57 protein-coding genes (2 of these 57 only partly in view) are annotated in these 55,822 nt (G+C 61.8%); 31 read left to right on the forward strand and 26 right to left on the reverse strand.

Annotated features, from left to right (window positions below; genetic code table 11):
- Window positions 1–863, forward strand: the 3' portion of a protein-coding gene (locus GST84_05055) for an AEC family transporter (GenBank protein ID XGB11759.1). Its footprint begins 79 nt before the window's first position; the window shows 863 of its 942 coding nt (coding positions 80–942); the start codon falls outside the window, past its left edge; its stop codon occupies window positions 861–863.
- A gap of 56 nt (window positions 864–919) precedes the next feature.
- A complete protein-coding gene (locus GST84_05060) occupies window positions 920–2,281 on the forward strand; it encodes an amino acid permease (GenBank protein XGB11760.1) in 1,362 nt (453 codons plus the stop codon).
- Window positions 2,282–2,424: 143 nt separating this feature from the next.
- Here the strand turns inward: GST84_05060 and GST84_05065 are convergent, their stop codons facing one another.
- The 5 genes from GST84_05065 to gatC form a co-directional block, all read right to left on the reverse strand.
- On the reverse strand, window positions 2,425–3,468 hold the full coding sequence (locus GST84_05065; GenBank protein ID XGB11761.1) for a calcium/sodium antiporter: 1,044 nt from the start codon (window positions 3,466–3,468) through the stop codon (window positions 2,425–2,427).
- A gap of 60 nt (window positions 3,469–3,528) precedes the next feature.
- A complete protein-coding gene (locus tag GST84_05070; GenBank protein ID XGB11762.1) occupies window positions 3,529–3,903 on the reverse strand; it encodes a septal ring lytic transglycosylase RlpA family protein in 375 nt (124 codons plus the stop codon).
- A gap of 128 nt (window positions 3,904–4,031) precedes the next feature.
- Complete coding sequence (gene gatB / locus GST84_05075; protein XGB11763.1) at window positions 4,032–5,477, reverse strand: Asp-tRNA(Asn)/Glu-tRNA(Gln) amidotransferase subunit GatB; 1,446 nt, start codon at window positions 5,475–5,477, stop codon at window positions 4,032–4,034.
- A gap of 11 nt (window positions 5,478–5,488) precedes the next feature.
- Window positions 5,489–6,940: an Asp-tRNA(Asn)/Glu-tRNA(Gln) amidotransferase subunit GatA gene (gene gatA / locus GST84_05080; protein ID XGB11764.1), complete on the reverse strand. Its 1,452-nt coding sequence runs from the start codon at window positions 6,938–6,940 to the stop codon at window positions 5,489–5,491.
- A 15-nt stretch (window positions 6,941–6,955) separates the two neighbouring features.
- Window positions 6,956–7,243, reverse strand: coding sequence for an Asp-tRNA(Asn)/Glu-tRNA(Gln) amidotransferase subunit GatC (gatC, locus tag GST84_05085; protein XGB11765.1), 288 nt, complete (start codon window positions 7,241–7,243; stop codon window positions 6,956–6,958).
- A gap of 205 nt (window positions 7,244–7,448) precedes the next feature.
- On the opposite strand from gatC, the gene GST84_05090 reads away from it, so the two are divergent.
- The 8 genes from GST84_05090 to tldD all read left to right on the forward strand — a co-directional run bounded on the left by GST84_05090 (window position 7,449) and on the right by tldD (window position 18,555).
- Window positions 7,449–8,486 (forward strand): MreB/Mrl family cell shape determining protein, encoded by a 1,038-nt coding sequence (locus tag GST84_05090; protein ID XGB11766.1) that lies wholly within the window; start codon window positions 7,449–7,451, stop codon window positions 8,484–8,486.
- Window positions 8,487–8,652: 166 nt separating this feature from the next.
- Complete coding sequence (gene mreC / locus GST84_05095) at window positions 8,653–9,705, forward strand: rod shape-determining protein MreC (GenBank protein XGB15709.1); 1,053 nt, start codon at window positions 8,653–8,655, stop codon at window positions 9,703–9,705.
- Window positions 9,705–10,193 carry a rod shape-determining protein MreD gene (gene mreD / locus GST84_05100; protein XGB11767.1) on the forward strand — a complete coding sequence of 163 codons (489 nt, stop codon included), beginning with the start codon at window positions 9,705–9,707 and terminating at the stop codon, window positions 10,191–10,193. Before mreC ends, mreD begins: the two co-directional genes overlap by 1 nt.
- Window positions 10,194–10,225: 32 nt before the next feature.
- Complete coding sequence (locus GST84_05105) at window positions 10,226–10,837, forward strand: septum formation inhibitor Maf (protein XGB11768.1); 612 nt, start codon at window positions 10,226–10,228, stop codon at window positions 10,835–10,837.
- A gap of 54 nt (window positions 10,838–10,891) precedes the next feature.
- Window positions 10,892–12,349: a ribonuclease G gene (locus GST84_05110; GenBank protein XGB11769.1), complete on the forward strand. Its 1,458-nt coding sequence runs from the start codon at window positions 10,892–10,894 to the stop codon at window positions 12,347–12,349.
- Between the two features lie 82 nt (window positions 12,350–12,431).
- A complete protein-coding gene (locus GST84_05115; protein XGB11770.1) occupies window positions 12,432–16,253 on the forward strand; it encodes a TIGR02099 family protein in 3,822 nt (1,273 codons plus the stop codon).
- An 8-nt stretch (window positions 16,254–16,261) separates the two neighbouring features.
- The gene (locus GST84_05120) at window positions 16,262–17,113 is read left to right on the forward strand and encodes a carbon-nitrogen hydrolase family protein (GenBank protein XGB11771.1); all 852 of its coding nucleotides are present in this window, start codon (window positions 16,262–16,264) and stop codon (window positions 17,111–17,113) included.
- A gap of 2 nt (window positions 17,114–17,115) precedes the next feature.
- Window positions 17,116–18,555, forward strand: a complete 1,440-nt coding sequence (gene tldD / locus GST84_05125; protein ID XGB11772.1) for a metalloprotease TldD — start codon at window positions 17,116–17,118, stop codon at window positions 18,553–18,555.
- Window positions 18,556–18,612: 57 nt separating this feature from the next.
- On the opposite strand, the gene GST84_05130 is transcribed toward tldD, so the two are convergent.
- On the reverse strand, window positions 18,613–19,134 hold the full coding sequence (locus tag GST84_05130; GenBank protein ID XGB11773.1) for a ribosome-associated protein: 522 nt from the start codon (window positions 19,132–19,134) through the stop codon (window positions 18,613–18,615).
- A gap of 109 nt (window positions 19,135–19,243) precedes the next feature.
- Here GST84_05130 and pmbA point away from each other — a divergent pair, with 109 nt between their 5' ends.
- The 4 genes from pmbA to GST84_05150 all read left to right on the forward strand — a co-directional run bounded on the left by pmbA (window position 19,244) and on the right by GST84_05150 (window position 23,170).
- Window positions 19,244–20,590: a metalloprotease PmbA gene (gene pmbA, locus GST84_05135; protein ID XGB11774.1), complete on the forward strand. Its 1,347-nt coding sequence runs from the start codon at window positions 19,244–19,246 to the stop codon at window positions 20,588–20,590.
- Window positions 20,591–20,743: 153 nt separating this feature from the next.
- A complete protein-coding gene (locus GST84_05140) occupies window positions 20,744–21,145 on the forward strand; it encodes a FagA protein (protein XGB11775.1) in 402 nt (133 codons plus the stop codon).
- Window positions 21,138–22,514, forward strand: coding sequence for an aspartate ammonia-lyase (aspA, locus tag GST84_05145; protein ID XGB11776.1), 1,377 nt, complete (start codon window positions 21,138–21,140; stop codon window positions 22,512–22,514). The genes GST84_05140 and aspA overlap by 8 nt, the downstream gene beginning before the upstream one ends.
- Window positions 22,515–22,558: 44 nt before the next feature.
- A complete protein-coding gene (locus tag GST84_05150) occupies window positions 22,559–23,170 on the forward strand; it encodes a superoxide dismutase [Mn] (GenBank protein ID XGB11777.1) in 612 nt (203 codons plus the stop codon).
- A gap of 112 nt (window positions 23,171–23,282) precedes the next feature.
- Here the strand turns inward: GST84_05150 and GST84_05155 are convergent, their stop codons facing one another.
- From GST84_05155 to GST84_05200, 10 genes are all read right to left on the reverse strand, one after another.
- On the reverse strand, window positions 23,283–23,555 hold the full coding sequence (locus tag GST84_05155; protein ID XGB11778.1) for an HPr family phosphocarrier protein: 273 nt from the start codon (window positions 23,553–23,555) through the stop codon (window positions 23,283–23,285).
- Window positions 23,556–23,574: 19 nt separating this feature from the next.
- Window positions 23,575–24,429 (reverse strand): RNase adapter RapZ, encoded by an 855-nt coding sequence (gene rapZ, locus GST84_05160; GenBank protein XGB11779.1) that lies wholly within the window; start codon window positions 24,427–24,429, stop codon window positions 23,575–23,577.
- A 2-nt stretch (window positions 24,430–24,431) separates the two neighbouring features.
- Window positions 24,432–24,896 carry a PTS IIA-like nitrogen regulatory protein PtsN gene (ptsN, locus tag GST84_05165; GenBank protein ID XGB11780.1) on the reverse strand — a complete coding sequence of 155 codons (465 nt, stop codon included), beginning with the start codon at window positions 24,894–24,896 and terminating at the stop codon, window positions 24,432–24,434.
- A 12-nt stretch (window positions 24,897–24,908) separates the two neighbouring features.
- Window positions 24,909–25,217 (reverse strand): ribosome hibernation promoting factor, encoded by a 309-nt coding sequence (locus GST84_05170; protein XGB11781.1) that lies wholly within the window; start codon window positions 25,215–25,217, stop codon window positions 24,909–24,911.
- A 79-nt stretch (window positions 25,218–25,296) separates the two neighbouring features.
- Window positions 25,297–26,790 carry an RNA polymerase factor sigma-54 gene (locus tag GST84_05175; GenBank protein XGB11782.1) on the reverse strand — a complete coding sequence of 498 codons (1,494 nt, stop codon included), beginning with the start codon at window positions 26,788–26,790 and terminating at the stop codon, window positions 25,297–25,299.
- 175 nt (window positions 26,791–26,965) lie between these two features.
- Complete coding sequence (gene lptB / locus GST84_05180) at window positions 26,966–27,691, reverse strand: LPS export ABC transporter ATP-binding protein (protein XGB11783.1); 726 nt, start codon at window positions 27,689–27,691, stop codon at window positions 26,966–26,968.
- Window positions 27,692–28,216, reverse strand: a complete 525-nt coding sequence (lptA, locus tag GST84_05185) for a lipopolysaccharide transport periplasmic protein LptA (protein XGB11784.1) — start codon at window positions 28,214–28,216, stop codon at window positions 27,692–27,694.
- Window positions 28,203–28,775: an LPS export ABC transporter periplasmic protein LptC gene (gene lptC, locus GST84_05190; GenBank protein XGB11785.1), complete on the reverse strand. Its 573-nt coding sequence runs from the start codon at window positions 28,773–28,775 to the stop codon at window positions 28,203–28,205. Before lptC ends, lptA begins: the two co-directional genes overlap by 14 nt.
- Before the next feature lie 8 nt (window positions 28,776–28,783).
- Window positions 28,784–29,308, reverse strand: coding sequence for an HAD hydrolase family protein (locus GST84_05195; protein ID XGB11786.1), 525 nt, complete (start codon window positions 29,306–29,308; stop codon window positions 28,784–28,786).
- Window positions 29,309–29,319: 11 nt separating this feature from the next.
- On the reverse strand, window positions 29,320–30,294 hold the full coding sequence (locus GST84_05200; GenBank protein ID XGB11787.1) for a KpsF/GutQ family sugar-phosphate isomerase: 975 nt from the start codon (window positions 30,292–30,294) through the stop codon (window positions 29,320–29,322).
- A gap of 247 nt (window positions 30,295–30,541) precedes the next feature.
- Between GST84_05200 and GST84_05205 the strand changes: the two genes are divergently transcribed.
- From GST84_05205 to GST84_05250, 10 genes are all read left to right on the forward strand, one after another.
- The gene (locus GST84_05205; GenBank protein ID XGB11788.1) at window positions 30,542–31,351 is read left to right on the forward strand and encodes an ATP-binding cassette domain-containing protein; all 810 of its coding nucleotides are present in this window, start codon (window positions 30,542–30,544) and stop codon (window positions 31,349–31,351) included.
- The gene (gene mlaE, locus GST84_05210) at window positions 31,351–32,148 is read left to right on the forward strand and encodes a lipid asymmetry maintenance ABC transporter permease subunit MlaE (protein ID XGB11789.1); all 798 of its coding nucleotides are present in this window, start codon (window positions 31,351–31,353) and stop codon (window positions 32,146–32,148) included. Before GST84_05205 ends, mlaE begins: the two co-directional genes overlap by 1 nt.
- Window positions 32,148–32,633: an outer membrane lipid asymmetry maintenance protein MlaD gene (mlaD, locus tag GST84_05215; protein ID XGB11790.1), complete on the forward strand. Its 486-nt coding sequence runs from the start codon at window positions 32,148–32,150 to the stop codon at window positions 32,631–32,633. Before mlaE ends, mlaD begins: the two co-directional genes overlap by 1 nt.
- 9 nt (window positions 32,634–32,642) lie before the next feature.
- Window positions 32,643–33,290, forward strand: coding sequence for a toluene tolerance protein (locus GST84_05220; GenBank protein ID XGB11791.1), 648 nt, complete (start codon window positions 32,643–32,645; stop codon window positions 33,288–33,290).
- Window positions 33,287–33,589, forward strand: coding sequence for an STAS domain-containing protein (locus GST84_05225; protein ID XGB11792.1), 303 nt, complete (start codon window positions 33,287–33,289; stop codon window positions 33,587–33,589). Before GST84_05220 ends, GST84_05225 begins: the two co-directional genes overlap by 4 nt.
- 117 nt (window positions 33,590–33,706) lie before the next feature.
- The gene (locus GST84_05230) at window positions 33,707–33,946 is read left to right on the forward strand and encodes a BolA/IbaG family iron-sulfur metabolism protein (protein ID XGB11793.1); all 240 of its coding nucleotides are present in this window, start codon (window positions 33,707–33,709) and stop codon (window positions 33,944–33,946) included.
- Window positions 33,947–33,969: 23 nt separating this feature from the next.
- Complete coding sequence (gene murA, locus GST84_05235; GenBank protein XGB11794.1) at window positions 33,970–35,235, forward strand: UDP-N-acetylglucosamine 1-carboxyvinyltransferase; 1,266 nt, start codon at window positions 33,970–33,972, stop codon at window positions 35,233–35,235.
- Between the two features lie 91 nt (window positions 35,236–35,326).
- Window positions 35,327–35,962: an ATP phosphoribosyltransferase gene (locus tag GST84_05240; protein ID XGB11795.1), complete on the forward strand. Its 636-nt coding sequence runs from the start codon at window positions 35,327–35,329 to the stop codon at window positions 35,960–35,962.
- Between the two features lie 294 nt (window positions 35,963–36,256).
- Window positions 36,257–37,582, forward strand: a complete 1,326-nt coding sequence (hisD, locus tag GST84_05245) for a histidinol dehydrogenase (protein XGB11796.1) — start codon at window positions 36,257–36,259, stop codon at window positions 37,580–37,582.
- Between the two features lie 2 nt (window positions 37,583–37,584).
- Window positions 37,585–38,631, forward strand: coding sequence for a histidinol-phosphate transaminase (locus GST84_05250; protein XGB11797.1), 1,047 nt, complete (start codon window positions 37,585–37,587; stop codon window positions 38,629–38,631).
- Window positions 38,632–38,789: 158 nt separating this feature from the next.
- Here the strand turns inward: GST84_05250 and GST84_05255 are convergent, their stop codons facing one another.
- Window positions 38,790–39,974: a hypothetical protein gene (locus GST84_05255; protein ID XGB11798.1), complete on the reverse strand. Its 1,185-nt coding sequence runs from the start codon at window positions 39,972–39,974 to the stop codon at window positions 38,790–38,792.
- Between the two features lie 139 nt (window positions 39,975–40,113).
- Between GST84_05255 and GST84_05260 the strand changes: the two genes are divergently transcribed.
- From GST84_05260 to GST84_05275, 4 genes are all read left to right on the forward strand, one after another.
- Window positions 40,114–40,764 carry an FCD domain-containing protein gene (locus tag GST84_05260; protein ID XGB11799.1) on the forward strand — a complete coding sequence of 217 codons (651 nt, stop codon included), beginning with the start codon at window positions 40,114–40,116 and terminating at the stop codon, window positions 40,762–40,764.
- Between the two features lie 13 nt (window positions 40,765–40,777).
- Window positions 40,778–42,058 (forward strand): CynX/NimT family MFS transporter, encoded by a 1,281-nt coding sequence (locus GST84_05265; protein XGB11800.1) that lies wholly within the window; start codon window positions 40,778–40,780, stop codon window positions 42,056–42,058.
- Between the two features lie 108 nt (window positions 42,059–42,166).
- A complete protein-coding gene (locus tag GST84_05270; protein XGB11801.1) occupies window positions 42,167–42,643 on the forward strand; it encodes a DUF4440 domain-containing protein in 477 nt (158 codons plus the stop codon).
- Entirely contained in the window at window positions 42,636–42,977 is a 342-nt protein-coding gene (locus GST84_05275; GenBank protein XGB11802.1) for a GIY-YIG nuclease family protein, read from the forward strand. Before GST84_05270 ends, GST84_05275 begins: the two co-directional genes overlap by 8 nt.
- Here GST84_05275 and yejK read toward each other — a convergent pair.
- Window positions 42,925–43,932, reverse strand: coding sequence for a nucleoid-associated protein YejK (gene yejK, locus GST84_05280; GenBank protein ID XGB11803.1), 1,008 nt, complete (start codon window positions 43,930–43,932; stop codon window positions 42,925–42,927). The genes GST84_05275 and yejK overlap by 53 nt on opposite strands.
- A 370-nt stretch (window positions 43,933–44,302) precedes the next feature.
- On the opposite strand from yejK, the gene GST84_05285 reads away from it, so the two are divergent.
- Window positions 44,303–44,584 carry an HU family DNA-binding protein gene (locus GST84_05285; protein XGB11804.1) on the forward strand — a complete coding sequence of 94 codons (282 nt, stop codon included), beginning with the start codon at window positions 44,303–44,305 and terminating at the stop codon, window positions 44,582–44,584.
- Between the two features lie 47 nt (window positions 44,585–44,631).
- Here the strand turns inward: GST84_05285 and rlmF are convergent, their stop codons facing one another.
- The 5 genes from rlmF to GST84_05310 all read right to left on the reverse strand — a co-directional run bounded on the left by rlmF (window position 44,632) and on the right by GST84_05310 (window position 51,134).
- Window positions 44,632–45,585 (reverse strand): 23S rRNA (adenine(1618)-N(6))-methyltransferase RlmF, encoded by a 954-nt coding sequence (rlmF, locus tag GST84_05290; protein ID XGB11805.1) that lies wholly within the window; start codon window positions 45,583–45,585, stop codon window positions 44,632–44,634.
- Between the two features lie 178 nt (window positions 45,586–45,763).
- Window positions 45,764–48,610 carry a valine--tRNA ligase gene (locus GST84_05295; protein ID XGB11806.1) on the reverse strand — a complete coding sequence of 949 codons (2,847 nt, stop codon included), beginning with the start codon at window positions 48,608–48,610 and terminating at the stop codon, window positions 45,764–45,766.
- A gap of 180 nt (window positions 48,611–48,790) precedes the next feature.
- A complete protein-coding gene (locus GST84_05300; protein XGB11807.1) occupies window positions 48,791–49,156 on the reverse strand; it encodes a DNA polymerase III subunit chi in 366 nt (121 codons plus the stop codon).
- Window positions 49,157–49,161: 5 nt separating this feature from the next.
- Window positions 49,162–49,590, reverse strand: a complete 429-nt coding sequence (locus GST84_05305; protein ID XGB11808.1) for a DNA polymerase III subunit chi — start codon at window positions 49,588–49,590, stop codon at window positions 49,162–49,164.
- A 50-nt stretch (window positions 49,591–49,640) separates the two neighbouring features.
- On the reverse strand, window positions 49,641–51,134 hold the full coding sequence (locus GST84_05310) for a leucyl aminopeptidase (protein ID XGB11809.1): 1,494 nt from the start codon (window positions 51,132–51,134) through the stop codon (window positions 49,641–49,643).
- Window positions 51,135–51,435: 301 nt separating this feature from the next.
- Here GST84_05310 and lptF point away from each other — a divergent pair, with 301 nt between their 5' ends.
- Together lptF and lptG are read left to right on the forward strand one after the other, a co-directional pair.
- Complete coding sequence (lptF, locus tag GST84_05315) at window positions 51,436–52,551, forward strand: LPS export ABC transporter permease LptF (protein XGB11810.1); 1,116 nt, start codon at window positions 51,436–51,438, stop codon at window positions 52,549–52,551.
- The gene (gene lptG, locus GST84_05320) at window positions 52,544–53,605 is read left to right on the forward strand and encodes an LPS export ABC transporter permease LptG (protein XGB11811.1); all 1,062 of its coding nucleotides are present in this window, start codon (window positions 52,544–52,546) and stop codon (window positions 53,603–53,605) included. Before lptF ends, lptG begins: the two co-directional genes overlap by 8 nt.
- Before the next feature lie 147 nt (window positions 53,606–53,752).
- Here lptG and GST84_05325 read toward each other — a convergent pair whose 3' ends face one another.
- The 3 genes from GST84_05325 to gcvT all read right to left on the reverse strand — a co-directional run.
- Window positions 53,753–54,241: an RDD family protein gene (locus GST84_05325; GenBank protein XGB11812.1), complete on the reverse strand. Its 489-nt coding sequence runs from the start codon at window positions 54,239–54,241 to the stop codon at window positions 53,753–53,755.
- An 89-nt stretch (window positions 54,242–54,330) separates the two neighbouring features.
- Complete coding sequence (locus tag GST84_05330; protein XGB11813.1) at window positions 54,331–54,540, reverse strand: cold shock domain-containing protein; 210 nt, start codon at window positions 54,538–54,540, stop codon at window positions 54,331–54,333.
- 357 nt (window positions 54,541–54,897) lie between these two features.
- On the reverse strand, window positions 54,898–55,822 hold the 3' portion of the coding sequence (gene gcvT / locus GST84_05335; protein XGB11814.1) for a glycine cleavage system aminomethyltransferase GcvT. It continues 197 nt past the right edge of the window; 925 of the gene's 1,122 nt are visible here — the last part of the coding sequence; its start codon lies beyond the right edge, outside the window — the gene reads right to left on this strand; its stop codon occupies window positions 54,898–54,900.

Genomic DNA, 55,822 nt, shown 5'->3' on the forward strand with positions numbered 1-55,822 from the left:
GCATACACTTGATCGACGACAACTTCAACCGTGTCGCCTCGCAGCTGGTGTTCAACGTCTGCATGCCGGCGCTGCTGTTCCTCGGCATCTACCACGCCGACCTGGCCGCAGCGGTCAAGCCCGGTGTCCTCCTGTATTTCATCGTCGCCACCCTGGCCGGTTTCGGCATTGCCTGGGGCATGGCCATCTGGCGCAGCCCGATGGCCGACCGGGGCATCTATACCCAGGGCGCCTTCCGCGGCAACAACGGTGTGATCGGCCTGGCCCTGGCCGCCAGCCTGTACGGTGACTATGGCATTTCCCTGGGGGCGGTGCTCGCAGGCCTGGTCATCCTCATGTACAACTCGCTGTCAGCGGTGGTACTGGCGGTGTACAGCCCGGACCTCAAGTCCGATCCGTGGAGTATCTGCAAGAGCATTTTCAGCAACCCGCTGATCATCAGCGTGCTGGTGGCCGCACCGATGGCTTACGGTCAGGTGCCGCTGCCTAACTGGTTGCTGACCTCGGGTGACTACCTGGCACAGATGACCCTGCCGCTGGCGCTGATCTGTATCGGTGGCACGCTGTCACTGGCAGCGCTGCGTAACTGTGGCCGGCTGGCCATCGATGCCAGCCTCGTGAAAATGCTCTGGCTGCCGCTGCTCGGCACCCTTGGGGCCTGGTTTTGCGGGTTTCGCGGGGCGGAGCTGGGCATCCTGTTCCTGTACATGGGCAGCCCGACCGCTGCAGCCAGCTACGTGATGGCGCGGGCGGCCAACGGCAATCATGAACTGGCCGCGTCGATCATCGTGATTACCACGCTAATGGCGGCGATCACCACCAACATTGGTATTTTCATCTTGCAGTGGGGCGGATGGATCTAGATCCTTGACTGCAAATAACAGCAACAACACTGCCTCACTGAGCTAAAGGACACTTCATGCAAGACCAGAGCACGCCCGAGCGGTTACAGCGCGGGCTGAAGAATCGCCATATCCAGCTGATCGCGCTGGGCGGGGCCATCGGTACCGGCTTGTTCCTGGGCATTGCCCAGACCATTCAGTTGGCCGGCCCCTCCGTGTTGCTGGGCTACGCCATCGCCGGCCTGATGGCCTTCCTGATCATGCGCCAGCTGGGCGAAATGGTGGTGGAAGAGCCGGTCGCCGGCAGCTTCAGCCACTTCGCCCACCAATACTGGAGCGAGTTTGCCGGCTTTGTCTCAGGCTGGAATTACTGGGTGGTGTACGTGCTGGTCGGCATGGCCGAGCTGACGGCGGTAGGTATCTACGTGCAGTACTGGTGGCCGGACTTCCCCACCTGGGCCACGGCGGCGATCTTCTTCGTGGTGATCAACCTGATCAACCTGACCCAGGTAAAGGTCTATGGCGAGATGGAGTTCTGGTTCGCCCTGGTCAAGGTGGTAGCGATCGTCAGCATGATCGGCTTTGGTGCCTGGTTGCTGGGCAGCGGTCATGGTGGCCCGGATGCCAGCGTGGCCAACCTGTGGCAGTACGGCGGCTTCTTCCCTAACGGCGTCACTGGTCTGGTAATGGCCCTGGCGGTGATCATGTTCTCGTTCGGTGGCCTGGAGCTGGTCGGCATCACGGCTGCCGAGGCTGACAACCCGCGCCAGAGCATCCCCAAGGCCACCAACCAGGTGGTGTACCGCATCCTGATTTTCTACATCGGTGCCTTGGCAGTGCTGTTGTCGCTGTACCCTTGGCAGAAGGTGGTGCAGGGCGGCAGCCCGTTCGTGATGATCTTCCACGAACTGGACAGCGACCTGGTGGCGACCATCCTCAATATCGTGGTGTTGACGGCTGCGCTCTCGGTGTACAACAGCTGTGTGTACGCCAATAGCCGTATGCTGTTCGGCCTGGCTAGCCAGGGCGATGCGCCGCGTCAGTTGCTGAAGGTAAGCCGTAGCGGTGTGCCGCTGACCGCGCTGGGCGTCTCGGCCTTTGCGACCGGCCTGTGCGTGCTGATCAACTACCTGATGCCGGGTGGGGCCTTTGGCTTGCTGATGGCGTTGGCGGTGTCTGCGCTGGTAATCAACTGGGCGAGCATCAGCATCACCCACCTGAAGTTCCGCAAGGCCAAGCTGGCTGCCGGCATCACCCCTTTCTACAGAAGCCTGGGGCACCCACTGACCAACTACCTGTGCCTGGCATTCATTGTGCTGATCCTGGTGGTGATGTACCTGACGCCGCCAATTCGCATCTCGGTAATGCTGATCCCGGCATGGATCGCTGTGCTGTGGCTCGCCTTCAAGATGAAGAAGGCGCGCCAGGCCAAGGGCTGATCGGGTTTGTTCGTAAGGGGTATGCCGTTAGGTTTTCGGTGTCTGTGAGATCGAGCGCCGCGCGGGTGGCGCTCGATCTCACAGGCGATGAAAGCCTAAAGGCATGCGTCTGGCGGCCCTGACGCGTGCCACTTCCATGCCTTTCAATGCTGCCTCCGCCAGGCACGCACGGTGGTGTACAGCAGCACTGTGGCGAGCACCGGCAGTACATAGAACAGCATCAATCGCTCCAGGCGGCCAGCCAGCGGCATACCCATGGTAAAAGCCGCCACATGAAGGCCGTAGGCCAGGTACAGGCAAAGAAACACCAGGCCTTCGGCGCGAGTGATGCGGTAACCGGAATAGAACACTGGCAGGCTCAGTACGGCAACGCCGAGCATTACAGGCAGATCGAAAGACAGCGCGTTAGGCGAAATCGACAGTGGCTCCGGGGTGATCAGTGCGGTCAGGCCCAATACGGCCAGCAGGTTGAACAGGTTGCTGCCGATCACCGTGCCCACCGCGATCTCCCGTTCGCCACGCAAGGCGGCGATCAGCGCAGCGGCCAGTTCCGGCAGGGAGGTGCAGATGGCAACCACCGTCAGGCCGATGATGCGCTCGGACAGGCCCAGGTCGGTGGCCACCTCGATGGCAGCTTCCAGTAACAAGTGGCCCGCCAGGCTCAGCAGGCCAAGGCCGACCAGTACCTGCAGCAGCGTACCTGCCCAGAAGCGCCCGGCACCTGACCTGGCGGCGTCCGGGGCAGGGTAGGTGCGTGCGTAGTGGCGCGACTGGTGCCAGAGCATGGCCAGGTAACCGGCCAGCCCAAGCAATAACAGTGCCCCTTCAACCCTGCCCAGGCGGGCATTGGCGGACAGTGCATACACCAGCCCGCTGGCGACGATCATCAATGGAATGTCCAGGCGCACCAGCTGGCGTGACACCCGCAGCGGGATGATCAGTGCGGCCAGGCCGAGAATGACCAGTACGTTGAAGATGTTGCTGCCTATCACGCTGCCTACTGCCACATCCGGCGCGCCCTGGTAGGCAGCCTGGAGGCTGACGGTCAATTGTGGCGCGGTGCTGCCGAAGGCCACCAGGCTCAGGCCTATGATCAGCGGACGAACATGCAGGCGTTGCGCCAGGCGCAAAGCGGAGCGCACCAGTAACTCGGCGCCGCCGACCAGCAACAGCAGGGCAACGCCCATTTGCAGCAGGCTAAAAGTGGGAAGGGTGGCCAGGTCGAAAATGGTCGGACTCCTGTCGCGTCAGTCGCTAAGCCCTTGTACCCGCACGCGCGCTGTTCCGCTACGGAGCATGCCGATTTTTTCTGCTGCTGCGCGAGACAGGTCGATCAGGCGGCCGCGGGTGTGCGGGCCACGGTCGTTGATACGTACCACCACACTGCGCTGGTTGGCCATGTTGGTGACCAGTACACGCGTGCCGAAAGGCAGGCTGCGGTGGGCGGCGGTAAGGCCGTGCTGGTTGAACGGTTCGCCACTGGCGGTGCGTTTACCGTGGTGGCGCGACCCGTAGTAGGAAGCGGTGCCCGTTTGGTCGTAACCGCGGGGGTCGATGTCATGGCTGGCGCAGCCGGCCAGGAAAGAAAACAGGGCGAGGGTGCCGAGGGATCGTTTTAGCAAGTCAGGTGCTCTCCGGTGCGGCCATTCGCGGGTAAACCCGCTCCTACAGGTGAAGCGCTGGCTTGTGTAGGAGCGGCTTCAACCGCGAACGAGGGCGAAGCCCTCGCAGCATTACAGGGGGAAAATCATCACCCTTCGAGCTTGGCCTTGAGCAATTGGTTCACCTGCCCCGGGTTGGCCTTGCCTTTGGAGGCTTTCATGGCCTGGCCGACGAAGAAGCCGAACATCTTGCCGCGCTTGGCCTCATCGGCTGCACGATACTGTTCGACCTGCTCGGCATTGGCTGCCAGCATTTCGTCGAGCATCTTGTCGATCGCCCCGGTGTCGGTAACCTGTTTCAGGCCTTTGCTCTCGATGATGCTGTCAGCATCGCCTTCACCGGCGGCCATGGCCTCGAACACGGTCTTGGCAATCTTGCCGCTGATGGTGTTGTCACGAATGCGCAGCAGCATGCCGCCCAGCTGCGCGGCGCTGACCGGCGCCTGATCGATTTCGACACCCAGCTTGTTCAGCAGGCTGCCCAGTTCGACCATGACCCAGTTGGCCGCCAGCTTGGCATCCCCCCCGATCTTCACCACTTCTTCGAAGTAGTCTGCCTGTTCGCGGCTGGAAGCCAATACGTTGGCGTCGTAGGCCGACAGGCCGTACTGGCTCTGGAAACGCTCGACCTTCTGTGGGGGCAGTTCCGGCAGGCCGGCGCGGATGGTTTCGAGGAAGCTGTCCTCGATGACCACCGGCAGCAGGTCCGGATCGGGGAAGTAACGGTAGTCGTTAGCTTCCTCTTTGCTGCGCATGGAGCGGGTTTCGTCACGGTTCGGGTCGTACAGGCGGGTCTCCTGCACCACTTTGCCACCGTCTTCGATCAGGTCGATCTGGCGCTGGATTTCGCTGTTGATCGCGCGCTCGATGAAGCGGAACGAGTTGACGTTCTTGATTTCGCAGCGAGTGCCGAACTCGGTCTGGCCTTTCGGGCGGATCGATACGTTGCAGTCGCAGCGCAGCGAACCTTCGGCCATGTTGCCGTCGCAGATGCCCAGGTAGCGCACCAGCGCGTGGATCGCCTTGACGTAGGCGACGGCTTCCTTGGCGCTGCGCATGTCAGGCTCGGAGACGATTTCCAGCAGCGGGGTGCCGGCACGGTTCAGGTCGATACCGGTGGAACCGCTGAAGTCTTCGTGCAGGCTCTTGCCGGCGTCCTCTTCAAGGTGCGCGCGAGTTACGCCGATGCGCTTGATGGTGCCGTCTTCCAGCGCGATGTCCAGGTGGCCCTTGCCGACGATCGGCAGGTCCATCTGGCTGATCTGGTAGCCCTTGGGCAGGTCCGGGTAGAAGTAGTTTTTTCGTGCGAACACGTTGCGCTTGCCGATCTCGGCATCGATGGCCAGGCCGAACATGCACGCCATGCGCACGGCTTCCTCGTTCAGCACCGGCAGTACACCGGGCATGCCCAGGTCAACCAGGCTGGCCTGAGTATTCGGCTCGGAGCCAAAGGTGGTAGCGCTGCCGGAGAAGATCTTCGACTGGGTGGCGAGCTGAGTGTGAATTTCCAGCCCGATCACAACTTCCCATTGCATGTGTGAATTCCTCAGAAGCCGTTGGGGGCGCGGGTGTGCCAGTCGGTCACCTGCTGGTAGCGGTGCGCGACGTTAAGCAGGCGGCCTTCCTGGAAGTACGGCGCCAGCAGCTGCACGCCGACCGGCAGGCCGTCGACGAAGCCCGCAGGCATCGACAGGCCTGGCAGGCCCGCCAGGTTGGCGGTGATGGTGTAGACGTCTTCGAGATACGCGGCAACCGGGTCGCTGCTCTTGGCGCCAAGCTTCCAGGCCGGGTTTGGCGTGGTCGGGCCGAGAATCAGGTCGACATCGTTGAAGGCGGCCATGAAGTCGTTCTTGATCAGGCGGCGGATTTGCTGCGCCTTCACGTAGTAGGCGTCGTAGTAACCGGCCGACAGGGCGTAGGTCCCGACCATGATGCGGCGCTGTACTTCAGCGCCGAAGCCTTCGCCGCGTGAGCGCTTGTACAGGTCGGTGAGGTCTTTGGGCTCTTCGCAGCGGTAGCCGAAGCGTACGCCGTCGAAACGCGACAGGTTGGAAGAGGCTTCAGCCGGGGCGATCACGTAGTAGGCCGGAATGGCATGCTGCATGTTCGGCAGGCTGATTTCCTTGACCACTGCACCGAGCTTTTCCAGCTCTTTGACGCTGGCCTGGACCAGGTCGGCGATGCGGGGGTCGAGGCCGGCGCCGAAGTACTCTTTCGGCAGGCCGATGCGCAGGCCCTGCAACGAAGCGTTCAGGCTGGCGCTGTAGTCCGGCACCGGTTCTTCGATGCTGGTGGAATCCTTGGCATCAAAGCCGGCCATGCCTTGCAGCAGCAGCGCGCAGTCCTCGGCGGTGCGGGCCAGCGGGCCGCCTTGGTCGAGGCTGGAGGCGTAGGCGATCATGCCCCAGCGTGACACACGACCGTACGTTGGCTTGAGGCCGGTGAGGTTGGTCAGTGCCGCGGGTTGGCGGATCGAGCCGCCGGTGTCGGTGCCCGTGGTGGCGGGCAGCAGGCGCGCGGCCACTGCAGCGGCCGAACCACCGGACGAGCCGCCCGGAACGTGCTCAAGGTTCCATGGGTTTTTCACCGCGCCGTAATGGCTGGATTCGTTGGCCGAACCCATGGCGAACTCGTCCATGTTGGTCTTGCCCAGGGTGACCATGCCGGCTTCGGCCAGCTTGGCGACCACCGTGGCGTCATAGGGCGCCTTGAAGTTGTCGAGCATCTTCGAGCCGCAGCTGGTGCGTACGCCGTTGGTGCAGAACAGGTCTTTGTGGGCAATCGGTGCACCCAGCAGCGCGCCGGTTTCGCCAGCGGCGCGCCGGGCATCGGCGGCACGCGCCTGGCCCAGGGCCAGGTCGTCGGTGATGCTGATGAAGCTGTTGATCTGTGGGTCGAGCTGTTTGATGCGCGCCAGCAGCGCGCCAGTCAGCTCTTCGGAAGAAAACGATTTGTCGGCGAGTCCGCGGGCGATCTCGGCCAGGGTCAATTGATGCATGGCAGGCTCTATCCCTTACTCGATGACTTTGGGAACCAGGTACAGACCGCTTTCGGTCGACGGCGCAATGGCCTGGTAGGCGTCGCGCTGGTTGCTTTCGGTGACTTGGTCGGGACGCAGGCGCTGGCTGGCCTCCAGCGGGTGGGCCAGGGGCTCGATGCCAGTGGTATCGACCGCTTGCATCTGGTCGACCAGGCCGAGAATGCTGTTCAGGGCGTCAGTAATGCGTGGCAGTTCGCCATCATTCAGGCCCAGGCGGGCCAGATGGGCGATCTTTTCCACGTCGCAGCGTTCAAGCGCCATGAGGATCTCCAAGGGAAACAAAGAACGGAATTTGGGTCCGCAGTGAGGAACATGTCAGCTTTCTGGCGGTCTAACGGCCGCGAAATTCTGCTGGCGTGCTCGGAAAAACAGCCAATTTAACATATTGGCTCCTTGCCCAAAATCCCTGCCATTGTTAGAGTTTGCCGCACTTTTTTACCCACGCTTTCCCCAGGGTCACTTTCCCATGTTCAAGAAACTGCGTGGCATGTTTTCCAGCGATCTTTCTATCGACCTGGGTACTGCCAACACCCTTATTTACGTGCGTGAGCGCGGTATCGTCCTGAATGAGCCCTCGGTTGTTGCCATCCGTACCCATGGCAACCAGAAAAGCGTCGTCGCCGTCGGTACCGAAGCCAAACGCATGCTGGGCCGTACGCCTGGCAACATTGCAGCCATTCGTCCGATGAAGGACGGCGTCATCGCCGACTTCAGCGTCTGCGAAAAAATGTTGCAATATTTTATCAACAAGGTTCACGAGAACAGCTTCCTGCAGCCAAGCCCGCGCGTGCTGATCTGCGTGCCGTGCAAGTCGACCCAGGTCGAGCGTCGCGCCATCCGCGAGTCGGCCCTCGGTGCGGGTGCCCGTGAAGTGTTCCTGATCGAAGAGCCGATGGCCGCTGCCATCGGTGCAGGGCTGCCGGTTGAAGAGGCCCGCGGTTCCATGGTCGTCGATATCGGTGGTGGTACCACTGAAATCGCCCTGATCTCGCTGAACGGCGTGGTCTATGCCGAGTCCGTCCGTGTGGGCGGTGACCGCTTCGACGAAGCCATCGTTACCTACGTGCGCCGCAACTACGGCAGCTTGATCGGCGAATCCACCGCCGAGCGTATCAAGCAGGAAATCGGTACTGCCTACCCAGGTGGCGAAGTACGTGAAGTCGACGTACGTGGTCGTAACCTGGCCGAAGGCGTACCGCGTGCCTTCACCCTGAACTCCAACGAAGTGCTCGAAGCGCTGCAGGAATCGCTGGCGACCATCGTCCAGGCGGTCAAGAGCGCCCTCGAGCAATCGCCGCCGGAGCTTGCTTCGGACATCGCCGAGCGCGGCCTGGTGCTGACCGGTGGTGGTGCGCTGCTGCGTGACCTCGACAAACTGCTGGCCCAGGAAACCGGCCTGCCGGTAATCGTTGCCGAGGACCCGCTGACCTGCGTCGCCCGTGGCGGCGGTCGCGCCCTGGAAATGATGGACAAGCACGCGATGGACCTGCTCTCCAGCGAGTGATCACGCTTGCTGTTCACGAGCGCCCGGTTTACAGGTAGTACGCACAGTGCTACCTGTATGTGCTGCGCTGGTGCCCGTTTGGGGCGCCGTAACCGTCAATCCGCAACCAGGCTGGTGCGTTGTCCCATGTCCAATGACCTCCTGAGTCGTCCACGAGGAACGGCCCATTAAACCGCTTTTCTCCAAGGGCCCTTCGCTGGGCGTTCGCCTGCTCGTTCTGGTGGTGATGTCAGTCGCGTTGATGGTTGTCGACGCGCGCTTTGACGTGCTCAAGCCCGTGCGCAGCCAGATGGGCCTGGTGCTGATGGAGTCGTACTGGATCACCGATTTGCCGCAGCGTGCCTGGCAAGGTGTGGCCGGCCAGTTCGGTAGCCGCACCGAGCTGATTGCCGAAAACGAGAAGCTCAAGACTGAAGCCCTGCTGCTGCAGGGGCGCCTGCAGAAGCTGGCGGCCCTGACCGAGCAGAACGTGCGGCTGCGCGAGTTGCTCAACTCTTCGGCGCTGGTCAACGAAAAGGTCGAAGTGGCCGAGCTGATCGGTGTCGACCCCAACCCGTTTACCCACCGCATTCTGATCAACAAGGGTGAGCGTGATGGTGTTTTTCTGGGCCAGCCGGTGCTCGACGCCCGCGGCCTGATGGGCCAGGTCGTAGAGTTGATGCCCTACACCGCGCGGGTGCTGCTGCTGACCGATACCACCCACAGCATTCCGGTGCAGGTCAACCGCAACGGTCTGCGTGCCATTGCCAGCGGCACTGGCAACCCGGAGCGCCTGGAGTTGCGCCATGTGGCCGACACTGCCGACATCAAGGAAGGCGACCTGCTGGTCAGTTCCGGCATGGGGCAGCGCTTTCCTGCCGGTTACCCGGTGGCCACGGTCAACGAAGTGATCCACGATTCCGGCCAGCCCTTTGCCATCGTCCGCGCCATCCCCACCGCCGCGCTTAACCGCAGCCGCTATATGTTGCTGGTGTTCAGTGACCGGCGTAGCCCGGAGCAGCGCGCCACCGATGCCGCCATTGCTCAGGAGGAGGCTGACCGCAAGGGGGCTGCACCTGCTGGTCAGCCGGCCGCTACCGGTGATCAGGTTGCGCCAGCCGCTGGTACGCCGGCCGCGGCGGTCGCACCGGCAGCTCCGGTCACTCCGGTCGCGCAGCCCGCAGCCCCGGCTGCTGCACCTGCCACGCCGGCCGCACCCGCTCAACCCCGGAGGCAATGATGGCTGCATCACGCCGCAACAACGGCTGGATCATCTGGCTTACTTTCGCCATCGGCCTGCTGCTCAGTGTTTCTCCCATGCCGCAGTTCATGGAGGTGTTCCGGCCCATGTGGCTGGCCTTGCTGGTGTCGTTCTGGACCCTTGCCGTGCCGAACAAAGTCGGCATGACCACGGCATTCGTGCTGGGCCTGGCCGAGGACGTGCTGTATGGCACCCTGCTGGGGCAGAATGCGCTGGTCCTTACCCTCATCACCTTTCTGGTGCTGTCCCTGCAGCAGCGTCTGCGCATGTTCCCCATGTGGCAGCAAAGCCTGGTCATTCTGGTGATCTTTGGCATCGCCCAGTTGATCCAGCTATGGCTCAGCGCACTGACCGGCAACCGCCTGCCCACCTTGGCGCTGGTTTGGTCGGCGGTAATCAGTGCCTTGCTCTGGCCGTGGATCAGCTTTGCCTTGCGCGACCTGCGTCGACGCTTGCATATCAACTGACGGCAATGTGCCGCTGACAGGGAGATGTCTGCATGACCCCGCTATACCTGGCTTCCGGCTCGCCCCGTCGTCGTGAACTGCTGACGCAGATCGGCGTGCCATTCATTGTCATCAATGCCCCCGTCGATGAATCTCCGCTGCCCAGCGAAAGCGCCCCTGCCTACGTCGAACGCCTGGCCCGGGCAAAGGCCGCCGCCGGCCTGGCCCGTGTCGACGGGCCGGCTGTAGTGCTCGGCGCAGACACTGCCGTGGTGCTCGATGGTCGTATTCTCGGCAAACCGGAAAACCGCGAAGATGCCTTGGCCATGCTGGCTGACCTGTCGGGCCGCGAGCATCAGGTGCTGACCGCTGTTGCCCTGGACGATGGCCAGCGGGTGCACAGTTTTTGCGTTACCAGCAAGGTGCGCTTTCGCGCCATCAGTACCGATGAAGCGCAGCGCTACTGGGCCAGCGGCGAGCCGGTCGACAAGGCAGGCGGCTATGCCGTCCAGGGGTTGGGTGCGGTGTTCGTCACCGGCCTCTCTGGCAGCTACTCGGCGGTGGTCGGCTTGCCGCTCTGTGAAACGGCGGATTTGCTTGGCCAGTTCGGCATTGCCTGCTGGCAATCGCCCGCGCATACGCCAGAGGTAACAAACCCGCAGTAGCCAGCAGTGCATACGCCATCCATCATTAGAAAGAACCTTTGACGAGAGCCTGCCATGAGTGAAGAGATCCTGATCAACATCACCCCGATGGAGTCACGTGTGGCGGTGGTGGAAAACGGGGTGCTGCAGGAAGTGCACGTCGAGCGCACCCAGCGCCGTGGCATCGTCGGTAATATCTACAAGGGCAAGGTGGTGCGTGTGCTGCCAGGCATGCAGGCGGCCTTCGTCGACATCGGCCTTGAGCGCGCTGCGTTTATCCATGCCTCGGAAATTTCCCAGCGTGAAGGCTCGGCGGTAGAGAACATCACCGCACTGGTACACGAAGGGCAGGCCCTGGTGGTGCAGGTGACCAAGGACCCGATCGGCACCAAGGGTGCGCGCCTGACCACTCAGCTATCAATTCCGTCGCGCTACCTGGTGTACATGCCGCGCAGCAGTCATGTCGGTATTTCGCTGAAAATCGAGGACGAAGCCGAGCGTGATCGCCTCAAGCAGGTGGTCAGCGACTGCATGGATAGCGAGAACATCAAGGATGCCGGCGGCTTCATCCTGCGCACCGCCGCCGAAGGTGCGCGTGCCGAGGAGATCTTGCAGGACATTCGCTACCTGCGCCGCCTGTGGGAGCAAATTGGCACCCAGATCAAGACCTGCGGCGCGCCCACGGTCATTTACGAAGACCTTGGCCTGGCCCTGCGTACCCTGCGCGACCTGGTCAACCCGAAGATCGAGAAGATCCGCATCGACTCGCGGGAAACCTTCCAGAAGACTACACAGTTCGTCGGCGAGTTGATGCCGGAAATTGCCGACCGCCTCGAACATTACCCGGGCGAGCGCCCGATCTTTGACCTGTACGGCGTCGAAGACGAGATCCAGCGGGCCCTTGAGCGCAAGGTGCCGTTGAAGTCCGGCGGCTATCTGGTGGTCGACCCGGCCGAAGCGATGACCACCATTGATGTCAACACCGGGGCTTTCGTCGGCCACCGCAACCTCGAAGAAACCATCTTCAAGACCAACCTCGAGGCCGCTACCGCCATCGCCCGACAACTGCGCCTGCGCAACATTGGCGGCATCATCATCATCGACTTCATCGACATGGAAGACGAAGATCACCAGCGCCAGGTACTGCGTACCCTGGAAAAACAGCTGGAGCGCGATCATGCCAAGACCAACATCATTGGCATCACCGAGTTGGGCCTGGTGCAGATGACCCGCAAGCGCACGCGGGAAAGCCTGGAGCAGGTGCTTTGCGAGCCGTGCCTGGCCTGTCAGGGCCGCGGCAAGCTGAAAACACCCGAGACCATCTGTTACGAAATATTCCGCGAGATCCTGCGGGAGGCCCGTGCCTATCAGGCTGAAGGCTACCGTGTGCTGGCCAACCAGAAGGTGGTCGACCGCCTGCTGGATGAAGAATCAGGCAACGTGGCGGAACTGGAGGCCTTCATCGGTCGAACCATTCGCTTCCAGGTCGAGTCGATGTATTCGCAGGAACAATACGACGTGGTGCTGCTCTGAGGCCTTCTGAAACACGCCACTGCGTCGTCGGGCTGGCAAAGCCGGCAGTACCGGCCATCATGGATAAACGACTTGGAGGGCCATGGCCATGGGACGTCTGAACCGCGTTCTTGTCGCTCTGACCCGCTGGGGGTTGGGCATATGTGCCCTGCTGACAGTATTGGTAGCGCTATATGTCAGCCTTGGCCGTGAACTGGTGCCGCTGGTAGCCGAGTACCGTGCCGATGTAGAAAGCAAGGCCGAGCAGGCGCTGGGCCTGCCCGTGCATGTCGGTGCCCTGGAAGGGCACTGGAGCGGACTGGCCCCCGTGTTGCGGGTGCGCGACCTGCAATTGGGCGAAGGCGCCAAGGCGCTGCGGCTGGACGAGGTCATGGTGGTGCCCGACATCTGGGCCAGCCTTACCGCCCGCGAAGTGCGCCTGGCGCGTATTCAGCTGGGCGGGCTGCAACTGATCCTTCGCGAGAACGAGCAGGGCGCCTGGAGCCTCGAAGGCCTACCTAAAAAGGACGATGCACCGCTGGACCCTGCCGACCTGCTGCAGCGCTTGCGCCAGCTGGGGCGCATCGATGTGTTCGACAGTCTGGTCACCCTGCACCCCTGGCAGCGCGACCCGCTGACCCTGACTTATGTGAGTGCCGGCGTGCAGGCCGGTGCCACACGCCAGGCCTTGGACCTGCGTGCCACCCTGCCCGACGGCCAGCCCCTGGCGCTGAGCCTGAACAGCCATATGTCGGCCGAAGCTTGGCGCGATGGCGAGGTAGAAGCCTATTTGAGCCTGCCGCAAAGTGACTGGGCACATTGGCTGCCGCCCCGGGTGTTGGGGCAGTGGCATGCTGATACCCTGCGGGCAGGCGGTGAGTTCTGGGTCAACTGGGGCAAGGGACAGTTGCAACGGGCCGTCGTACGGCTCAATGCTCCCAGGCTGGAGGGCGCCTATGCCGGGCGCAAGGCTGCCAACCTGAATAATCTGGCTTTTGGTGCGTGGTTCCAGCGGCGGGAGCAAGGCTTCGACGTAGTCGTCGACTCGTTGGCCATGGACCTCGGTAAGGCTCGCTGGGAGTCTCACCTGCAGTTGCAGCAGCGCCCTGGCCAGAACGCAGCCGATGAAAGCTGGCAGTTACAGGCGGACCGCCTCGACCTCACACCGCTGACCCCGCTGATCGATGCCCTGGCACCGCTGCCGGACAAGGTAAAGGATGTGGTCGATGGCTTGAAGGTAACCGGTACGTTGCGCAATGTGCGCCTCGAGGCCAGGCCCAAGGCCGAGGGTGACCAGCGCCTGCAGTTTGCAGCCAACCTGGAGAAAGTAGGCTTCGATGCTTATCACAACGCCCCGGCGGCCGGTAACGTCAGTGGCAGCATCAGGGGTGATCTGGGCCATGGCGAGCTGCGCCTGGATACCGATGCGTTCATGCTGCATCTGTACCCGATCTTCGCCAAGCCCTGGCACTACCAGAAGGCGAATGCGCGCCTGACCTGGACTTTGGACAAAGACGGTTTCACCCTGGTTGCGCCCTACCTCAAGGTGCTGGGCGAAGAGGGCAAGATCGCCGGTGACTTCCTGATTCGCCTGTTGTTCGAGGAGGGCCGCGAGGACTACATGGACCTGCGCGTCGGCCTGACCGAAGGCGATGGCCGTTATACCGCCAAGTACCTGCCCGAAGTGCTCAGCCCGGCGCTCGACGAATGGCTGCGCAGCGCTATCGTCAAAGGTGCCGTGGACGAGGGTTATTTCCAGTATCAGGGCTCGCTGAACCATGGCGCAGCGCCGGAAGCGCGCAGCATCAGCCTGTTCTTCAAGGTGCATGACGCCGCCCTGGACTTCCAGCCTGGTTGGCCACAGGTGCAGCATGTGGATGGCGATGTGTTCATCGAGGACAGTGGCGTGCGCATCATGGCCCGGCGAGGCGTGCTGCTCGACACCAAGGTCAGCGATGTGAAAGTCGATATCCCGCATGTTGACGGTGACCAGCACAGCCACCTTTATCTGGACGGCGACTTCGACGGTAGCCTGGGTGATGGCCTGAAGATTCTCAAGGAAGCGCCCATCGGCACCGGTGAGATTTTTGCCGGCTGGGAAGGTGAGGGGCCGCTGAAGGGCAAGGTCAAGCTCGATATCCCGCTGACCCATGGGCAGCGCCCAAAAGTGCAGGTGGACTTCGCCACCAGTGACGCGCGCCTGAAGGTTGCCCCGCCGAGCCTGGAGTTGAACCGCCTGAAGGGCGACTTCAGCTTCGACTTCGACAAGGGCCTGAGTGGCAAGGGCATCAGCCTACAGGCCTTCGGCAAGCCGGTAACGGCTCGAATCACCGCTGAAGGTCAGGCTGGGCAGATGCAGACCCGCATCAATGCCAATGGCCAGGTATCGCTCAAGACGCTGACTGACTGGCTGCAATTCAACCAGGCTTTGCCGGCATCCGGTGACCTGCCGTATCAGTTGCAGCTCAGTCTGGGGAGCCGGGACAACCGCCTGAGTGTCACTTCCAGCCTCAAGGGCCTGGCCATCGACTTGCCGGCTCCGTTCGGCAAAGCGGCAGCAGATACCCGTGACAGCCGTTTCAACATGAGCCTTCAGGGCCCGGAGCGGCAATTCGATGCCGCCTACGCCGACCTTGCCCGCTTTGCCTATGCTGCGCCGGCCGAAAAGTTGACTCAGGGCCGTGGCGAGCTGGTGCTGGGTACAGGCGACGCCCGGGTACCTGTCAGCCAAGGGCTGAGGGTGCGCGGGCGCCTGGAGACCCTGGACCTGGCCCCTTGGCAGGAAAAGGCTGCCCAGCTTGCTGGCGACGACCCGGGTGGCAGCGCGCGGCAGAACTTGCAAAGCGTCGACCTGAGCATCGGCCAGTTGAAAGCCTTCGGCATGGACCTGAACCAGGCCGTAGTTCGCCTGGCCCGGGCCGGGCCAGCCTGGGATTTGCGCCTCGACAGCAAGGAGGTCATCGGTAACGCACGCGTACCGGATGCCAAGGGCGCGCCCATGGTCGTGCGCATGCAGACCTTGCGCCTGCCTGCCGCCAGCGCCGCTGAACAGCAGGCTGAAGACGGGCCCGACCCGCTGTCCTCGTTCGATCCGCGCAAAGTCCCGGCACTGGACCTGAGCATCGACAAGCTTTATCGAGGTGACGATCTTTACGGCAGCGCCTCGATCAAGCTGCGGCCGACCGCACGTGGCGTCAAGGCCAGTGATATCGACCTCGACCTCAAGGGGTTGCGCATTGATGGCGGTGGTGGCTGGGAGGGTGAAACGGGCAAAACCAGCAGTTGGTACAAAGGGCGCCTTGATGGCAAGAACCTGGCGGATGTGCTCAAAGCCTGGGGCTTTGCCCCGACTGTGACCAGCCGCGACTTCCGCCTGGATGTGGATGGCCGCTGGCCGGGTTCGCCGGCCGCGGTGGGCCTGAAACGCTTCTCGGGCAGCCTGGATGCAGCGCTGCGCACCGGCCAGTTCGTCGAGGTCGAAGGCAGTGCACAGGCACTGCGGGTGTTCGGCCTGCTCAACTTCAACTCGATTGGCCGTCGCCTGCGTCTGGACTTTTCCGACCTGTTTGACAAGGGCCTGGCCTATGACCGGGTCAAGGGCTTGCTGGTGGCCAGTAGTGGCGTCTACGTAACCCGCAAACCGATTACCGTGACCGGCCCGTCGAGCAACTTCGAGCTCGACGGCACGCTGGACATGGTCAGCGACCGGGTCGATGCCGACCTGCAGGTGAGCCTGCCGGTGACCAACAACCTGCCGCTGGCAGCGTTGATCGTCGGCGCGCCAGCTGTGGGTGGCGCACTGTTCCTGGTCGATCGGCTGATCGGTGACCGCGTGTCACGCTTTGCCAGCGTGCACTACCGTGTCGAAGGGCCATGGAAAGAGCCTAGAATCACATTTGTGAAACCTTTCGAAAAATCCCGCTAGGAGTACCCATGAAGGCAGCGGTAATCCAGATGGTCAGCCAGGACGACGTGCAGTCCAACCTGCAGCGTGCCGGTGCCCTGTTGGAGCAGGCCGCGTCCGGCGGCGCACGGTTGGCGGTGCTGCCGGAAAACTTTGCCGCCATGGGGCGCAAGGACGCTGCTGCCATCGGCCGTGCCGAGGCCTTGGGGGAAGGGCCTATTCTGCCATGGTTGAAACGCACCGCCCGCGACCTCAAGTTATGGATTGTTGCCGGTACCTTGCCATTGCCACCGGTCGGCCAGCCCGATGCCAAGGCCCATGCGTGCTCGCTGTTGATCGATGAACACGGCGAGGTGGTGGCACGGTATGACAAGCTGCACCTGTTTGACGTGGATGTGGCCGACAATCGGGGCCGCTACCGCGAGTCGGATGACTACGCGCAGGGTGCTCTGGTGGTGGTGGCTGATACGCCGCTCGGGCGGCTTGGGCTTAGCGTGTGCTACGACCTGCGCTTTCCCGAACTGTACAGCGCGCTGCGCGCCGCCGGCGCGGAGCTGATCACCGCACCGGCTGCTTTTACTGCAGTGACCGGCGCAGCACATTGGGAGGTGCTGGTGCGAGCCCGGGCCATCGAAACCCAGTGTTATCTGCTGGCTGCGGCACAGGGCGGCGCCCACCCTGGCCCACGGGAAACCCATGGCCATGCGATGATCGTCGACCCTTGGGGACGCATTCTCGCAGAACAGGCGCAAGGTGAAGCGGTACTGCTTGCCGAGCGCGACATTGAAGAACAAGCGTCCATTCGGGCGCGCATGCCGGTGGTATCGCACCGGCGCTTTTTTTCGCAGGGCGCGTTGCGGCCTGCGCACACCTCGGAGTGACTATGAGCCAGATGTTATCCACCGTCAGTGAGCAGCTCCTGGCCCCAGGCGGCTTGACCCTGGACAGCCTGCAGAGCGTGCTGGGTGAGTTGGCTGGCCCCGGCATCGACGCCGCCGACCTGTATTTTCAGGGCCAGATCTCGGAAACCTGGGCGCTGGAAGACGGCATCGTCAAAGAGGGCAGCTTCAACCTCGACCAGGGCGTGGGCGTGCGTGCCCAGTCCGGCGAAAAAACCGGCTTCGCCTACAGCAACGCGATCAACCTTGAAGCGCTGACCTCGGCAGCCCGTGCCGCCCGTTCGATTTCCCGTGCCGGGCAAAACGGCAGGGTGCAAGCTTTCCGCAGTCAGGAGGTGGCCGCCCTGTATACCGCGGACAACCCGTTGGACGTGCTCAGCCGTGCCGAAAAGGTCGAGCTGCTTAAGCGTGTCGATGCCGCCACCCGTGCTCTGGACCCGCGCATTCAGCAAGTCAGCGTGAGCATGGCCGGGGTCTGGGAACGCATCCTGATTGCTGCGGCCGATGGCAGCCTGGCTGCCGACGTACGCCCGCTGGTGCGCTTCAATGTCAGCGTCATCGTCGAGCAGAATGGCCGTCGCGAACGTGGCGGACAGGGCGGTGGCGGCCGTACCGACTACCGTTTCTTCACCGAAGAGCGGGTCATGGGTTATGCCCGCGAGGCGTTGCGCCAGGCCCTGGTCAACCTGGAGGCGATACCGGCACCGGCCGGTACCTTGCCGGTGGTGCTGGGCTCGGGCTGGTCGGGCGTGCTGCTGCATGAAGCGGTCGGCCACGGCCTGGAAGGTGACTTCAACCGCAAGGGCAGTTCGGCGTTCAGCGGCCGGATTGGCGAGAAGGTGGCGTCGAGCCTGTGCACCATCGTCGACGATGGCACCCTCGAAGGCCGCCGCGGTTCTCTGAGCGTGGATGACGAAGGCACCCCGACCGAATGCACCACGCTGATCGAGAATGGCGTGCTCAAGGGTTACATGCAGGACAAGCTGAACGCGCGCCTGATGGGCATGGCTGTGACCGGTAACGGCCGTCGTGAATCCTACGCGCACCTGCCGATGCCACGCATGACCAACACCTACATGCGTGCCGGCGAAAGCGACCCGCAGGAGATCATCGCGTCGGTGAAGAAGGGTATCTACTGCGCCAACCTCGGTGGTGGGCAGGTGGATATCACCAGCGGCAAGTTCGTGTTCTCCACGAGTGAGGCCTACCTGATCGAAGACGGCAAGATTACCGCGCCGGTGAAGGGCGCAACCCTGATCGGCAATGGTCCGGAGGCGATGAGCCGGGTTTCGATGGTCGGTAACGACCTGGCACTGGACAGCGGGGTAGGGACGTGCGGCAAGGACGGGCAGTCGGTGCCGGTCGGGGTGGGCCAACCTACCTTGAAACTGGATGCGATTACCGTGGGCGGTACCGGGGCTTGATGGTTTCGGGAACCGTTGTGGGAGTGGCGATGCCCACTCCCACAGCGGCCCAGCCTGTCAGCGTAGCCCGCGCTGCAACTCGTCGAGGTCGCGAATGTACTTGAACACCTTGCGCGCGGCGGCAGGCGGTTTGTTCCGCGCCTTCTCGTGCTGGGCATGGCGCACCAGCGAGCGCAACTGCTGGCGGTCGGTGTCGGGGTACTCGTTGACGAAGCGCTCGAGGTCTTCGTCGTTACCGTCGATCAACCGGTCACGCCAGCGCTCCAAACTGTGGAAGCGTTCGTTGTACTGGCGAGTCGAGCTGTCCATCTGCTCGAGCAGGGCGTGGATGGCATCGAGGTCTTGCACGCGCATGAGCTTGCCGACGAACGACATGTGGCGTTTACGGGCGCCATGAGCGGTGTGCTTGCTGGCTTCGGCCAGTGCCTTGCGCAGCTCGTCGGTCAATGGCAGGCGCGCCAAGGTATCGGCCTTGAGCGTGGTAAGCCGCTCGCCGAGTTCGACCAGCGCATGGAGTTCGCGCTTGATCTGGGTTTTGCTTTTTTCGCCGTCGAAGGCGTCGTCGTTTGAATCAACCATGGTGGCAGTCCGCTAGAAATCGCCGCCATGATAACCAGTCGGGGGCCGCTTGTCCGGCCCGGTCGTAGAATGACCCCAAGCCGTACGCAGAATTTGAGTGGAGAGAACCATGAGTGCAGTCCAGAGCGTAGGTCCGAAAGACTTGCCAGCATTGCAGGAACAGGTCGAGGCGATCATCGCCGAGGCGCGTCGTCAGGGGGCCAGTGCCTGCGAAGTGGCGGTGTCGCTGGAGCAGGGGCTGTCCACCACCGTACGCCAGCGGGAGGTCGAAACGGTCGAGTTCAACCGCGACCAGGGCTTTGGTATCACCCTCTATGTCGGCCAGCGTAAAGGTTCGGCCAGCACCTCTGCCAGTGGCGCGGAGGCGATTCGCGAGACTGTCGCCGCAGCGCTGGCAATTGCCAGGCATACCTCCGAGGATGAATGCTCGGGCTTGGCCGACGCGGCGCTGATGGCGCGTGAAATCCCTGATCTGGACCTGTACCACGACTGGGATATCGAGCCCGAGAAGGCCATTGAAATGGCCCTGGCCTGCGAGGCGGCGGCGTTCGACGCCGACCCGCGCATCCTCAACGCTGATGGCACCACCCTCAATACCCACCAGGGCTGCCGCGTGTATGGCAACAGCCATGGGTTCATCGGTGGCTACGCCTCGACCCGCCACAGCCTGAGCTGCGTGATGATTGCCGAAGGCGACGGGCAGATGCAGCGTGACTACTGGTACGACGTGAACCGCCAGGGCAACCTGCTGGCCGACCCGCGCAGCATCGGCGTGCGCGCTGCCCAGCGTGCTGCCAGCCGCCTTGGCGCCCGGCCGGTGCCGACTTGCGAGGTACCGGTGCTGTTCTCGGCCGAATTGGCCGGTGGTCTGTTCGGTAGCTTCCTGTCGGCCATTTCCGGCGGCAACCTCTACCGCAAGTCGTCGTTCCTGGAGGGTACCATTGGTCAGCGTCTGTTCCCTTCCTGGCTGACCCTGGACGAGCGTCCGCATATTCCGCGTGCGTTGGGCAGCGCCGCGTTCGACGGTGATGGCCTGGCCACCTATGCCAAACCGTTTGTCGACAAAGGCGAGCTGGTGTCGTACTTGCTGGGTACCTATTCCGGGCGCAAGCTGGGTTTGCCAAGTACGGCCAATTCCGGTGGCGTGCACAACCTGTTCGTCAGCCACGGTATCGAAGATCAGGCCGCGCTGATTCGCCGCATGGGCCGCGGGCTGCTGGTGACCGAGCTGATGGGGCATGGCTTGAACATGGTGACGGGGGACTATTCCCGTGGTGCGGCGGGGTTCTGGGTCGAAAATGGCGAGATCCAGCATGCCGTGCAGGAAGTCACCATCGCCGGAAACATGAAAGACATGTTCCAGCAGATTGTCGCGATTGGCAGCGATCTTGAAACCCGCAGCAATATCCATACGGGCTCGGTGCTGATTGAGCGCATGACCGTTGCTGGTAGCTGATCGTTAGCCCGCGAACGGGCTGCTACAGGCTCTAAACTTTTTCTGCAAATCCTAAGACCCGGCCCTTGCGCCGGGTTTTTTGTTTCATCATCCCCTCTTGTAATGATTATGGTTGTCATTTAATAATCAATATCATTATCCGTTAACTCGGCGATGATGTTCATGAAACCCGTCCTCCGCGAACTGCCCTACCTGGAAAACTGGCGCTGGCTCAGCCGGCGTATTCGCTGTGCGCTCGAGCCCGACGAGCCGCGCCTGATCGAGCATTACCTGGCCGAAGGCCGCTATCTGGTGTGCTGCACCGAAACCTCGTCTTGGACGGTGGCGCTGACAGCGTTTCGCCTGCTGCTGGATACCGCCTGTGATCGCATGCTGCCTTGGCATTGGCGTTGCCTGTGCCTGGATCAGGCATGGCGTCCTCTGTTGGACCTGCGCAACCTCGACCGTCAGGAACAGAACCAGCGCTGGCAGCCCTACGCCTTGCAGTTGGCCAATTGCCGCCTGCTGCCTTCGATTTCTCCCGATGAACTGATGCAAGGATTTGATGATGAGTGATACCCGTATCGAGCGTGACAGCATGGGTGAGCTGCAGGTGCCGGTTCAGGCCCTTTACGGCGCCCAGACCCAGCGCGCGGTCGACAACTTCCCGATCAGCGGCCAGCGTATGCCGGCACAGTTCATTCGTGCCTTGTTGCTGGCCAAGGCCGCTGCGGCCAAGGCCAACGTCGAACTGGCGCAACTTTCTGCCGGGCAGGGTCAGGCTATCGTCAAGGCGGTTGAGCGACTGCTGGCCGAGGATTTCATCCAGCACTTCCCTGTCGATGTGTTCCAGACCGGCTCTGGCACCAGTTCGAACATGAACGCCAACGAGGTTATCGCCACCCTGGCTTCCCATGTACTGGGTGAGGCGGTCAATGCCAATGACCACGTCAACTGTGGCCAGAGCAGCAATGACATCATCCCGACCACCATCCACGTCAGCGCTGCGTTGGCCCTGCACGAGCAGTTGCTGCCAGCCCTGACGCACTTGGTGCAGGTGATCGAGGTCAAGTCGGCACAAGTACATCAGTACGTGAAGACCGGTCGTACTCACCTGATGGACGCGATGCCGGTGCGCATGAGCCAAGTGCTGGATGGCTGGGCTGCGCAGATCAATGCTGCCAAGGCGCACATCGAAGCGATGCTGCCGCACTTGCAGGCGCTGGCCCAGGGCGGAACCGCCGTGGGTACCGGCATCAATGCCCATCCGCAGTTCGCTGTCGGTTTCGCTCGCCAGCTCAGTGGCCTGACCAAGATCGAGTTCACGCCCGGCCAGAACCTGTTCGCCCTGATCGGCTCGCAGGACACGGCCGTGGCTTTATCTGGCCAGCTCAAGACCACCGCCGTGGCGCTGATGAAGATCGCCAACGATCTGCGCTGGATGAACTCCGGCCCGCTGGCCGGTTTGGGCGAAATCGAGCTGCAAGCTCTGCAGCCGGGCTCTTCGATCATGCCAGGCAAGGTCAACCCGGTGATCCCGGAGGCCACTGCCATGGTCGCCGCCCAAGTGATTGGCAACGACGCGACCATCGCCGTCGCGGGCCAGGCCGGTAACTTCGAGCTGAACGTGATGCTGCCGGTGATCGCTCGCAACCTGCTGGAAAGCATCGAGCTGATGGCCAATGTCAGCCGCTTGCTGGCCGACAAAGCCATCGCCAGCTTCAAGGTCAACGAAGACAAACTCAAGGAAGCCCTCGCGCGCAACCCGATCCTGGTCACTGCGTTGAATCCGATCATCGGTTACCTCAAGGCCGCCGAAATCGCCAAGACCGCCTACAAGCAGGGGCGCCCAATCATTGATGTGGCGCTGGAGCACACCGATCTGTCCCGCGATCAGCTTGAAGCGCTGCTGGACCCGGAAAAGCTCACCGCCGGGGGTATCTGACACTGCGTCACCGCCCAGAACCCATGCCTACGTAATTCACTGACATGCACCATACCTTGCCTGCATTGCCATACGCCTACGACGCGCTGGAGCCACACATTGATGCCCAGACAATGGAAATCCACCACACCAAGCATCACCAGACTTATGTCAACGGGCTCAATGCCGCCGTTGAAGGTACCAAGTGGGCCGAATGGCCGGTGGAAAAACTGATCGCTGCCGTCAAGCAACTGCCGGAAGACCTGCGTGGCGCTGTGACCAACCACGGCGGCGGGCACGCCAACCACGGCCTGTTCTGGACTGTCATGTCACCTCAGGGCGGTGGCGAGCCCGTGGGTCTGCTGGCGCAAGCTGTCACTGCCCAACTTGGCGGTTTCGAGGCTTTCAAGGAGGCTTTCACCAAAGCCGCGTTGACCCGCTTCGGCAGCGGTTGGGCCTGGCTCAGCGTAACGCCGCAAAAAATGTTGGTGGTGGAGAGCAGCGGCAACCAGGACAGCCCGCTGATGCACGGCAATGTGCCGATCCTGGGCCTGGACGTGTGGGAACACGCGTACTACCTCAAGTACCAGAATCGTCGCCCGGAATACATCGGTGCCTTCTACAACGTCATTGACTGGGTGGAAGTCGAGCGTCGCTACCTCGAAGCCCTGAAGTGAGTCGGACCGGTATGCGCTCTTGGCGAGCTTTAGGCTGTGTACAGGCTTCTGTCTGATGATGGTGATGGATGCCGCGATGTCCTGACATTGTGCAAGCGCAGGTGTACGAGGTCTATTCGCCTTCGTCAAAGAAGTTGTTGATCAGCTCGACCAGTGCGTCCATGGCGTCGCTGTCCTGCTCGCCCTCGGTATGCAGGTGCACCTGGGTGCCTTTGCCTGCTGCCAGCATCATCACCGCCATGATGCTCTTGCCATCCACCAGCTTGTCCGGGGCGCGGCCAACCCGTACCTGGCAGGGGAAGCGGCCGGCCACCCCGACGAACTTGGCTGCCGCCCGGGCATGCAGACCCAGCTTGTTGATGATGGTGATTTCGCGGGCGGGCATCGTGGGGCGGATCCTTGGGCTAGAGGTCGCGATGGCGGACCTGGACGTTTTTCAGGGTTTGCTGCAGCTGTCGACCAAGGCGCTCGGTGATGTACACCGAACGGTGATGGCCGCCAGTGCAGCCGATGGCGATGGTTACGTAGGCGCGGTTGCTGGCAGCGAAGCGGGGCAACCATTTGAGCAGGTAGCTGGAGATGTCGTTGTACATGTCTTCGACATCCGCTTGTGCAGCCAGGTAGTCGATCACGGGTTGATCGAGGCCCGAGTGCTCACGCAGTTCTGGCTTCCAGTAGGGGTTGGGCAGGCAGCGCACGTCAAAAACCAGGTCGGCGTCAACCGGCATTCCCCGCTTGAAACCGAACGACTCGACCAGAAACGCTGTGCCAGGCTCGGGCTGGTTGAGCAGGCGCAGCTTGATCGAGTCACGCAACTGGTACAGGTTCAGGTTGGTGGTGTCGATCTTCAGGTCGGCCAGGTCGGCAATGGGTCCCAACAACTCGCTTTCCACGCGAATCGCTTCCGCGAGCGAGCGGTTGGCGTTGGTCAGAGGGTGTCGCCGGCGGGTTTCCGAGAAACGTTTGAGAAGGACCTCTTCATCGGCATCCAGGTACAACACGTCGCACTGGATGTGCCGGGCGCGGGCTTCTTCAAGCAGTTCAGGGAAGCGTATCAGGTGGCTGGGCAGGTTGCGCGCATCGATTGACACCGCCACCTTGGGCTGCAGCAAATCGGTGTTGATCAGTGCATTTTCCGCCAACTGCGGCAGCAGCCCAGCGGGCAGATTGTCGATGCAATAAAAACCGCTGTCTTCCAGGACATCGAGGGCGGTGCTCTTGCCGGAGCCGGACCGGCCGCTGACGATGATCAGGCGCATGTTCAGTGCTCGTTCTGTACGTCCAGGACAACCTGGAACAGAGCCTCATTGCTGGTGGCCGCGCGCAGCCGATCACGAACCTCCTTGCGATCGAGCATGCTGGCGATCTGACGCAATAGCTCAAGATGGGCATCGGTGGCCGCTTCGGGCACCAGCAGCACAAACAGCAGGTCCACTGGCGCGCCATCGATGGCGTCGTAATCAATAGGGGCTTCCAGGTGCAGCAGAGCGCTGACTGGAGCTGAGCATCCTTCAAGGCGGCAGTGCGGGATGGCGATGCCATTGCCGAATCCGGTAGAGCCGAGCTTTTCCCGGGCTACCAGTTTTTCGAAGACGTCCTGCATCTCCAGTTCTGGCACTTGGTCGGCGATGACAGTGGCGACCTTTTCCAGGGCGCGCTTCTTGCTGCCGCCCGGCACGTTCACGAGGGAACGGCCGGGGGTCAGGATGGTTTCAAGTCGGATCATGGATGAGGGGGATCAGCGGGCAGCTGCACCTTGCAGCAGGCTTTGCTGTTTTTCCTTGTGTTTTTTCAGTTGGCGGTCGAGCTTGTCGGCCAAGGCATCGATCGCTGCATACATGTCTTCGTGTTCGGCGTTGGCTACCACTTCGCCGCCGGGAATCTGCAGGGTCGCCTCGACCTTCTGCTGAAGCTTCTCGACTTTCATGATTACCTGCACGTTGGTGATCTTGTCGAAGTGACTCTCCACGCGGGCGAGCTTTTCAAGCACGTAATCGCGCAGTGGCTGGGTGACTTCTACATGCTGTCCACTGATATTGACTTGCATACAGCTTCTCCTTTGTTGCCCGTGCATAAAGAGGCAGGTCTTGCACCTGCCACGAAAACGCTGTGGCTCATCTCAGGGGCTACATCAGTCGCTTGCGTTCGCTCGACGGTGCGATGCCGAGGGACTCGCGGTACTTGGCGACGGTGCGACGGGCTACCTGGATGCCTTGTGCCTCCAGTAAACCAGCGATCTTGCTGTCACTCAATGGCTTTTTCTGATTTTCCGCCGCAACCAGTTTCTTGATGATCGCGCGGATCGCCGTGGACGAGCATTCTCCGCCTTCGGAGGTGCTGACATGGCTGGAGAAAAAGTATTTCAGTTCGTAGATACCGCGCGGGGTGTGCATGTATTTCTGCGTGGTAACCCGCGAGATGGTCGATTCGTGCATGCCTACTGCTTCGGCAATGTCATGCAGTACCAACGGCTTCATCGCTTCGTCGCCGTGGTCGAGGAAGCCGCGCTGGTGCTCGACGATCTGCGTGGCCACCTTCATCAGGGTTTCGTTACGGCTTTGCAGGCTCTTGATGAACCAGCGCGCTTCCTGTAGCTGGTTGCGCATGAAGGTGTTGTCGGCGCTGGTGTCGGCACGTCGCACGAAGCCGGCGTACTGCGGGTTGACGCGCAGGCGTGGGATGGCTTCCTGGTTCAGCTCTACCAGCCAACGGTCGCTGTCCTTGCGCACGATGACGTCGGGCACCACGTACTCGGGCTCGCTGGACTCGATCTGCGAACCAGGGCGCGGGTTAAGGCTTTGCACCAGTTCGATGACCTGGCGCAGCTCGTCTTCCTTGATTTTCATCCGCCGCATCAGCTGGCTGTAGTCACGGCTGCCGAGCAGGTCGATGAAATCGGTGACCAGACGCTTGGCTTCGGTCATCCACGGGGTTGTAGCGGGCAGTTGGCGCAGTTGCAGCAACAGGCATTCGCCGAGGTTGCGAGCACCGACGCCAGCCGGCTCGAACTGCTGGATGCGGTGCAGTACTGCTTCGACCTCGTCCAGCTCGATATCCAGCTCCGGGTCGAAACCGGCGCAGATTTCTTCGAGGGTGTCTTCCAGGTAGCCCTGCCCGTTGATGCTGTCGATCAGGGTGACGGCAATCAAGCGGTCGGTGTCGGACATCGGCGCCAGGTTCAACTGCCACAGCAGGTGGCTTTGCAGGCTCTCGCCGGCCGATGTGCGTGTGGTGAAGTCCCACTCGTCGTCATCGTTGCTCGGCAGGCTGCTGGCGCTGGTCTGGTAGATGTCTTCCCAGGCGGTATCGACCGGGAGCTCGTTGGGGATGCGCTCGCTCCACTCACCGTCTTCCAGGTTGTCGGCGCTGACGGCGCTTTCCTGGAAGCTGTTGTCCTGAACTTCGGCGGCCGGCTTGTTCTCGGCGTTGTCGGCCATCGGGTCGCTGTTGTCGAAGTCTTCGCCGTCTTCCTGACGTTCGAGCATCGGGTTCGACTCCAGCGCTTCCTGGATTTCCTGTTGGAGGTCCAGGGTTGAGAGCTGGAGCAGGCGGATGGCCTGTTGCAACTGAGGAGTCATCGTCAGTTGCTGGCCCATTTTTAGGACGAGCGATGGTTTCATGGCAGGGGCTTAATACCTTGTTCGCCGGCGCGCATGCGCCATCCACTACACGAGGGCGCCGGAGCGCCAGATCAAGCAAGTTTTATGCCTTAAATTGTAGCGTTTGCCTAGAGTACCGTAACAACTTTACCCGCAGTCTCACGGCTGTTAGCCAGTACTTCAGGCGCTTGCCGGGTCAGAGGCGGAACTCATGGCCCAGGTAAACTTCTTTGACCAGATCGTTTGCCAGGATGGTTTCTGCGTCGCCTTCAGCGATCAGTCGGCCATCGTTGACGATGTAAGCGGTTTCGCAGATATCCAGCGTTTCACGCACGTTGTGGTCGGTAATCAGTACACCGATACCCTTGGCCTTGAGGTGGTGGATGATCTGCTTGATGTCGCCAACCGAAATCGGGTCGACACCGGCGAACGGTTCGTCCAGCAGGATGAACTTGGGCGCTGTCGCCAGGGCGCGGGCAATCTCGACGCGGCGGCGTTCGCCACCGGACAGGCTCATGCCGAGGTTGTCGCGGATGTGGCTGATGTGGAACTCCTGCAGCAGGCTTTCCAGCTCTTTGCGGCGGCCGTCCCGGTCGAGATCCTTGCGGGTCTCGAGGATGGCCATGATGTTGTCGGCTACCGACAGCTTGCGGAAGATCGAGGCCTCCTGCGGCAGGTAGCCGATGCCGGCGCGGGCGCGGCCGTGCATGGGCTGGTGGCTCACATCGAGGTTGTCGATCAGTACTCGGCCCTGTTCGGCCTGGACCAGCCCGACAATCATGTAGAAGCAAGTGGTCTTGCCGGCGCCGTTGGGGCCGAGCAGGCCGACGATCTGGCCGCTGTCGATCGACAGGCTGACATCACGTACTACCTGCCGCCCCTTGTAGCTCTTTGCCAGGTGCTGGGCTTTGAGGGTTGCCATTTACTCGGCCTTCTTCTTGGGCTGGATCACCATGTCGATACGCTGACGTGGTGTTGTCACGTTGCTACCGCGACCGGCGGTCGCCACCTGGGTCTGGGTGTTGTAGACGATCTTTTCGCCTTCGGTGGTGTTGCCTTCGTTCTCGACCTTGGCGCGGTCGGTGAGAATTACCAGGTCCTTCTGCGCCTGGTACTGGATGGTCACGCCCCAGCCTTTCATCTTGTCCGGCTTGGCTGCGCTCTGCTGCTGCTCGAAGTAGGCCAGGTTGCCCACCGAGGTCACCACATCGATGTCGCCGGAGGCGGAGCGGGTGATGGTCACGGTGTTGCCTTTGATCATCATCGAACCTTGGGTGATGATCACGTCACCGGTATAGGTGGCCACGCCTTGCTTGTCATCCAGGTGAGCCTGGTCGGCCTGGATGCGGATCGGCTGATCACGGTCATTCGGCAGTGCGAAGGCGCTCGCGCTTCCCAGTGCTGCGCTCAGGCTGAGCAAAAGGGGGAGAGTTTTAACGAGCCTCATACTGTCCTCTTACGTTAGAGAGCAGGTCCATCCTGCTTTCTTTCAAATACGCTTTCATTCCTTTGCCCGTAGTTGTGCCACCGGCGCCGTCGATTCTAACGGCTTGCTCGGTCTGCGCATATTGCTTCTGCGGGAACACGGTCATGCGTGAACTGGTAATGATGGTTTCACGCTGCTTTTCGTCGGTGCGCGCAATCCGTACGTTGTCGATCAGTTCGACCTCGGTGCCGTCCGGATTGACCTCGGCACGGGTGCTCTGCACGTGCCACGGGTATTCGGTGCCGCGGTACATGTGCAGATCCGGCGTAGTCAGCAACGTGATTTCGCTGGCCTTGAGATGCTCGACCTTGTCGGCGGTCATTTCGTACTGCAGCTTGCCGTCAGGCAGGAACTGCACACTGTGGGCGTTGATCGCATAGTAGTCGATGGCGCTTTCGTCTACCTTGGCCACCGGCTTGTCGAGGAAGCTTTCCGGGCTGACATTCCAGTAGCCGACCGCCGCCAGCAGGGCGGTAATCACTGCTAGCAGCGCAATAGTGCGGGCTTTCTTGCTGAACATGGGCAGCCTTACAGGTAATTGGCGTTGGCAGCGTCCAGGGTGCCCTGGGCCTGCATGATCAGTTCGCAGAATTCACGGGCTGCGCCTTCGCCACCGCGTGCCTGGGTCACGCCGTGGGCGTGCTGGCGAACAAACGGTGCGGCGTTGGCCACGGCCATGCCCAATGCCACCCGGCGAATGACCGGCAGGTCGGGCAGGTCATCGCCCAGGTAGGCTACTTGATCATAGCTCAGGCCCAGCTCCGCAAGCAGGCCGTCAAGCACGACCACTTTGTCCTCGCGGCCCTGGTACAGGTGCGGGATGCCGAGGTTCTTCGCCCGGCGCTCGACCACAGGGGTTTTGCGCCCGCTGATGATCGCGGTGGTCACGCCCGAGGCCATGAGCATCTTGATGCCCTGGCCGTCGAGGGTGTTGAAGGTCTTGAACTCACTGCCGTCTTCGAGGAAGTACAGGCGCCCGTCGGTGAGCACGCCATCCACATCGAACACTGCCAGCTTGACGGCTTTGCCCCGTTGCATGAGGTCCTGATTCATTCCATCGCTCCTTACATTACACCGGCGCGCAGCAGGTCGTGCATGTTCAGGGCGCCGGTCGGGCGGCCCTCGCGGTCTACCACCACCAGCGCGCCGATCTTGTGGTCTTCCATGATCTTCAGGGCTTCGGCAGCGAGCATTTCGGCGCGGGCCGTTTTTCCGTGCACGGTCATCACCTGGTCGATCAGAGTGGTGTGTATGTCGATGTTGCGGTCCAGGCTGCGGCGCAGGTCGCCGTCTGTGAATACCCCGGCCAGCGTGCCGTCGGCTTCGACGATCACGGTCATGCCCAGGCCCTTACGGGACATTTCGAGCAGTGCCTCTTTGAGCAGGGTGCCGCGGGCAACCTGGGGCAACTCGTTGCCGCTGTGCATCACGTTCTCGACCTTGAGCAAAAGGCGGCGGCCCAGTGCACCACCCGGGTGCGAGAAGGCAAAGTCTTCAGCGGTGAAGCCGCGGGCCTCGAGCAGGGCGATGGCCAGGCAGTCACCCAGCACCAGCGATGCCGTGGTGGAGGAGGTGGGGGCGAGGTTCAGCGGGCAGGCCTCTTGCTCGACGCGGGCGTCGAGGTTGACCTCGGCGGCCTGGGCCAGGGGCGAGTCCGGGTTGCCGGTCAGGCTGACCAGCTTGATGCCCAGGCGTTTGATCAACGGCAGCAGGGTGACGATTTCGGCTGTGCTGCCGGAATTGGACAAGGCAAGGATGACATCATCGCGCGTGATCATGCCCATGTCGCCATGGCTGGCTTCGGCCGGGTGGACGAAAAACGCTGGCGTACCGGTGCTGGCCAAGGTGGCGGCGATCTTGTTGCCGATGTGCCCGGACTTGCCCATGCCGACCACGACGACCCGGCCCTTGCTGGTCAGAATCAGTTCGCAGGCTTTGACGAAATTGTCGTCGATGCGCGCCAAAAGGGCCTCTACGGCCTCGAGTTCCAGGCGCAGGGTGCGTTGGGCGGATTGGATCAGCTCGCTGGATTGGCTCATGTCGAAAAAGCAATGCCTGAGGAAAAGGCGACGATTATACGCGCAATGATGAAAACCCTCACCTCCTCGATTGCTGTAGCGAATACCACCAAAGCCTGTCCCGGTGCTGAACGACTGCTTGCCCGGCCTTGGGGCGGCGCTGTCAGCGGTGCTATAGTTCGCCGCTATTCGGCCTGCCGGGATGTGTGTGCCTTCCAGATGGAGGCCGGCGTCCACTAGGACGAGGCTGCATTAGCAAGGAGTCTAGATGAGTGTGGATAGCGCCTACGCGGTCGAGTTGAAGGGTGTAACCTTCAAACGTGGTTCGCGCAGCATTTTCAGCAACGTCGACATCCGCATCCCGCGCGGCAAGGTCACCGGCATCATGGGACCATCGGGTTGCGGCAAGACCACGTTGCTCCGCCTGATGGGTGCGCAACTGCGTCCCTCCAGCGGTGAAGTATGGGTGGCCGGCCAGAACCTGCCGACGCTGTCGCGCAGCGACCTGTTCGACGCCCGCAAGCAGATGGGCGTGCTGTTCCAGAGCGGCGCGTTGTTCACCGACCTCGATGTGTTCGAGAACGTCGCGTTCCCGCTGCGCGTGCATACTCAGCTGTCGGACGAAATGATCCGTGACATCGTGCTGATGAAGCTGCAGGCCGTGGGGCTGCGCGGTGCCATCGACCTGATGCCCGATGAGCTGTCCGGTGGCATGAAGCGCCGCGTGGCGCTGGCCCGGGCGATTGCCCTGGACCCGCAGATCCTCATGTACGACGAACCGTTCGTCGGCCAGGACCCGATCGCCATGGGGGTACTGGTGCGCCTGATTCGCCTGCTCAACGATGCCCTGGGCATCACCAGCATCGTGGTTTCCCATGACCTGGCAGAAACCGCCAGCATCGCCGATTACATCTACGTGGTAGGTGACGGCCAGGTGCTGGGCCAGGGGACGCCTGATGAGCTGATGGGCTCGGACAATCCACGGATCCGCCAATTCATGAAAGGCGACCCGGATGGCCCGGTTCCCTTCCACTTTCCCGCGCCTGATTACCGCGCCGACCTGCTGGGGGCGCGTTGATGCGCAGAAAATCCTTACTCGAACGTGTCCGCCTGCTGGGCCGGTCGGCAATCGACGTGCTGGCCGTGCTCGGGCGTTCGTGCCTGTTCCTGTTCCATGCGCTGGTCGGTCGCGGCGGCATTGGCGGCGGCTTCCAGCTGCTGACCAAGCAGTTGTACTCGGTGGGCGTGCTGTCACTGGCGATCGTCGTCGTGTCCGGGGTGTTCATCGGCATGGTGCTGGCGCTGCAGGGTTACAGCATTCTGACCAAGTACGGCTCGGAGCAGGCGGTAGGGCAAATGGTCGCCCTGACCCTGCTGCGTGAACTTGGCCCGGTGGTAACGGCGTTGCTGTTTGCCGGTCGTGCCGGATCCGCGCTGACCGCCGAAATCGGCAACATGAAGTCCACCGAGCAGTTGTCGAGCCTGGAAATGATCGGTGTCGATCCGCTCAAGTACATCGTTGCTCCACGCCTGTGGGCAGGTTTCATCTCGCTGCCGCTGCTGGCGCTGATCTTCAGCGTGGTCGGTATCTGGGGTGGCTCGTGGGTGGCGGTGGATTGGCTGGGCGTCTACGAGGGTTCGTTCTGGGCCAACATGCAGAACAGTGTTTCGTTCACTGACGACGTGCTCAACGGGCTGGTCAAGAGCCTGGTATTTGCTTTCGTCTCGACCTGGATCGCCGTATTCCAGGGGTACGACTGTGAGCCCACTTCAGAAGGGATCAGTCGTGCAACCACCAAGACCGTGGTCTATGCCTCGTTGGCAGTGCTGGGTCTGGACTTTATTCTGACCGCCTTGATGTTTGGAGATTTCTGATGCAAAACCGCACCCTGGAAATCGGTGTCGGCCTGTTCCTCCTGGCCGGGATCCTGGCGCTGCTGCTGCTGGCCCTGCGTGTCAGCGGGCTGTCGGCCAGCCCGACCACTGATACCTATAAAGTTTATGCGTACTTCGACAATATCGCCGGTTTGACGGTCAGAGCTAAAGTGACCATGGCCGGTGTGACCATCGGCAAGGTCACCGCCATCGATCTGGACCGTGATTCCTACACCGGTCGGGTGACGTTGCAGCTGGACAAGTCGGTCGATAACCTGCCGACCGACTCCACTGCCTCGATCCTGACCGCCGGTTTGCTTGGTGAGAAGTACATCGGCATCAGCGTGGGCGGTGAAGACGATGTCCTCAAGGATGGTTCAACCATCCATGACACTCAGTCGGCACTGGTGCTGGAGGATCTGATTGGCAAGTTCCTGCTCAACTCTGTTGGCAAGGAACCGAAAGAAGCGCAACCGGCTAATTAAGGAGTATCCATGATTTCGATCCTGCGACGTGGCCTGCTAGTGCTACTGGCGGCCTTCCCCCTGCTGGCCCTGGCTGCGCAGACACCGCACGAAGTGGTTCAGGGCACCACCAATGAACTGCTCGGCGACCTCAAGGCCAACAAGGAGCAGTACAAGTCCAACCCCAACGCCTTCTATGACTCGCTCAACCGCATTCTTGGCCCGGTGGTGGATGCTGACGGTATCTCGCGCAGCATCATGACCGTGAAGTACTCGCGCAAGGCGACCCCGGAGCAGATGCAGCGCTTCCAGGAGAACTTCAAGCGCAGCCTGATGCAGTTCTATGGCAATGCCTTGCTTGAGTACAACAACCAGGGCATCACCGTCGACCCGGCTAAGGCCGATGACGGCAAGCGCGCCAGCGTCGGCATGAAGGTCACCGGCAACAACGGTGCCGTGTACCCCGTGCAGTACACCCTGGAGAACATTGGTGGCGAGTGGAAGGTGCGTAACGTGATCGTCAACGGCATCAACATCGGCAAGCTGTTCCGTGACCAGTTCGCCGATGCCATGCAGCGCAACGGCAACGACCTGGACAAGACCATCGACGGCTGGGCCGGCGAAGTGGCCAAGGCCAAGCAGACTGCTGACAACTCGCCAGAGAAGAGCGTCAAATGAGCGAGGCTGCTGTAAGCATGGCCGAGCCGGGCGTGCTGCGTCTGGCTGGCGTGCTGGATTACCGCAGCGGCCCGGCCTTGCGCAAGCAGGGCAAGGTGCTGATCGATGGCTCGCGCGAGCCGCGACTGGTGCTTGATTGCTCGGCTGTCGAGAAGTCGTCGAGTGTCGGCCTGTCGCTGTTGCTTGCGTACATTCGTGATGCTCAGGCCACCGGCAAGGCGTGCGAGGTGCGTAGCATGCCCGACGACATGCGGGAAATTGCCGAGGTCTATGATCTCGATGAAGTGCTGGCAAGCTAGTGGCCAGGCACGGATGATGGCCCCTCGGTCAGCGAAGCCTTCGTTGGGCTTCGCAGGCGAGGGGCTTTTTTGTATGATGGCCGACCCGTGCGCATCGGGCGCCGATTGAGGTTGAGCATGCAGGCCGTAGAAGTTAAGAGCTTCCTTGAAGAGAAATTGCCGGGTTCCCGGGTCGAAGTTGAAGGCGAAGGCTGCAACTTCCAGTTGAACGTGATCAGCGACGAGTTGGCTGGCCTGAGTCCGGTCAAACGCCAGCAGGCGATCTATGCTCACCTGAATCCGTGGATCGCCAATGGCAGCATCCATGCGGTAACCATGAAATTTTTCAGCAGCGCAGCCTGGGCTGAGCGCACCTGAGCCAACTTGGCGGCGAGACTCCAATGGACAAACTGATTATTACTGGCGGCGCTCGCCTTGACGGCGAGATCCGCATTTCGGGCGCGAAAAACGCAGCCCTGCCGATTCTGGCAGCGACCCTGCTGGCCGATGGCCCGGTCACCGTGGGCAACCTGCCGCACCTGCACGACATCACCACCATGATCGAGCTGTTCGGGCGCATGGGCATCGAGCCTGTAATCGACGAAAAGCTGTCGGTGGAAATCGATCCACGCACCATCAAGACCTTGGTCGCGCCGTATGAGCTGGTGAAGACCATGCGCGCTTCGATCCTGGTGCTGGGCCCGATGGTTGCCCGTTTCGGCGAAGCCGAAGTGGCTTTGCCTGGCGGTTGCGCCATTGGCTCGCGCCCGGTCGATCTGCACATCCGTGGCCTTGAGGCCATGGGGGCGAAGATCGAAGTGGAAGGCGGCTACATCAAGGCCAAGGCGCCTGAAGGCGGCCTGCGTGGCGCGCACTTCTTCTTCGACACCGTCAGCGTGACCGGTACCGAGAACATCATGATGGCCGCTGCCTTGGCCAAGGGCCGCAGCGTGTTGCAGAACGCCGCGCGTGAGCCTGAAGTGGTCGACCTGGCCAACTTCATCAACGCCATGGGCGGGAACATTCAGGGCGCAGGTACCGATACCATCACCATCGATGGTGTCGAACGACTGGATTCGGCCAACTACCGCGTGATGCCGGACCGCATCGAGACCGGTACCTACCTGGTCGCCGCTGCCGTGACCGGTGGCCGCGTCAAGGTCAAGGACACCGACCCCACCATCCTTGAGGCCGTACTGGAAAAACTCAAGGAAGCGGGTGCCGACATCAATACCGGCGAAGACTGGATCGAACTGGACATGCATGGCAAGCGGCCGAAAGCCGTCAACCTGCGTACCGCCCCGTACCCGGCGTTCCCGACCGACATGCAGGCGCAGTTCATCTCGCTGAATGCCATTGCCGAAGGCACTGGCGCGGTGATCGAGACCATCTTCGAAAACCGCTTCATGCACGTTTACGAAATGCACCGCATGGGCGCTCAGATCCAGGTCGAAGGCAACACCGCCATCGTCACTGGCGTCAAGGCGCTGAAGGGTGCCCCGGTCATGGCCACCGACCTGCGTGCTTCGGCCAGCCTGGTGCTGTCGGCGCTGGTTGCCGAAGGCGATACCCTGATCGATCGCATCTACCACATTGACCGTGGTTACGAGTGCATCGAGGAAAAACTGCAGATGCTCGGCGCGAAAATCCGCCGCGTACCGGGCTAGTACCCCGCGGGTGCAAGGACGCACCTTTTGAATTGAATGCGGCCAGGTCGATGACCTGGCCGGCAGCAGCCGCTTAAGGACCGACGTTCCAATGTTGACCATCGCGCTTTCCAAAGGCCGTATTCTCGACGATACCTTGCCGTTGCTGGCCGAGGCCGGCATCGTGCCGACCGAAAACCCGGACAAGAGCCGCAAGCTGATCATCCCCACCACGCAGGACGACGTGCGTCTGCTGATCGTGCGTGCCACCGACGTGCCGACCTACGTCGAGCATGGTGCTGCCGACCTGGGTGTGGCCGGCAAGGACGTGTTGATGGAGTACGGCGGCCAGGGTCTGTATGAGCCCCTGGACCTGCAGATTGCCCAATGCAAGCTGATGACCGCGGGCGTAGTCGGCGCAGCCGAGCCCAAGGGGCGCCTGCGCGTGGCCACCAAGTTCGTCAACGTAGCCAAGCGTTACTACGCGGAGCAAGGTCGCCAGGTCGACATCATCAAGCTGTATGGCTCGATGGAGCTGGCACCGCTGATCAACCTTGCCGACAAGATCATCGACGTGGTCGACACCGGTAACACCCTGCGTGCCAACGGCCTGGAACCCCAGGAACTGATCGCCACGATCAGCTCGCGCCTGGTGGTCAACAAAGCCTCCATGAAAATGCAGCACGCCCGCATCCAGAGCCTGATCGAGACGCTGCGCGGAGCGGTCGAATCGCGACACCGCGGCTAACGCTCTACCTGCTGCGCGCGGCCTTCGCTGTCGCGCCCGTCTATCCGCGTCATAGCCATTTTTCTCGGGTGCCCGCGCGTATGGACTGGTAGCTTGGGATTGTGCGAAAAGTCGCCGAGCGGCGATCATGCAAGAACGAAAACAGGCGAGGAACGGCCGGGGTCGCGCCCGACTTTGCTGGTTGCAAATGAGCATTCCGAGCCTGTTTTTAACGTAGCATGATCGTCGCGCAGGCACTTTTCGCACAATCCCCTAGGGCGCCTGAGCATTCGCTAATATTACGAGGCCCTCGCCATGACCGTGTCCACTGCAATTGCCCGTCTCAACGCTGCTGATCCGGATTTCGCCCGACATCTGGATCATCTGCTGAGCTGGGAAAGTGTGTCCGATGACGCGGTCAATCAGCGCGTGCTCGACATCATCAAGGCCGTGCGTGAACGCGGTGATGCGGCGCTGGTGGAATTCACCCAGCGCTTCGATGGTGTTGACGCCAAGTCGATTGACGACCTGATCCTCAATCGCGCGCGCCTGGAACTGGCGCTGACCCGTATCACTCCGGTCCAGCGCGAAGCCCTGGAAAAGGCCGCCAACCGTGTGCGCATCTATCACGAGCGGCAGAAGCAGGATTCCTGGCAGTACACCGAGGCCGACGGCACCGTGCTCGGCCAGAAGGTCACCCCGTTGGACCGCGCTGGCCTGTATGTGCCGGGCGGCAAGGCGTCGTATCCGTCGTCGGTGCTGATGAACGCCATCCCGGCCAAGGTTGCCGGCGTGGCTGAAGTGGTGATGGTGGTACCGACCCCACGGGGTGAGGTCAACGAGCTGGTGCTGGCGGCTGCCTGCATCGCCGGTGTCGACCGGGTGTTCACCGTCGGTGGTGCCCAGGCCGTGGCTGCGCTGGCCTACGGCACTGAAAGCGTGCCGCAGGTGGACAAGATCGTCGGCCCGGGCAACATCTACGTTGCCACCGCCAAACGCCACGTGTTCGGCCAGGTAGGCATCGACATGATCGCCGGCCCCTCGGAAATTCTCGTGGTGTGCGACGGCCAGACCGACCCGGACTGGATCGCCATGGACCTGTTCTCCCAGGCCGAGCACGACGAAGACGCCCAGGCCATTCTGGTCAGCCCGGATGCCGCCTTCCTCGATCGCGTGGCTGCCAGCATCGACAAGCTGATGCCAACCATGGAACGTGCCGATATCATCGAAAAGTCGATCAACGGCCGTGGTGCGCTGATTCAGGTGCGAGATATGCAGCAGGCCATGGAAGTGGCCAACCGCATCGCACCGGAACACCTGGAGCTGTCGGTGGCCGACCCGCAAGCCTGGCTGCCACACATTCGCCACGCTGGCGCGATCTTCATGGGCCGCCACACCAGCGAAGCGCTGGGCGATTACTGCGCTGGCCCTAACCACGTGCTGCCCACTTCAGGTACCGCGCGTTTTTCGTCGCCGCTGGGGGTGTATGACTTCCAGAAGCGTTCGTCGATCATCTTCTGCTCCGAGCAGGGCGCGTCCGAGCTGGGTCACACTGCCTCGGTCCTTGCCCGAGGCGAGTCGCTCACTGCCCACGCCCGTAGTGCCGAATACCGTATCCTGACCCAAGACAAGGGGAACTGAGCATGAGTCGATTCTGGAGCCCCTTCGTCAAGGACCTGGTGCCTTATGTGCCGGGCGAGCAACCCAAGCTGGCGCGCCTGGTCAAGCTGAACACCAACGAAAACCCCTATGGCCCATCGCCCAAGGCGCTGGAGGCCATGCGCGGCGAACTTAACGATAACCTGCGCCTGTACCCCGACCCGAACGGTGACCGCCTCAAGCAAGCAGTGGCCGAGTACTACGGCGTGACCCCGGCGCAAGTGTTTGTCGGCAACGGCTCGGACGAGGTGCTGGCGCACATCTTCCACGGCCTGTTCCAGCACGATACGCCCCTGCTGTTCCCGGACATCAGCTACAGCTTCTACCCGGTCTACTGCGGCCTTTACGGCATTGCCTTCGAACAGGTGGCGCTGGATGAGCAGTTCCAGATCCGCATCGAGGACTACAAAAAGCCCAACGCGGGCATCATCTTCCCCAACCCCAATGCGCCGACCGGTTGCCTGATGTCGTTGCAGGTGGTGGAGCAGTTGCTGCAGGCCAACCGTGATTCGGTGGTGGTGGTGGATGAGGCCTACATCGATTTCGGTGGTGAAACGGCGATCAGCCTGGTGGACCGCTACGATAACCTGCTGGTTACCCAGACGCTGTCGAAGTCGCGCTCGTTGGCGGGTCTGCGAGTTGGCCTGGCAGTGGGGCACCCGGACCTGATCGAGGCGCTGGAGCGGATCAAGAACAGCTTCAACTCCTATCCGCTGGACCGTGCAGCTATCGTCGGTGCGGCGGTGGCGTTCGAAGATCGAGAGTACTTCGAGGAAACCTGCCGCAAGGTGATAGACAGCCGCGAGGCGCTGGTCGGGCAACTGCAGGCCAAGGGCTTTGAGGTACTGCCGTCGGCTGCCAACTTCATCTTCGCCCGTCACCCGCAGCAGGATGCCGGCGAGCTGGCGGCACGCTTGCGCGAGCAGGGCGTGATCGTGCGCCACTTCAAGCAGCCGCGTATTGCCCAGTTCCTGCGGATCACCATCGGTACGCCGGAAATGAACCAGGCACTGCTGGATGCGTTGAGCTGACGTGTAGGAGCGGGTTTACCCGCGAATACGGTAGCGGCGGCAACGGTGAACGGCGGGTGGAAACTGGCCAGCAGGCCCGGCCCTTTCGCGGGTGAACCCGCTCCTACGGGGATCGCGCCAGCCCTTGAGGAACGACAAAACTGTTGCTTCTCAAGGGCTTAATAGCGGCGGTCTTCGATCACAAACGGCTTGGCTGCCGGCCTGTTGCGCACTGCCGTCGGTGTACCATCAAGCACCAGTACATAATCGTTCTGCTCGTCCATGCCCTCAGGGTCGGTCCATTGCTCGTCTCTGGCCGCCACCTGGGCAACTACATGCCCATTCTTGATAATGGTCAGATAGCCATTGGCATTGCTGTTCCAGCGTAGCGATCCTTTGTTCTCGTCGGCCCGCGCCTTGCGTACGCCGGTATCACCCAGTAAAGGCGTGCCATCCAATAGCCATTCCGGCTGCAGCTTGAGGCCCATGTGGCGCAGCACCGTGGGCGCAACCGAGGTCTGCGCGGGTAGCCCGTACAGGTTGCCGGGTCCAGGCATTTCCACAGGAATGCTCAGCTCGGTCAGTTCCTGATTCAACGGTTTGTTGCTGGCGATGAAGATGCTCTTTTCCTGCTCCGAAGCGCCGCCATGGCCTTTCCCCCAATAGTCCCGGCCATGGTTGGTACTGACGAGCACCAGCCAATCTTCCTGCGGGAACATGCGACGCCGCTGGTCTACCTTGTCCAATAGCCGTCCGATCTCGCTGTCTGCCTTGCGCAACGCCTGTGCATAGCGCTCACCATAACCGGTGTGATGGCCGATTTGGTCAGGTTCATCCAGTTGAATGAACGTGAAATCAGCGGGTGTGTCGCCAAGGATCTGCAACGTACGTGCTATCACCTGTTCATCCGACAAACCACTCTCGCGTACATTGGCGTCATGGGCGTCCTCCAGCAGAAATGCCGTGTTGATGGGTGACCAGTTGACGATGCTGGAGAGGTAGGCATTGGGGTGTGCCAGGCGTAGCCGCTTGAACAGGCTAGGAAACGCCGGGTTTACCCGTTGCGAGTCATCGTCCGATTCAACGCCATGCTTGTTGCTCCACACGCCGGTCAGCAAAGTGATCCAGCCAGGGCCGCTCAAGGTGGGTTGCTCGCTGGTTTTACCACTGATGCCCCCTGTGTAGGCCTTGCCGTAATACAGGCGCTGCTTCAGGTTGGTCGCATCGCCCAGTTGCAGGTATTGCTGCAATTGCACGCCGTCAAGGCCGATGAGCAAGGTTTTAGGGCGGCTCTGGTGCCGGGCCGTGTCACAGCCTGGCTGCAGGGTCAGGAACAGAAATAACAGCAAACTCGCCAGTCGCATGTAGGCACATCCTTGAAAGCACGCAACGAGGGTTGCAACAAAGTGTCATGCCCACAACTGGCAGAAATATCAGGTTGTTTACGTTTTTGCCCGCAATCCAGTAAGCTGCGTAAATTCATCGGATGATTGGTTGAGTGGTATGAATACCGAGCTGAGCAAGCGCTCCCTGGTGGAGTTGGCTGTAGAGCGCATGCGCGAATGCATCGTGCAGGGCGATTGGCAGGTCGGCCAGCGCCTGCCTACCGAGCCAGAGCTTGCCTTGCAATTGGGCATTAGCCGCAACACCGTGCGTGAGGCCATGCGCGTGCTGGCGTTCAGTGGCCTGGTGGAAATTCGCCAGGGCGACGGCAGCTACCTGCGCACTGCCCAGGACCCGCTGCAGGCGGTGCGCGCGATGTCCCGATGTACGCCCGAGCAGGCCCGGGAAACACGCCATATCCTCGAGGTGGAGGCCATCGGCCTGGCGGCTCTGCGCCGTACCGATGCTGACCTGCAAGCGCTACGGGATGCCCTTGAAGGCAGTGCCGGGCACTTTCACGGCGATGTCGATGCCTATGTGGCTTGCGATCTGGTGTTCCACCAGCGGCTGGTGGATGCCGCCCACAACCCGGCATTAAGCGAGTTGTACCGTTACTTTTCCGGTGTCGTGGCTGCCGCGCTGCAACACAGTCTGGCGACCGTTCCGCGCTGCCAGGCCACGTTCGACTTGCATGGGCAGATCCTCGAGGCCATCGAGCGACGTGACGTTGAACGGGCCAAGTGCCTGAGCCGTACCCTCATTGAATCCTGACACCGAGAAGGCCATGGCTGAATCCATCACCCGTAATACCCCCTCGAACGAGCGGGATCTCGATGAGCTGCTGATCGACGCTGAAGCTGACGACGAGCAGGTCCAGCAGCAGGCTGTGGTGTTGCGGCGGCCCTGGCTGTTGCTGCTGGGCCTGGTGCTGGTGGCTTTGAACCTGCGCCCGGCATTGTCGAGCATGGCGCCGGTACTGGGCCAAGTATCTGAAGGCCTGGGCCTGAGTGCTTCGCAGGCTGGCTTGCTGACCACCTTGCCGGTGCTCTGCCTGGGCCTGTTTGCTCCCTTGGCGCCGGTGCTGGCGCGGCGCTTTGGCAGCGAGCGGGTGATTCTTGGCATCCTCGTCACCTTGGCACTTGGCCTCGTGGTACGAAGCGCCTTTGGGGCTGTCGGGGTGTTCCTCGGCAGCCTGATGGCGGGGGCCAGCATCGGCATTATCGGCGTGTTGTTGCCGGGTATCGTCAAGCGCGACTTTCCGCAGCACGCTGGCACACTGACCGGCGTATACACCATGGCATTATGCCTGGGCGCTGCCATGGCCGCGGGTGCCACCGTTCCTTTGGCCCAGCATTTCGACGGCAGCTGGGCACTAGGGTTGGGCTTCTGGGTGCTGCCGGCCTTCCTGGCCATGCTGGTGTGGCTGCCACAGGCCCGTCAGGGGCATGGCCTGCACAAGGTAGCCTATCGCGTGCGAGGCCTGTGGCGTGACCCACTGGCCTGGCAGGTGACCCTGTACATGGGCCTGCAGTCATCACTGGCTTACATCGTGTTCGGCTGGTTGCCATCGATCCTGATCGGTCGCGGCCTCAGCCCAACCGAGGCAGGGCTGGTGCTGTCAGGGTCGGTAATCGTGCAGTTGATCAGCTCGCTCAGCGCCCCTTGGCTGGCCACCCGCGGCAAGGACCAGCGGCTGGCGATCGTGGTAGTCATGTCGGGTACGCTGGCGGGGCTGTTCGGTTGCCTGTATGCGCCACTTTCCGGGTTGTGGGGGTGGGCCATTGTGCTGGGCCTGGGGCAGGGCGGTACCTTTGCCCTGGCGCTGACCTTGATCGTGCTGCGCTCGAAGGATGCCCATGTGGCGGCGAACTTGTCGAGCATGGCCCAGGGGGTGGGTTATACCCTCGCCTCAATGGGGCCATTTGCGGTGGGCCTGGTGCATGACCTGACTGGCGGCTGGGCGGCCCTGGGCTGGATTTTTGCGGTGCTGGGCGTCGGTGCCATCGTCTTCGGTCTGGGGGCCGGGCGGGCGCTGCATGTGCAGGTGACCAGCGAGAAGGTCTGAGGCCTGTTTTGCAGTACCGTCCTCTTACCCGCCAAGAGGACGGTACTGGCATAAGCCATCGTGGCAGATTATCGTGCAGCTTTCGAACCTAGGACGGACCAGCCCCCCATGAGCGATGCCAACCGCGCCCTGATCACCCGTTTCTACCAGGCCTTCCAGCGGCTGGATGCCGACGCCATGCTGGCTTGCTACAGCAACGATATCGTTTTCAGCGACCCGGTGTTCGGCACCCTGCGCGGCAAGGACGCAGGCGATATGTGGCGGATGCTCACCACCCGCGCCAAGAACTTCACCCTGACATTCGACAGCATACGCGCAGATGAGCACAGTGGCAGCGCGCACTGGGTGGCTACCTACTTGTTCAGCCAGACCGGGCGTATTGTGGTCAACGATATCCAGGCACGCTTTGTCATTCGTGATGGGCTGATTTGCCAGCATGACGACACCTTTGACCTGTGGCGCTGGTCGCGGCAAGCGCTGGGTGTTCCTGGCATGCTGCTGGGGTGGTCGCCGCTGATGCAGAACAAGGTCCGCCTGCAGGCATTCAAGGGGTTGCGCGCATTCCAGCAGGCCCAGGGTGAGTGAGGTTGTCGAACCTGCCGTTGGAAAGCCCTGGTTCGTCTATCTGGTAAGGGCAGCCAATGGCTCGTTGTATTGCGGCATCAGCGATGATCCGCAGCGTCGGTTTGCCGCGCATCAGAAAGGGCAGGGCGCCCGCTATTTCAAGACCAGCCCGGCCCAGGCGCTGGTGTATGTGGAGCAGTGGCCGGACAAGAGCGCGGCGCTGCGCCAGGAGCGGTTGGTGAAACGGCTGCGCAAGTCGGCGAAGGAGGCATTGGTTGCCTCCTTTGGCGGCTTGGGGGAAATCAGTCCTTGCGGCGCTTCAGCTGATCCACCAAGGTTGTCGGCAGCCCCTTGATGATCAAGGTCCCCGCCGCTTCGTCATATTCCACCTTGTCCCCCAGCAGATGTGCCTCGAAGCTGATCGACAGCCCCTCGGCACGCCCGGTGAAACGGCGGAACTGGTTGAGGGTGCGTTTGTCCGCCGGGATTTCCGGCGAAAGGCCGTAGTCCTTGTTGCGGATGTGGTCGTAGAACGCTTTGGGGCGGTCCTCGTCGATCAGGCTGGACAGCTCTTCCAGTGTCACCGGCTCGCCCAGTTTGGTCTGGGTGGTGGCGTACTCGACCAGGGTCTGGGTCTTCTCGCGGGCAGATTCTTCCGGCAGGTCTTCACTTTCAACGAAATCACTGAAGGCCTTGAGCAGGGTGCGGGTTTCGCCCGGGCCGTCGACACCCTCCTGACAGCCGATGAAGTCGCGGAAGTAGTCCGACACCTTCTTGCCGTTCTTGCCCTTGATGAACGAAATGTACTGCCTGGAGTTCTGGTTGTTCTTCCACTCCGACAGGTTGATGCGTGCTGCCAGGTGCAGTTGGCCAAGGTCGAGGTGACGGGAAGGGGTCACGTCGAGCTCGGCATTCACAGCTACACCTTCGCTATGGTGCAGCAGGGCGATTGCCAGGTACTCGGTCATGCCTTGCTGATAGTGGGCAAACAGGATGTGGCCGCCGGTGGACAGGTTGGACTCTTCCATCAGCTTCTGCAGGTGCTCGACAGCCACGCGGCTGAAGGCGGTAAAGTCCTTTTCTTCATCCAGGTACTGCTTCAGCCAGCCGCTCAGCGGATAGGCACCCGATTCGCCGTGGAAAAAGCCCCAGGCTTTGCCTTGCTTGGCGTTGTAGCTGTCATTGAGGTCGGCCAGCAGGTTTTCGATGGCATCGGAGGCAGCCAGTTCGGAGTCACGAGCATGCAGCACGGCGGGGCTGCCATCGGGCTTTTTGTCGATCAGGTGAACGATGCAATGACGGATTGGCATGGAATTCTCGGCGAGCTGCAAAAGTTGCCAAGTTTAACCTAGACCTGAGGTGATGCAGTGGCCGTATGTTGGCAGATATGTCTGTTGTTCGTTTTTTGTTCAGTTTTGTGTGTTTTCAGCTGAAACGCCCGAAAAACCTGCATTTAATCAAAGTGCGAAGCGGATATTTATCCATTCCTGTGGTAGTTTTGCGCGGTCTTGCGCCCCTCGTGTGGCGCAGTGCTGGCAGCTTGCTTTCGTCGTGTCGAACCAAACGCCGATTTACGTATCTACATACGCAATTGGCGCGGCCCTCCATTTAAAGGGGCTGGCCCGATAACGTCGTAGTCCGCTGCATAACCATCGAATTTGATAGGGAAGGAACACCACCATGGCATTGACCAAAGACCAACTGATTGCCGACATCGCCGAATCGATCGCCGCGCCAAAAGCCACCGCCAAGAACGCTCTGGAGCAACTGGGCCAGATCGTTGCAGACCAACTGGAAAACGGCGCTGAAATCACTCTGCCAGGCATCGGCAAGCTGAAAGTCTCCGAGCGTCCTGCCCGTACCGGCCGCAACCCTTCGACTGGCGCTGCCATCGAAATCGCTGCCAAGAAAGTCGTCAAGTTCGTTCCAGCCAAAGTGCTGACCGACGCTATCAACAAGTAATTGTTGCTTTGACGAAACCGCGCCCGGCTTGCCCGGGCGCGGTTTTTTCATGCCTGTGATTTACGCCGGGCGTGCCAGGCCTGACGTGCGGCGTCGTCATGGAAGCTCCAAGCGACCATGCGGCTCTGTTTCTGCCCCTGGCCCATCTCGATGATGCGCACGGCCTTGGCGCCGGACTTCTTCAACGCGGCCTCGATGCCCGGCAGGTTGCTGGCCTTGGACACCAGGCTGGTGAACCACAGCACCTGTCCGGCGTACTGCACGCTTTCGCCAACCAATTGGGTGACAAAGCGGATTTCCCCGCCTTCGCACCACAGTTCATTGTTCTGGCCACCGAAGTTCAGCACCGGCAGCTTGCGTTTGGGGTCCTGCTTGCCAAGGTTCTTCCATTTGCGCTGGCTGCCGCGGGTGGCTTCGTCGCGTGAGGCATGAAAGGGCGGGTTGCACAAAGTCAGGTCGAAGCGCTCGCCCTCCTGCAGCAGGCCGCTGAGGATGTGCGCTCGGTTGGCCTGCTGACGCAGCGTAATGGCCTTGCCCAAACCGTTGGCCTGGATGATGGCCTTGGCCGAAGCCAAGGCCATGGGGTCGATGTCTGAGCCGAGGAAGCGCCAGCGGTAGTCGCTGTGGCCCAGCAGTGGATAGATGCAGTTGGCCCCCACGCCGATGTCCAGCGCGCGCACTTGGGGGCCCCTTGGGACGTCGCCGGCATTGTCATCGGCCAACAGGTCGGCGGCTACGTGGATGTAATCGGCGCGGCCAGGAATGGGCGGGCACAGGTAATCGGCCGGGATGTCCCAGTGCTGGATGCCGTACTGGGCCTTGAGCAGTGCACGGTTGAACACGCGGACGGCTTCGGGGTTGGCAAAGTCGATGCTGGGCTTGCCGTGGGGGTTGGTGATGGTGAAACGGGCCAGATCAGGGTGGGCCTTGATCAGGCTGGGGAAGTCGTAACGACCCTGGTGGCGGTTGCGCGGGTGCAGGGTGGGTTTGTTCGGGGTCATGGCAGTGTCCAGCCCTATACGAGCGGTGGCTTGAAGAACCTGGGGTTGCTACGCAGCCCTTTCGCGACACAAGGCCGCTCCCACAGGAGGGTGGCGCCTTGAAGGTTGGCGCCGTCCTGTGGGAGCGGCCTTGTGTCGCGAAAGGGCCGCGTAGCGGCCCCAACGGTCTCTCTAGTGTTTACAGCGCAGCAATCCGCGCATGCTGCTCGGTGAAGTTGGCCAGAGCCTGTTCAGACTCGGCCAGCTTGGCGCGTTCTTTCTCGATCACCGCAGGTGGGGCCTTGTCGACGAAGGCTGCGTTGGACAGCTTGCCGCCAACACGTTGCACTTCACCTTGCAGACGCTGGATTTCCTTGTTCAGGCGTGCCAGCTCGGCATCCTTGTCGATCAGCCCGGCCATTGGCACCAGCACTTGCAGGTCACCGACCAGGGCGGTAGCGGACAGCGGCGCTTCGTCGGCATCGCCGAGGACGGTGAACGATTCGACCTTGGCCAGCTTCTTCAGCAGCGCTTCGTTTTCCTGCAGGCGGCGCTGGTCGTCGGCGTTGGCATTCTTCAGGAACAGCGGTAGCGGCTTACCTGGGCCGATGTTCATTTCGGCACGGATATTACGCAGGCCGACCATCAGCTCTTTCAGCCACTCGATGTCGCCTTCGGCGGCGGCGTCAATGCGCGCTTCGTTGGCCACTGGCCACGGCTGCAGCATGATGGTCTTGCCGTCGATGCCGGCCAGCGGCGCGATGCGCTGCCAGATTTCTTCGGTGATGAACGGCATGAACGGGTGCGCAAGGCGCAGTGCCACTTCCAGCACACGCACCAGAGTGCGGCGGGTGCCGCGGGCGCGCTCTACCGGGGCGTTTTCGTCCCACAGTACCGGTTTGGACAGCTCCAGGTACCAGTCGCAGTACTGGTTCCAGATGAACTCGTACAGCGCCTGGCTGGCCAGGTCGAAGCGGAACTGCTCCAGCTGGCGGGTTACTTCGGCTTCGGTACGCTGAAGCTGCGAGATGATCCAGCGGTCGGCCAGCGACAGCTCGTAGGCTTCGCCGTTCTGGCCGCAGTCTTCACCCTTGTCCAGCACGTAGCGGGCAGCGTTCCAGATCTTGTTGCAGAAGTTGCGGTAGCCTTCGACGCGGCCCATGTCGAACTTGATGTCGCGGCCAGTCGAGGCCAGCGAGCAGAAGGTGAAGCGCAGGGCGTCGGTGCCGTAGCTGGCAATACCTTCTGGGAACTCGGCTTTGGTCTGCTTGGCGATCTTCTCGGCAAGCTTGGGCTGCATCATGCCGCTGGTGCGTTTTTCCAGCAGGGCGTCGAGGGTGATACCGTCGACGATGTCCAGCGGGTCCAGCACGTTACCCTTGGACTTGGACATCTTCTGGCCCTGACCGTCACGTACCAGGCCGTGCACGTACACGGTCTTGAACGGTACCTGCGGGGTGCCGTCTTCGTTCTTGATCAGGTGCATGGTCAGCATGATCATGCGCGCAACCCAGAAGAAGATGATGTCGAAGCCAGTCACCAGTACGTCGGTGGAGTGGAACTTCTTGAGGAATTCGGTCTGTTCCGGCCAGCCCAGGGTGGAGAATGTCCACAGGCCCGAGCTGAACCAGGTGTCAAGTACGTCGTCATCCTGGCGCAGGGCCACGTCGGCGCCCAGCTTGTGCTTGGTGCGTACTTCTTCCTCGCTGCGGCCAACGTAGACCTGGCCGGCCTCGTCGTACCACGCCGGAATACGGTGGCCCCACCACAGCTGGCGGCTGATGCACCAGTCCTGGATATCACGCATCCAGGAGAAGTACATGTTCTCGTATTGCTTGGGCACGAACTGGATGCGGCCATCTTCCACGGCGGCGATGGCAGGTTCTGCCAGCGGCTTGGTGGAAACGTACCACTGGTCGGTCAGCCACGGCTCGATGACCGTGCCGGAGCGGTCGCCTTTCGGCACTTTCAGGGCGTGGTCGTCGATGCTGACCAGCAAGCCCTGGGCGTCCAGGTCGGCGACGATCTGCTTGCGCGCGACAAAACGGTCAAGGTTGGCATACTGGGCCGGCAGTTGGGTGTCGACCTGCTCGTTGACGCTGCCGTCGAGGTTGAAGGCCTGGGCACTGGCCAGCACGAAGGCGTTCTTGTCGAAGATGTTCAGCAGCGGCAGGTTGTGACGCTTGCCGACTTCGTAGTCGTTGAAGTCGTGGGCCGGGGTGATCTTCACGCAACCGGTACCGAACTCGGGGTCGCAATAGTCATCGGCGATGATCGGGATGCGGCGGCCGACCAATGGCAGCTCGACGAATTTGCCGATCAGTGCCTGGTAGCGTTCGTCGTTCGGGTTGACTGCCACGGCGGCGTCACCCAGCAGGGTTTCCGGACGAGTGGTGGCAACCACCAGGTAGTCCTGCCCTTCGGCGGTCTTGGCGCCGTCGGCCAGCGGGTAGCGCAGGTTCCACAGGTGGCCTTTCTCGTCGTGGTTTTCCACTTCGAGGTCGGAGATCGCTGTGTGCAGCTTGGTGTCCCAGTTGACCAGGCGCTTGCCGCGGTAGATAAGGCCGTCTTCATGCAGGCGCACGAACGCTTCTTTTACTGCTTCGGACAGGCCATCGTCCATGGTGAAGCGCTCGCGGCTCCAGTCTACCGATGAGCCCAGGCGGCGAATCTGGCGGCTGATGTTGCCACCGGACTGATCCTTCCATTCCCAGACCTTTTCCAGGAACTTTTCGCGGCCCAGGTCATGACGGTTCTGGCCTTTGGCTTCAAGTTGGCGCTCGACCAGCATCTGCGTGGCGATACCCGCGTGATCGGTACCAGGCTGCCACAGGGTGTCGCGGCCTTGCATGCGGCGGAAACGGATCAGGGCGTCCATGATCGCGTTGTTGAACCCGTGGCCCATGTGCAGGCTGCCGGTTACGTTCGGCGGCGGGATCATGATGGTGTAGGACTCGCCTGCACCTTGTGGAGCGAAATAGTTCTCGGACTCCCAGGTGTTGTACCAGGAGGTTTCGATTGCGTGCGGCTGGTAGGTCTTATCCATGCGCGGCGGGACCCTGTGCATTTATTCGGGAAAGCCGGGAAGTATAACCAAGCTGGGGGCCGCAGGCGACAAGCTGCTGACAACTGTCGGAACAGTGTCGCCTGTCTCGCGGGCAAAGCGCAGGCTTCGAACCTGTGGCAGCGGGTTTGCCTGCGAAGCAGGCGACACCGTTGCCCGATTCTACTCGGAACGCTTGATCAGGCGCTCGATCCGCGCATCCAGCCGGCGCTTGATTTCGTTCTCGATATGCGGGGTAAAGTCGTTGATCACGTCCTGCATGATCATCTGCGCGGCAGCGCGCAGCTCGCTTTCCAGGTGCAGCAGGGTGTCCTGGCGGCGGGTTTGCGGGTCGTCCTCGGGTTCGGCAGCTACCGGTTCGTCGGGCGCCGCGGGGTCGCTGGCGGTTTCGTCCAGCAGCAACGGAATCTGCTCTACCGTCTCGGTGAGCAGCGGCGGTTGCAGGTCGGCGTCGCCAAGCAGCTGACGGATCGACTCGAGGTCATCGAGCAGGTGGGCGGAATCGGGCAAAGGGGAGGGCTTGTCCATCGTCGTCAAAGTCGCTGTAAGCGGTGGTCTTGCAGAGCATAGCCCTGTTCACGGTAGAAACGGAATCGCTCACGGGCTGATTGGCGGATGGCGGGCTCTTCAACGACGATTTCGGCCACCCGCTCGAACTGCCCGACAAAGCCCGGCACGCTGGCGCCGAGGTTGATCAGCAGACCGCAGTGCTCGCCCGCGTTGTCAGCCAGGCCCAGCACCACGCCAGCATCTGCATGGACCTCGGCCAGGTCGTGGGGCACGAAAGCCTCGCCCTTGAAGCGCCACAAGCGTTGGTCCAGTTCACTGCGCTGTTCTGCATCCTGGCAGTGCAGATAGACCCGGTGGCCGAGGCGCCAGGCCTTTTCGCACAGCTTGCAGGCGAAATCGAGCCGCGCCGACAGCGAATCGGTGGGCAGAATGTAGAAGTCGACTTTGCTCATGGTGGGGATTACCGGCCGGTGGTGCGCAAGGCACCACCAGCTTCACGGCTTCAGGCGCCAGCGCGGTCCAGCAGGTACTGGGTCAGCAGAGGAACCGGGCGGCCAGTGGCGCCTTTGTCCTTGCCGCCACTGACCCAGGCGGTACCGGCGATGTCCATGTGCGCCCAGTTGTAGGCTTTGGCGAAGCGCGACAGGAAGCAGCCAGCGGTGATCGTACCGGCCTTCGGCCCACCAATGTTGCCCATGTCGGCGAACGGGCTGTCCAGTTGCTCCTGGTATTCATCGAACAGCGGCAACTGCCAGGCACGGTCGTCGGCGCGCTTGCCGGCATCGAGCAACTGCCCGACCAGGTCGTCGTTATTGCCCATCAGGCCGGAGGTGTGGCTGCCCAGGGCGACGATGCAGGCGCCGGTCAGGGTGGCGATGTCGATGACCGCCTGCGGTTTGAAGCGCTCGGCGTAGGTCAGGGTGTCGCACAGCACCAGGCGGCCTTCAGCGTCGGTGTTGAGGATTTCCACGGTCTGGCCACTCATGGTGGTAACGATGTCACCTGGGCGGGTGGCACCGCCGCTTGGCATGTTCTCGGCGCAGGCCAGCAGGCACACCAGGTTGATCGGCAGTTGCAGTTCGAGCACTGCATGCAGGGTGCCGAACACACTGGCGGCGCCGCACATGTCGTACTTCATTTCGTCCATGCCGGCGCCTGGCTTGAGGCTGATGCCGCCGGTGTCGAAGGTAATGCCTTTACCCACCAGCACGAAAGGCTTGTCGGCCTTTTTGCCGCCCTGGTAATTGAGCACGATCAGGCGGGGTGGCTGGTCGCTGCCCTGGCCCACGGCGTAGAACGCGCCCATGCCCAGGTCCTTGATCTTTTTCTCGTCCAGCACTTCAACCTTGAGGGCCTTGTGCGCCTTGCCCAGGTCTTTGGCCTGTTCGGCCAGGAAGCTTGGGTGGCAAAGGTTAGGCGGCAGGTTGCCGAGGTCGCGGGTGAAGGCCATGCCGCTGGCGATGGCGCTGGCATGCTTGACCGCGCGCTCGACTTCGGCCTGGCCGGCTTTGTCGGCCAGCAGGGTGACCTTTTTCAGCGCGCGCGGCTCGGCTTTCTGGCTTTTGAAGCGGTCGAACACATACTCGCCGTCCAGCAGGGTTTCAGCCAGCAGGCGGTACTTGCCATAATGGGCGTCGCGGTTGCTGACCGCGATATCGTCCAGGGCCAGCACTGCGTCAGCGCCATTCAGGCCCTTGAGCACGCCAGCGACACTGGCCACCAGTTTGCGCCAGGCGCGGTCGCCCAGGGCTTCTTCCTTGCCGCTGCCCACCAGCAGCACGCGCTCGGCTTTCAGGCCAGGGAGGTTCTGTAGCAGCAGGGTCTGGCCCGGCTTGCCGGCCAGGTCGCCGCGCTTGAGCACGGCGCTGATGGCGCCTTCGCTGGCCTGGTCGGCAGCCTTGGCAACAGCGCCGAGCTTGCGGTTTTCACCTACCGGAAGGACCAGGGTGGCGGTTTTTACGGATGCAGCAGCTACGCTTTTTACAACCAGTTCCATGTCAGGATCCCCGAATGATCGATACGAATGGCGCCGTGTGTTCCGGCGCTCTGGACGGGCCTGGCCGCGTCGTCGCGCACCAGCGGAAAAGCTGCCAGTTTGAGCCTGTGGCAAGCGTGCTGACAACCCCGTTGTGCACCTTCGTGCGCGGCCAAGTGACAGGGGCGGTCAATCACAGGATAATGCGCGCACTTTACATGGAGGTTCGCCTTTGGCGAACCGGCATTGGTCTTGGATGTACTAAGTCATTGTTTGGCGCCATTGCATGGCTGTCCGCCCTGACAACCCAGGAGTGTCTGGTTTGATCGTCTTTCGTTATCTGTCCCGCGAGGTCCTGGTGACCTTGAGCGCCGTCAGCGCTGTGCTGTTGGTGATCATCATGAGCGGGCGCTTCATCAAGTACCTGGCCCAGGCTGCCCAAGGCGTGCTCGACCCTGGCGTGTTGTTCCTGATCATGGGCTACCGCTTGCCAGGCTTCCTGCAACTGATCCTGCCTCTGGGGCTCTTCCTCGGCATACTGCTGGCTTACGGGCGCCTGTACCTGGAAAGCGAGATGACCGTGCTGTCGGCCACAGGCATGAGCCAGCAGCGCCTGCTGGGCCTGACCATGGCACCGGCTGCCCTGGTTGCCCTGCTGGTGGCCTGGTTGAGCATGAGCCTGGCCCCGCAGGGCGTGGCCCAGGTGCAGCAGATCATCAGCCAGCAGGATGCCCTGACCGAGTTCGATACCTTGGTGCCGGGCCGCTTCCAGACCTTGCGTGATGGCTCGCGGGTAACCTATACCGAGCAACTGTCGGATGACCGCATCAACCTGGGCGGGGTGTTCATCTCCGAGAAGCGCTTCAACCAGGACAAGACCAAGGACCGCGCCCCATCGGTGCTGGTCGCTGAAAAAGGTCACCAGGAAATCCAGGCCGACGGCAACCGTTACCTGGTTCTGGAAAACGGTTACCGCTACGACGGCAATCCGGGCCAGGCCGACTACCGCGCCATCAAGTATGACACCTACGGCGTGCTGCTGCCCAAGCCGGAAGTGGCCGAGGAAGTGACCGAGCGCGAAGCTATTCCCACCTCCGAACTGATCGGCGCCAAGGGCCTGCGTGAGCGCGCCGAGCTGCAATGGCGGCTGTCGCTGCCGATCCTGGTGTTCGTCGTCACCCTGCTGGCAGTGCCACTGTCGCGGGTCAACCCGCGCCAGGGCCGCTTCCTCAAGCTGCTGCCGGCAATTCTTCTGTATATGGCCTACCTGACAATGCTGATTTCCGTACGCGGCGCCCTCGAGAAGGGCAAACTGCCGATTGCCCTGGGCATGTGGTGGGTACACGGCCTGTTCCTGCTGATCGGCCTTGGCCTGATGTACTGGGAGCCGCTGCGCCTCAAACGCGCCGCCCGCCGTGCGGAGGTGGCCCATGGCTAAGCTCGATCGCTACATCGGCCAGAGCGTGCTGCTGGCCATCCTGGCCGTGCTGGGGATCATCCTCGGCCTGGCTTCACTTTTCGCTTTCATCGATGAGATGAGCGACCTGAGTGACACCTACACAGTGATGGAAGCGGGCAACTTTGTCCTGCTTACCGCGCCTCGGCGGCTGTATGAAATGTTGCCAATGGCCGCCTTGATCGGTTGCCTGATCGGCCTGGGCAGTCTGGCCAGCAGCAGCGAGCTGACCATCATGCGTGCGGCCGGCGTGTCCATCGGCCGCATCGTCTGGGCGGTGATGAAGCCGATGCTGGTGCTGATGCTGGTTGGTCTGCTGATTGGCGAATATGTGGCTCCGGTGACTGAGAACAAGGCTCAGGCCGACCGTTCTCTGGCTCAGGGTGGTGGTGAGGCACAAAGCTCCAAGCGCGGCATGTGGCACCGCCAGGGCGAGGAGTACGTGCACATCAACGCCGTACAGCCCAATGGCCTGCTGCTGGGCGTGACCCGCTACCGCTTCGACAGCGAGCGCAAGATCGTCACCTCGAGCTTTGCCCGCCGCGCACAGTACCAGAGCGACCACTGGCTGCTCGCCGATGTGCGTACCACCTACTTCCGTGGCGACCATACCGAGGTGGTCAACGCGCCAGAGGAGCGCTGGGATGTATCGCTCACGCCAGAGCTGCTCAATACCGTAATCCTCGCGCCGGAGTCGCTTTCGATTACCGGGTTGTGGGACTACATCCACTACCTGTCTGACCAGGGCCTGAACAACGCCCGCTACTGGCTGGCGTTCTGGACCAAGGTGCTGCAGCCGATGGTAACGGCGGCTCTGGTGCTGATGGCGATCTCGTTCATCTTTGGCCCGCTGCGTTCGGTAACCCTCGGTCAGCGCGTGTTCACGGGTGTACTGGTGGGCTTCGTGTTTCGCATTGGCCAGGACCTGCTCGGGCCTTCGAGTCAGGTATTCGGCTTCCCGCCGCTGCTAGCGGTGGTGATCCCGGCAGGTATCTGTGCATTGGCGGGCGTGTGGTTGCTGCGCCGGGCAGGCTAATAGCCTGAGCTGCACAAGAAAGCCGACCTCAGGGTCGGCTTTTTCATGGGTGTTGAGCTGTCCCGGCCTCTTCGCGGGTAAACCCGCTCCTACAGGTACCGCGCAGGCATCAAGAAAGGGCCGAACCGGCAACGCCAAGCTTGTGGCTTATTTTTTCTGTTTAGGCACCCGCACCAGCTGGCTTTCCGAATAGATGTCATGCCAACCACGCTTGCGATTGTCGATCAGCACCCAGAAAAAACCCAACCCCAGGCACAGCCACGAGGCGATCGACACGACGAACCGCAACAGCGCCTGCCACAGGCTGATGGCCGAGCCATCGGCATTCTGCACCCGGACGCCCCACACCTGCATACCCAGCGTCTGCCCGCTGTGGGTCCAGAACTTGGCAAAGAAGCCGAACAGGGCAAACAGCAATACCGTAGACAGCAGTGGGTCGCCATCCAGTGCGCCGGCCTCGGTCAGCTCGCGCATACGTGCTTCGCCGATGATCGACATCTGAATCATCTTGTAGGCGCCAGCGGTAACGATCAGCAGTGCGGTACACAGCAAAAAGTCATAGAACATTGCAGCCAGGCGCCGGCCCAGGCTGACCGGCGGAAAATCACCCTGGGGTGTGAGTAGAGGCTTGGACATGCAGGACGCTCCAAAATACGAGCCCACTATTCTACGGGCAAAAAAAAACCCCTGCACTTGGCAGGGGCTTTTCAAAGTCTGGCGCTGGATCAGACAGGTTGAACCTTGTCAGCCTGCATGCCTTTCTGGCCCTGGACTGCTTCGAAGGTGACTTGCTGGCCTTCTTTCAGGCTCTTGAAGCCGTTGCCTTCGATAGCGCGGAAGTGCACGAAGAGATCCGGACCGCTTTCTGGGGTAATGAAGCCGTAACCTTTTTCGTCATTGAACCACTTGACGGTACCCTTCTGACGCTCAGCCATTGTCTTATTTCCTATGAAACTTAAATTTTGATGACAGTTTCTTTCGCACTTTTTTGTAAGCGAAAGACTACTGGGCTGGGTTGCAGGAAGTAAGAGACGTCGAACGGGTTGTAGCAAATCTCGGCTACTGGCCCAGGTCACGAACTGTTGCGACCCATGCAAACACAGTGCAGTGACTCTACGCCAACTCCCGAGCGAAAAACAAGCCCTTGGTCGTATGGAAAACTGGCCGCTTGCCGATAACCGACCGATTTGTCGGAAACGGCATGGCGCCTGGCCTGGCGCCATGTTCAAAAGTTATTGGGCAGGTTCGAAAACGAATATGTCGACGCTGCCCAAAACCTTCACAAAGCCGTTTCAGCCACGGTAGTAACGTGGTGTCACGAAAGGCATTTTGCTGACTTTCAAGGCCACCTTCTTTCCACGCACCACGGCAAACAGTGCAGTGTCGAGTGCAGCATGTTCACTATCGATATAACCCATTGCGACAGGTGCAGCGAGTGTCGGACCAAAGCCTCCGCTGCATACTTTACCCACCGGTTTATCGTTTGCGTCGACAATGTCCGCGCCTTCGCGTACTGGCGTACGCTCCTGAGGCAACAAGCCTACGCGTTTGCGCGCGACCCCGTCGCGCACGTGGGCGAAGATCGCCTCGGCACCAGGGAAGCCGGCAGCACGTGCACCCTCGGCACGGCGCACCTTGGAAATCGCCCACAGCAGGCTGGCTTCGATCGGCGTAGTCTCGGTGTTCATGTCATGGCCATACAGGCACAAGCCAGCTTCCAGGCGCAGCGAGTCGCGTGCGCCCAGGCCGATCGGCTGTACTTCCGGCTCGGCCAGCAGGCGGCGGGCCAGGGCGTCGGCAGCGTTGACCGGTACCGAGATCTCGTAGCCGTCTTCGCCGGTGTAGCCCGAGCGGCTGACGAAGCAGTCCACGTCCAGCAGCTTTACCCGGCGCAACTGCATGAAGATCATGCCGGCCACTTCTGGAGCCAGGCGTTCCAGCACTTTGACCGCAGCCGGGCCTTGCAGGGCGAGCAGGGCACGCTCCTCGAACAGCGGCTGCACCTCGCAGCGGCTGCCGATGTGCGCTTGCAGGTGAGCCAGGTCCTGCGCCTTGCAGGCCGCGTTGACTACCAGGAACAGAGTGTCGTCGCCCAGGTTGGCAACCATCAGGTCGTCAAGAATGCCGCCTTGCTCATTGGTGAACATGGCATAGCGCTGCATGCCCACCGGCAGGTCGATGATATCCACCGGTACCAGGCTTTCCAGCGCCTTGGCG

The sequence above is a fragment of the Pseudomonas putida genome (assembly GCA_041879295.1).
Taxonomy (GTDB): Bacteria; Pseudomonadota; Gammaproteobacteria; order Pseudomonadales; family Pseudomonadaceae; genus Aquipseudomonas; species Aquipseudomonas putida_Y.

Excerpts from the sequence above, each read along its gene's own strand:
- GST84_05060 (XGB11760.1), top strand. The coding sequence starts at position 920 with ATGCAAGACCAGAGCACGCCCGAGCGGTTACAGCGCGGGCTGAAGAAT.
- GST84_05065 (XGB11761.1), bottom strand. The coding sequence starts at position 3,468 with ATGGGCGTTGCCCTGCTGTTGCTGGTCGGCGGCGCCGAGTTACTGGTG.
- gatB (XGB11763.1), bottom strand. The coding sequence starts at position 5,477 with ATGCAATGGGAAGTTGTGATCGGGCTGGAAATTCACACTCAGCTCGCC.
- gatA (XGB11764.1), bottom strand. The coding sequence starts at position 6,940 with ATGCATCAATTGACCCTGGCCGAGATCGCCCGCGGACTCGCCGACAAA.
- gatC (XGB11765.1), bottom strand. The coding sequence starts at position 7,243 with ATGGCGCTTGAACGCTGCGACGTGGAAAAGATCGCCCATCTGGCCCGC.
- GST84_05090 (XGB11766.1), top strand. The coding sequence starts at position 7,449 with ATGTTCAAGAAACTGCGTGGCATGTTTTCCAGCGATCTTTCTATCGAC.
- mreD (XGB11767.1), top strand. The coding sequence starts at position 9,705 with ATGGCTGCATCACGCCGCAACAACGGCTGGATCATCTGGCTTACTTTC.
- GST84_05105 (XGB11768.1), top strand. The coding sequence starts at position 10,226 with ATGACCCCGCTATACCTGGCTTCCGGCTCGCCCCGTCGTCGTGAACTG.
- GST84_05110 (XGB11769.1), top strand. The coding sequence starts at position 10,892 with ATGAGTGAAGAGATCCTGATCAACATCACCCCGATGGAGTCACGTGTG.
- GST84_05115 (XGB11770.1), top strand. The coding sequence starts at position 12,432 with ATGGCCATGGGACGTCTGAACCGCGTTCTTGTCGCTCTGACCCGCTGG.
- GST84_05120 (XGB11771.1), top strand. The coding sequence starts at position 16,262 with ATGAAGGCAGCGGTAATCCAGATGGTCAGCCAGGACGACGTGCAGTCC.
- tldD (XGB11772.1), top strand. The coding sequence starts at position 17,116 with ATGAGCCAGATGTTATCCACCGTCAGTGAGCAGCTCCTGGCCCCAGGC.
- GST84_05130 (XGB11773.1), bottom strand. The coding sequence starts at position 19,134 with ATGGTTGATTCAAACGACGACGCCTTCGACGGCGAAAAAAGCAAAACC.
- pmbA (XGB11774.1), top strand. The coding sequence starts at position 19,244 with ATGAGTGCAGTCCAGAGCGTAGGTCCGAAAGACTTGCCAGCATTGCAG.
- GST84_05140 (XGB11775.1), top strand. The coding sequence starts at position 20,744 with ATGATGTTCATGAAACCCGTCCTCCGCGAACTGCCCTACCTGGAAAAC.
- aspA (XGB11776.1), top strand. The coding sequence starts at position 21,138 with ATGAGTGATACCCGTATCGAGCGTGACAGCATGGGTGAGCTGCAGGTG.
- GST84_05150 (XGB11777.1), top strand. The coding sequence starts at position 22,559 with ATGCACCATACCTTGCCTGCATTGCCATACGCCTACGACGCGCTGGAG.
- GST84_05155 (XGB11778.1), bottom strand. The coding sequence starts at position 23,555 with ATGCCCGCCCGCGAAATCACCATCATCAACAAGCTGGGTCTGCATGCC.
- rapZ (XGB11779.1), bottom strand. The coding sequence starts at position 24,429 with ATGCGCCTGATCATCGTCAGCGGCCGGTCCGGCTCCGGCAAGAGCACC.
- ptsN (XGB11780.1), bottom strand. The coding sequence starts at position 24,896 with ATGATCCGACTTGAAACCATCCTGACCCCCGGCCGTTCCCTCGTGAAC.
- GST84_05170 (XGB11781.1), bottom strand. The coding sequence starts at position 25,217 with ATGCAAGTCAATATCAGTGGACAGCATGTAGAAGTCACCCAGCCACTG.
- GST84_05175 (XGB11782.1), bottom strand. The coding sequence starts at position 26,790 with ATGAAACCATCGCTCGTCCTAAAAATGGGCCAGCAACTGACGATGACT.
- lptB (XGB11783.1), bottom strand. The coding sequence starts at position 27,691 with ATGGCAACCCTCAAAGCCCAGCACCTGGCAAAGAGCTACAAGGGGCGG.
- lptA (XGB11784.1), bottom strand. The coding sequence starts at position 28,216 with ATGAGGCTCGTTAAAACTCTCCCCCTTTTGCTCAGCCTGAGCGCAGCA.
- lptC (XGB11785.1), bottom strand. The coding sequence starts at position 28,775 with ATGTTCAGCAAGAAAGCCCGCACTATTGCGCTGCTAGCAGTGATTACC.
- GST84_05195 (XGB11786.1), bottom strand. The coding sequence starts at position 29,308 with ATGAATCAGGACCTCATGCAACGGGGCAAAGCCGTCAAGCTGGCAGTG.
- GST84_05200 (XGB11787.1), bottom strand. The coding sequence starts at position 30,294 with ATGAGCCAATCCAGCGAGCTGATCCAATCCGCCCAACGCACCCTGCGC.
- GST84_05205 (XGB11788.1), top strand. The coding sequence starts at position 30,542 with ATGAGTGTGGATAGCGCCTACGCGGTCGAGTTGAAGGGTGTAACCTTC.
- mlaE (XGB11789.1), top strand. The coding sequence starts at position 31,351 with ATGCGCAGAAAATCCTTACTCGAACGTGTCCGCCTGCTGGGCCGGTCG.
- mlaD (XGB11790.1), top strand. The coding sequence starts at position 32,148 with ATGCAAAACCGCACCCTGGAAATCGGTGTCGGCCTGTTCCTCCTGGCC.
- GST84_05220 (XGB11791.1), top strand. The coding sequence starts at position 32,643 with ATGATTTCGATCCTGCGACGTGGCCTGCTAGTGCTACTGGCGGCCTTC.
- GST84_05225 (XGB11792.1), top strand. The coding sequence starts at position 33,287 with ATGAGCGAGGCTGCTGTAAGCATGGCCGAGCCGGGCGTGCTGCGTCTG.
- GST84_05230 (XGB11793.1), top strand. The coding sequence starts at position 33,707 with ATGCAGGCCGTAGAAGTTAAGAGCTTCCTTGAAGAGAAATTGCCGGGT.
- murA (XGB11794.1), top strand. The coding sequence starts at position 33,970 with ATGGACAAACTGATTATTACTGGCGGCGCTCGCCTTGACGGCGAGATC.
- GST84_05240 (XGB11795.1), top strand. The coding sequence starts at position 35,327 with ATGTTGACCATCGCGCTTTCCAAAGGCCGTATTCTCGACGATACCTTG.
- hisD (XGB11796.1), top strand. The coding sequence starts at position 36,257 with ATGACCGTGTCCACTGCAATTGCCCGTCTCAACGCTGCTGATCCGGAT.
- GST84_05250 (XGB11797.1), top strand. The coding sequence starts at position 37,585 with ATGAGTCGATTCTGGAGCCCCTTCGTCAAGGACCTGGTGCCTTATGTG.
- GST84_05255 (XGB11798.1), bottom strand. The coding sequence starts at position 39,974 with ATGCGACTGGCGAGTTTGCTGTTATTTCTGTTCCTGACCCTGCAGCCA.
- GST84_05260 (XGB11799.1), top strand. The coding sequence starts at position 40,114 with ATGAATACCGAGCTGAGCAAGCGCTCCCTGGTGGAGTTGGCTGTAGAG.
- GST84_05265 (XGB11800.1), top strand. The coding sequence starts at position 40,778 with ATGGCTGAATCCATCACCCGTAATACCCCCTCGAACGAGCGGGATCTC.
- GST84_05270 (XGB11801.1), top strand. The coding sequence starts at position 42,167 with ATGAGCGATGCCAACCGCGCCCTGATCACCCGTTTCTACCAGGCCTTC.
- yejK (XGB11803.1), bottom strand. The coding sequence starts at position 43,932 with ATGCCAATCCGTCATTGCATCGTTCACCTGATCGACAAAAAGCCCGAT.
- GST84_05285 (XGB11804.1), top strand. The coding sequence starts at position 44,303 with ATGGCATTGACCAAAGACCAACTGATTGCCGACATCGCCGAATCGATC.
- rlmF (XGB11805.1), bottom strand. The coding sequence starts at position 45,585 with ATGACCCCGAACAAACCCACCCTGCACCCGCGCAACCGCCACCAGGGT.
- GST84_05295 (XGB11806.1), bottom strand. The coding sequence starts at position 48,610 with ATGGATAAGACCTACCAGCCGCACGCAATCGAAACCTCCTGGTACAAC.
- GST84_05300 (XGB11807.1), bottom strand. The coding sequence starts at position 49,156 with ATGGACAAGCCCTCCCCTTTGCCCGATTCCGCCCACCTGCTCGATGAC.
- GST84_05305 (XGB11808.1), bottom strand. The coding sequence starts at position 49,590 with ATGAGCAAAGTCGACTTCTACATTCTGCCCACCGATTCGCTGTCGGCG.
- GST84_05310 (XGB11809.1), bottom strand. The coding sequence starts at position 51,134 with ATGGAACTGGTTGTAAAAAGCGTAGCTGCTGCATCCGTAAAAACCGCC.
- lptG (XGB11811.1), top strand. The coding sequence starts at position 52,544 with ATGGCTAAGCTCGATCGCTACATCGGCCAGAGCGTGCTGCTGGCCATC.
- GST84_05325 (XGB11812.1), bottom strand. The coding sequence starts at position 54,241 with ATGTCCAAGCCTCTACTCACACCCCAGGGTGATTTTCCGCCGGTCAGC.
- GST84_05330 (XGB11813.1), bottom strand. The coding sequence starts at position 54,540 with ATGGCTGAGCGTCAGAAGGGTACCGTCAAGTGGTTCAATGACGAAAAA.